This is a genomic window from Streptomyces sp. NPDC058240, assembly GCF_042882135.1.
Taxonomy (GTDB): Bacteria; Actinomycetota; Actinomycetes; order Streptomycetales; family Streptomycetaceae; genus Streptomyces.
This window is the reverse complement of the sequence record NZ_JBHVWT010000003.1, coordinates 334859-392373: the sequence shown is the minus strand read 5'-3', so window position 1 is coordinate 392373 and position 57515 is coordinate 334859. Positions and strand designations below refer to the sequence as shown.

General features: G+C 71.9%; 43 protein-coding genes and 1 riboswitch. Of the genes, 17 read left to right on the top strand and 26 right to left on the bottom strand.

Going from position 1 to position 57515, the window contains the following annotated elements; translation table 11 throughout:
- Window positions 1-468: 468 nt before the first annotated feature.
- On the bottom strand, window positions 469-1128 hold the full coding sequence (locus ACFVX4_RS09615) for a DUF3017 domain-containing protein (protein ID WP_389973747.1): 660 nt from the start codon (window positions 1126-1128) through the stop codon (window positions 469-471).
- Window positions 1129-1157: 29 nt separating this feature from the next.
- On the bottom strand, window positions 1158-2021 hold the full coding sequence (locus ACFVX4_RS09610) for a bifunctional methylenetetrahydrofolate dehydrogenase/methenyltetrahydrofolate cyclohydrolase (RefSeq protein ID WP_389973744.1): 864 nt from the start codon (window positions 2019-2021) through the stop codon (window positions 1158-1160).
- 225 nt (window positions 2022-2246) lie between these two features.
- Here ACFVX4_RS09610 and ACFVX4_RS09605 point away from each other — a divergent pair, with 225 nt between their 5' ends.
- Window positions 2247-2999: an RDD family protein gene (locus ACFVX4_RS09605; protein ID WP_389973741.1), complete on the top strand. Its 753-nt coding sequence runs from the start codon at window positions 2247-2249 to the stop codon at window positions 2997-2999.
- Between the two features lie 69 nt (window positions 3000-3068).
- Here ACFVX4_RS09605 and purH read toward each other — a convergent pair whose 3' ends face one another.
- Window positions 3069-4622, bottom strand: a complete 1554-nt coding sequence (gene purH / locus ACFVX4_RS09600; RefSeq protein ID WP_389973738.1) for a bifunctional phosphoribosylaminoimidazolecarboxamide formyltransferase/IMP cyclohydrolase — start codon at window positions 4620-4622, stop codon at window positions 3069-3071.
- A complete protein-coding gene (purN, locus tag ACFVX4_RS09595) occupies window positions 4609-5265 on the bottom strand; it encodes a phosphoribosylglycinamide formyltransferase (RefSeq protein ID WP_385325118.1) in 657 nt (218 codons plus the stop codon). Before purN ends, purH begins: the two co-directional genes overlap by 14 nt.
- Window positions 5266-5584: 319 nt before the next feature.
- Between purN and ACFVX4_RS09590 the strand changes: the two genes are divergently transcribed.
- On the top strand, window positions 5585-6484 hold the full coding sequence (locus ACFVX4_RS09590) for a hypothetical protein (protein ID WP_389973735.1): 900 nt from the start codon (window positions 5585-5587) through the stop codon (window positions 6482-6484).
- Here ACFVX4_RS09590 and ACFVX4_RS09585 read toward each other — a convergent pair.
- A complete protein-coding gene (locus tag ACFVX4_RS09585) occupies window positions 6474-8180 on the bottom strand; it encodes a DUF6350 family protein (RefSeq protein ID WP_389974013.1) in 1707 nt (568 codons plus the stop codon). The genes ACFVX4_RS09590 and ACFVX4_RS09585 overlap by 11 nt on opposite strands.
- Window positions 8181-8305: 125 nt before the next feature.
- On the opposite strand from ACFVX4_RS09585, the gene ACFVX4_RS09580 reads away from it, so the two are divergent.
- Window positions 8306-9679 (top strand): helix-turn-helix domain-containing protein, encoded by a 1374-nt coding sequence (locus tag ACFVX4_RS09580; protein ID WP_389973733.1) that lies wholly within the window; start codon window positions 8306-8308, stop codon window positions 9677-9679.
- A gap of 139 nt (window positions 9680-9818) precedes the next feature.
- Here ACFVX4_RS09580 and sucD read toward each other — a convergent pair whose 3' ends face one another.
- The 6 genes from sucD to ACFVX4_RS09550 all read right to left on the bottom strand — a co-directional run bounded on the left by sucD (window position 9819) and on the right by ACFVX4_RS09550 (window position 17229).
- Window positions 9819-10703 (bottom strand): succinate--CoA ligase subunit alpha, encoded by an 885-nt coding sequence (gene sucD, locus ACFVX4_RS09575; RefSeq protein ID WP_329922467.1) that lies wholly within the window; start codon window positions 10701-10703, stop codon window positions 9819-9821.
- A gap of 21 nt (window positions 10704-10724) precedes the next feature.
- Window positions 10725-11906: an ADP-forming succinate--CoA ligase subunit beta gene (sucC, locus tag ACFVX4_RS09570; RefSeq protein ID WP_072486624.1), complete on the bottom strand. Its 1182-nt coding sequence runs from the start codon at window positions 11904-11906 to the stop codon at window positions 10725-10727.
- Between the two features lie 241 nt (window positions 11907-12147).
- A complete protein-coding gene (locus ACFVX4_RS09565) occupies window positions 12148-13410 on the bottom strand; it encodes a VWA domain-containing protein (protein WP_389973730.1) in 1263 nt (420 codons plus the stop codon).
- Window positions 13407-15884 (bottom strand): DUF5682 family protein, encoded by a 2478-nt coding sequence (locus ACFVX4_RS09560; protein ID WP_389973727.1) that lies wholly within the window; start codon window positions 15882-15884, stop codon window positions 13407-13409. The genes ACFVX4_RS09565 and ACFVX4_RS09560 overlap by 4 nt, the downstream gene beginning before the upstream one ends.
- Entirely contained in the window at window positions 15881-16993 is a 1113-nt protein-coding gene (locus ACFVX4_RS09555; RefSeq protein WP_389973724.1) for an AAA family ATPase, read from the bottom strand. Before ACFVX4_RS09555 ends, ACFVX4_RS09560 begins: the two co-directional genes overlap by 4 nt.
- A gap of 110 nt (window positions 16994-17103) precedes the next feature.
- A complete protein-coding gene (locus ACFVX4_RS09550; protein WP_389973721.1) occupies window positions 17104-17229 on the bottom strand; it encodes a hypothetical protein in 126 nt (41 codons plus the stop codon).
- A 132-nt stretch (window positions 17230-17361) separates the two neighbouring features.
- On the opposite strand from ACFVX4_RS09550, the gene ACFVX4_RS09545 reads away from it, so the two are divergent.
- The gene (locus tag ACFVX4_RS09545; protein ID WP_389973718.1) at window positions 17362-18762 is read left to right on the top strand and encodes an SWIM zinc finger family protein; all 1401 of its coding nucleotides are present in this window, start codon (window positions 17362-17364) and stop codon (window positions 18760-18762) included.
- A gap of 22 nt (window positions 18763-18784) precedes the next feature.
- Window positions 18785-20377: a DUF5691 domain-containing protein gene (locus ACFVX4_RS09540; protein WP_389973715.1), complete on the top strand. Its 1593-nt coding sequence runs from the start codon at window positions 18785-18787 to the stop codon at window positions 20375-20377.
- Between the two features lie 184 nt (window positions 20378-20561).
- Here the strand turns inward: ACFVX4_RS09540 and ACFVX4_RS09535 are convergent, their stop codons facing one another.
- On the bottom strand, window positions 20562-20975 hold the full coding sequence (locus tag ACFVX4_RS09535) for a cobalamin B12-binding domain-containing protein (RefSeq protein ID WP_266415302.1): 414 nt from the start codon (window positions 20973-20975) through the stop codon (window positions 20562-20564).
- A 329-nt stretch (window positions 20976-21304) separates the two neighbouring features.
- Here ACFVX4_RS09535 and ACFVX4_RS09530 point away from each other — a divergent pair, with 329 nt between their 5' ends.
- Both ACFVX4_RS09530 and ACFVX4_RS09525 read left to right on the top strand, forming a co-directional pair.
- A complete protein-coding gene (locus ACFVX4_RS09530; RefSeq protein WP_389973712.1) occupies window positions 21305-22234 on the top strand; it encodes an esterase/lipase family protein in 930 nt (309 codons plus the stop codon).
- Between the two features lie 233 nt (window positions 22235-22467).
- Window positions 22468-23976 carry a M23 family metallopeptidase gene (locus ACFVX4_RS09525; RefSeq protein WP_389973710.1) on the top strand — a complete coding sequence of 503 codons (1509 nt, stop codon included), beginning with the start codon at window positions 22468-22470 and terminating at the stop codon, window positions 23974-23976.
- Between the two features lie 46 nt (window positions 23977-24022).
- Here ACFVX4_RS09525 and pcrA read toward each other — a convergent pair whose 3' ends face one another.
- On the bottom strand, window positions 24023-26491 hold the full coding sequence (gene pcrA / locus ACFVX4_RS09520) for a DNA helicase PcrA (RefSeq protein WP_389973707.1): 2469 nt from the start codon (window positions 26489-26491) through the stop codon (window positions 24023-24025).
- A gap of 248 nt (window positions 26492-26739) precedes the next feature.
- Window positions 26740-26905, top strand: a riboswitch (cyclic di-AMP (ydaO/yuaA leader).
- Here pcrA and ACFVX4_RS09515 point away from each other — a divergent pair.
- On the top strand, window positions 26904-28055 hold the full coding sequence (locus ACFVX4_RS09515) for an NlpC/P60 family protein (protein ID WP_389973704.1): 1152 nt from the start codon (window positions 26904-26906) through the stop codon (window positions 28053-28055). Its footprint overlaps the riboswitch before it by 2 nt.
- Window positions 28056-28113: 58 nt before the next feature.
- Here the strand turns inward: ACFVX4_RS09515 and ACFVX4_RS09510 are convergent, their stop codons facing one another.
- Complete coding sequence (locus ACFVX4_RS09510) at window positions 28114-28467, bottom strand: hypothetical protein (RefSeq protein ID WP_266415314.1); 354 nt, start codon at window positions 28465-28467, stop codon at window positions 28114-28116.
- A gap of 314 nt (window positions 28468-28781) precedes the next feature.
- Between ACFVX4_RS09510 and ACFVX4_RS09505 the strand changes: the two genes are divergently transcribed.
- Window positions 28782-29843, top strand: coding sequence for an NlpC/P60 family protein (locus tag ACFVX4_RS09505; protein ID WP_389973701.1), 1062 nt, complete (start codon window positions 28782-28784; stop codon window positions 29841-29843).
- Window positions 29844-29950: 107 nt separating this feature from the next.
- Window positions 29951-30712 (top strand): GNAT family N-acetyltransferase, encoded by a 762-nt coding sequence (locus ACFVX4_RS09500; protein ID WP_389973699.1) that lies wholly within the window; start codon window positions 29951-29953, stop codon window positions 30710-30712.
- 48 nt (window positions 30713-30760) lie between these two features.
- Here ACFVX4_RS09500 and ACFVX4_RS09495 read toward each other — a convergent pair whose 3' ends face one another.
- Both ACFVX4_RS09495 and ACFVX4_RS09490 read right to left on the bottom strand, forming a co-directional pair.
- Window positions 30761-31459 (bottom strand): LuxR C-terminal-related transcriptional regulator, encoded by a 699-nt coding sequence (locus ACFVX4_RS09495; RefSeq protein ID WP_389973696.1) that lies wholly within the window; start codon window positions 31457-31459, stop codon window positions 30761-30763.
- The gene (locus tag ACFVX4_RS09490) at window positions 31443-32741 is read right to left on the bottom strand and encodes a PspC domain-containing protein (protein WP_389973693.1); all 1299 of its coding nucleotides are present in this window, start codon (window positions 32739-32741) and stop codon (window positions 31443-31445) included. Before ACFVX4_RS09490 ends, ACFVX4_RS09495 begins: the two co-directional genes overlap by 17 nt.
- Before the next feature lie 195 nt (window positions 32742-32936).
- Here ACFVX4_RS09490 and ACFVX4_RS09485 point away from each other — a divergent pair, with 195 nt between their 5' ends.
- Complete coding sequence (locus ACFVX4_RS09485; RefSeq protein WP_389973690.1) at window positions 32937-34274, top strand: PspC domain-containing protein; 1338 nt, start codon at window positions 32937-32939, stop codon at window positions 34272-34274.
- A complete protein-coding gene (locus ACFVX4_RS09480; RefSeq protein ID WP_389973687.1) occupies window positions 34261-34524 on the top strand; it encodes a hypothetical protein in 264 nt (87 codons plus the stop codon). The genes ACFVX4_RS09485 and ACFVX4_RS09480 overlap by 14 nt, the downstream gene beginning before the upstream one ends.
- Here ACFVX4_RS09480 and ACFVX4_RS09475 read toward each other — a convergent pair.
- From ACFVX4_RS09475 to guaA, 4 genes are all read right to left on the bottom strand, one after another.
- A complete protein-coding gene (locus ACFVX4_RS09475; protein WP_389973684.1) occupies window positions 34431-34940 on the bottom strand; it encodes a DoxX family protein in 510 nt (169 codons plus the stop codon). The two genes, ACFVX4_RS09480 and ACFVX4_RS09475, sit on opposite strands and share 94 nt — an antisense overlap.
- Window positions 34941-35064: 124 nt before the next feature.
- The gene (locus ACFVX4_RS09470; protein ID WP_389973681.1) at window positions 35065-36333 is read right to left on the bottom strand and encodes a hypothetical protein; all 1269 of its coding nucleotides are present in this window, start codon (window positions 36331-36333) and stop codon (window positions 35065-35067) included.
- A 113-nt stretch (window positions 36334-36446) separates the two neighbouring features.
- The gene (locus ACFVX4_RS09465; protein WP_389973678.1) at window positions 36447-37217 is read right to left on the bottom strand and encodes a class II aldolase/adducin family protein; all 771 of its coding nucleotides are present in this window, start codon (window positions 37215-37217) and stop codon (window positions 36447-36449) included.
- Window positions 37218-37522: 305 nt separating this feature from the next.
- On the bottom strand, window positions 37523-39118 hold the full coding sequence (guaA, locus tag ACFVX4_RS09460; RefSeq protein WP_389973675.1) for a glutamine-hydrolyzing GMP synthase: 1596 nt from the start codon (window positions 39116-39118) through the stop codon (window positions 37523-37525).
- Window positions 39119-39476: 358 nt separating this feature from the next.
- Between guaA and ACFVX4_RS09455 the strand changes: the two genes are divergently transcribed.
- Entirely contained in the window at window positions 39477-39794 is a 318-nt protein-coding gene (locus tag ACFVX4_RS09455) for a chorismate mutase (protein ID WP_389973672.1), read from the top strand.
- A gap of 577 nt (window positions 39795-40371) precedes the next feature.
- Window positions 40372-41421 (top strand): LAETG motif-containing sortase-dependent surface protein, encoded by a 1050-nt coding sequence (locus tag ACFVX4_RS09450; protein ID WP_389973669.1) that lies wholly within the window; start codon window positions 40372-40374, stop codon window positions 41419-41421.
- Window positions 41422-41559: 138 nt separating this feature from the next.
- Here the strand turns inward: ACFVX4_RS09450 and ACFVX4_RS09445 are convergent, their stop codons facing one another.
- From ACFVX4_RS09445 to ACFVX4_RS09425, 5 genes are all read right to left on the bottom strand, one after another.
- Window positions 41560-43389, bottom strand: a complete 1830-nt coding sequence (locus ACFVX4_RS09445) for a GMC oxidoreductase (protein WP_389973666.1) — start codon at window positions 43387-43389, stop codon at window positions 41560-41562.
- Window positions 43390-43438: 49 nt separating this feature from the next.
- The gene (locus ACFVX4_RS09440) at window positions 43439-45067 is read right to left on the bottom strand and encodes a succinic semialdehyde dehydrogenase (RefSeq protein ID WP_389973663.1); all 1629 of its coding nucleotides are present in this window, start codon (window positions 45065-45067) and stop codon (window positions 43439-43441) included.
- A 140-nt stretch (window positions 45068-45207) separates the two neighbouring features.
- Complete coding sequence (locus tag ACFVX4_RS09435; RefSeq protein ID WP_389973660.1) at window positions 45208-46872, bottom strand: serine/threonine-protein kinase; 1665 nt, start codon at window positions 46870-46872, stop codon at window positions 45208-45210.
- Window positions 46873-47002: 130 nt separating this feature from the next.
- Window positions 47003-49993, bottom strand: a complete 2991-nt coding sequence (locus ACFVX4_RS09430) for a serine/threonine protein kinase (RefSeq protein ID WP_389973657.1) — start codon at window positions 49991-49993, stop codon at window positions 47003-47005.
- A gap of 183 nt (window positions 49994-50176) precedes the next feature.
- A complete protein-coding gene (locus ACFVX4_RS09425; protein ID WP_389973654.1) occupies window positions 50177-52195 on the bottom strand; it encodes a serine/threonine-protein kinase in 2019 nt (672 codons plus the stop codon).
- A 120-nt stretch (window positions 52196-52315) separates the two neighbouring features.
- Here ACFVX4_RS09425 and ACFVX4_RS09420 point away from each other — a divergent pair, with 120 nt between their 5' ends.
- Window positions 52316-53398 carry a serine hydrolase domain-containing protein gene (locus tag ACFVX4_RS09420; RefSeq protein WP_389973651.1) on the top strand — a complete coding sequence of 361 codons (1083 nt, stop codon included), beginning with the start codon at window positions 52316-52318 and terminating at the stop codon, window positions 53396-53398.
- Here the strand turns inward: ACFVX4_RS09420 and ACFVX4_RS09415 are convergent.
- Window positions 53395-55101, bottom strand: coding sequence for a glycerol-3-phosphate dehydrogenase/oxidase (locus tag ACFVX4_RS09415; RefSeq protein WP_389973648.1), 1707 nt, complete (start codon window positions 55099-55101; stop codon window positions 53395-53397). The genes ACFVX4_RS09420 and ACFVX4_RS09415 overlap by 4 nt on opposite strands.
- Before the next feature lie 261 nt (window positions 55102-55362).
- Between ACFVX4_RS09415 and ACFVX4_RS09410 the strand changes: the two genes are divergently transcribed.
- Together ACFVX4_RS09410 and ACFVX4_RS09405 are read left to right on the top strand one after the other, a co-directional pair.
- Window positions 55363-56625 (top strand): nucleotide sugar dehydrogenase, encoded by a 1263-nt coding sequence (locus ACFVX4_RS09410; RefSeq protein WP_389973645.1) that lies wholly within the window; start codon window positions 55363-55365, stop codon window positions 56623-56625.
- Window positions 56626-56730: 105 nt separating this feature from the next.
- Window positions 56731-57342, top strand: coding sequence for a hypothetical protein (locus ACFVX4_RS09405; protein ID WP_389973642.1), 612 nt, complete (start codon window positions 56731-56733; stop codon window positions 57340-57342).
- The last annotated feature ends 173 nt before the right edge of the window (window positions 57343-57515 follow it).

Genomic DNA, 57515 nt, shown 5'->3' with positions numbered 1-57515 from the left:
CTGGCGGTGGGGGTTCCTGGCCCCTGGTGCTGGACATCCCTGAATCTTGATGTGAAGAGATATCCAGCGATCAGGCTATCCGACCCGGAACCTCCCGGCCGCCCTGCCCCCTGTGGCACCGCACACAACCCGTCACACAGCGCTCACCCGGCCGAATCCCGGTCGCCCGGGAGGCGGCGGCCCGGTGGCGGCGCCCGTACGGCCTGCGGTCAGCGCCCCGGCCCGGATCTCCGTTGCCTGACGATCACACGGTGGCGGAATGGTCACTTCCGTGCCACAGGCCGCAGGCATCTCTTGAACCGGCCTCACCCCGTCGACCAGGCTGAAGTCCGGACGGGGCAAGGCCGCTCAAGTCACCGCATTCCGGGGCGTTTACGTTCCGGTGAGCCCCGATACCGGTGTCCGTCCCTTCTCGGGGGAGGGGACGGGCACCGCCTCCGAGCGGTGCACCGGGCCGTGCGGGCGGGCTCAGCGGATGGTGAAGTGGACCGCCTGTTCCAGGAACGGAATGTCCAGCCACGGCTTGGGCTGCGCCACCAGCGCGAGCATCACGATGAGGAAGCCGAGCAGCCCGTACGTCACCAGGTCGGTGAAGCGGGAACGTACCGCCAGCATGCCCACCGACGGCACCACGAGCCGCAGCACCGCGCCGCCGATGAGGGCGGCGCCGATGAGCATCGTGCCGACCCGGAAGGCCTCGGCGAACGGATCGACCGCCACGATCAGCAGCCCGATCCCGGCCGTGCAGAGCACGGCGAGCAGCGGCCACTGACGGGCCGGGGCGGGTGCGTTCCCGGACGCGGCCCGGCCACCGCCCTCGGGGCGGGCGGTGTCCCGGGTGAGCGACGGAAACCGCCGCGACGGCCGCGTACCGCCTGCCGCCGCCTCACCGGCGGCGCCGTCACGGGTCGCGGCCACGGCCTGATCCGAGGCGGTCTCGCCCGAAGCCCCCTCGTCCGCAACCTCGTGCGCCGTCCCCTCGTCCGCGGTCTCGTCCGCAGTCCCCTTGTCGGCCGTCCCCTCGTCCGCCGTCGCTTCATCCGCGCCCGGCGCGTCGGCGCGCGGCGGCACCGCGGACGGGCCGTCCGCCTCGGCGGCCGGGTCGGCCGGACTCGTACCAGCACCCATGGGGTTCCTTCCGGATCGGGTCGGCCGGCTCAGACGGCGGTGGCCGCGTCGCGCTCGGCCGCCTCGACCACGTTGACGAGCAGCTGGGCGCGGGTCATCGGGCCGACACCACCGGGGTTCGGGGAGATCCAGGCCGCGACCTCGGCCACGCCCGGGTGGACGTCCCCGACGATCTTGCCGTTCTCGTCCCGGCTGACGCCGACGTCGAGCACGGCGGCGCCCGGCTTCACGTCCTCGGGCTTGATGATGTGCGGCACCCCGGCGGCGGCGACGATGATGTCGGCCTGCCTGAGGTGGGCGGAGAGGTCACGCGTACCGGTGTGGCACTGGGTGACGGTGGCGTTCTCGGACTTACGGGTCAGCAGCAGCGGGATGGAACGGCCGATGGTGACACCGCGGCCGACGACCACGACATGCGCCCCGTTGATCTCCACGTCGTGGTGGCGGAGCAGCTGGACGACGCCCTGCGGGGTGCAGGGCAGCGGGCCCGTCTCGTTGAGCACGAGCCGGCCGAGGCTCATCGGGTGGAGGCCGTCGGCGTCCTTGGCCGGGTCCATCAGCTCCAGGACGCGGTTGGTGTCGATCCCCTTGGGGAGGGGGAGCTGCACGATGTACCCCGTGCACTCGGGGTTGGCGTTGAGCTCCCGTACGACGTCCTCGATCTCCTCCTGGGTGGCGGTGTCGGGGAGTTCGCGCTGGATGGAGCCGATGCCGACCTGTGCGCAGTCACGGTGCTTGCCGTTCACGTACCACCGGCTGCCCGGGTCGTCCCCGACGAGCAGGGTTCCCAGGCCAGGGGTGATGCCCTGTGCCTTGAGGGCCGCCACGCGGACGGTGAGATCGGACTTGATCGCGGCTGCGGTGGCCTTGCCATCGAGAATCTGGGCAGTCATGTCCCCATACTCGCGGATGACCCCGCCCGCATACCAATTCCGGGTGCCGGGGGCGTACCCGATGTTGCACTTGCGCAACATCCATCGTCGCGGCTGGACAAACTTACATTCTACTTATAACGATTATGGCCGCAGTGCCGCAGAAGTACCGGGGGGCGGACCACTGACTCTTCTTTCCTCCGTGCGGCCGCATCGTCCCCGCACGCACGTTGGAGGAACGCCCAGATGAGTTTCGGCGACCCGAACCCGAATCCGAACAACCCGTACGGCCAGCAGCCGAACCAGCCGCCGCAGGGCCAGCCCGGTTACGGCTACCCGCAGCAGCCGCCGCAGGGCGTACCGCCGCAGGGTCAGCCGGGCTACGGCTACCCGCAGCAGGGCCAGCCGCCGCAGGGTCAGCCGGGTTACGGCTACCCGCAGCAGGCGCCGGGCACCCTCCAGGCCAACAACGGGTACATCAACGTCCCGGTCCTGGGCACCGTCCAGGTCGCCTCGATGGGCCGCCGCCTCGGCGCGCGCTGCATCGACGCGGCGGTCATCGGTGTCCTCTACGGCATCCTCAGCGCGATCGGCCTGGCCGGTGCGATGGGCATAGCGAAGAGCGCCGACGACTGCGGCGACTACATGGACCCCGGTTACCAGTCCTGCGTGAACGACGCGAGCAGCGGCATCATCGCCACCATGCTCGGCATGATCCTGATCTTCGGTCTGATCACGCTGCTCTACGAGTGGCTGATGATCTCGCTGCTCGGCTCGACCCTCGGCAAGATGGCCCTCGGCGTGAAGGTCGTCAAGGAGAACACCGGCCTGAACCCGGGCCTCGGCGCCGGGTTCATCCGCTGGATCATCCCGATCGTCGGCGTGTTCCTCTGCTACATCGGCGCGCTCCTCGTCTACCTCTCGCCGTTCTTCGACAACTCCGGGAAGCTGCAGGGCTGGCACGACCGTGCCGCCGGCACCCTGGTCATCAAGAAGTAACGCGCACCGCGCACGACACGAAGGGCCGGAACTCCTCGCGGAGTTCCGGCCCTTCGTGCTGGGGAACCGTCAGTGGAAGAAGTGCCGCGTACCCGTGAAGTACATCGTCACGCCCGCCTTCTTCGCGGCCTCGACGACCAGCTCGTCACGGACCGAACCGCCGGGCTGGGCCACGGCCTTGACGCCCGCGGCGGTCAGGATCTCCAGCCCGTCCGGGAACGGGAAGAACGCGTCGGAGGCGGCGTACGCACCGCGCGCCCGCTCCTCGCCCGCCCGCTCGACGGCCAGCTTCGCGGAGTCGACGCGGTTGACCTGGCCCATGCCGACGCCGACCGAGGCGCCGTCCTTGGCGAGCAGGATCGCGTTGGACTTGACCGCGCGACAGGCCTTCCAGGCGAAGGCGAGCTCCTTCAGCTCGTCCGCGGTCAGGGCCTCACCGGTGGCGAGGGTCCAGTTGGCCGGGTCGTCGCCCTCGGCCTGGAGGCGGTCGGTGACCTGGAGCAGCGCGCCGCCGTCGATCGGCTTGACCTCGACCGGGGCGGTCGGGGCGTCGGGGCAGCGCAGCACGCGGATGTTCTTCTTGCGGGCCAGGATCTCGACCGCGCCGTCCTCGTACGCCGGGGCGACGATGACCTCGGTGAAGATCTCCGCGACCTGCTCGGCCATGGCGACGGTCACCGGGCGGTTGACGGCGATGACACCGCCGAAGGCCGACAGCGGGTCGCAGGCGTGCGCGTTGCGGTGCGCCTCGGCGACGTCGTCGGCGATCGCGATGCCGCACGGGTTGGCGTGCTTGATGATCGCGACGCACGGCTCGGCGTGGTCGTACGCGGCCCGGCGCGCGGCGTCGGTGTCCGTGTAGTTGTTGTACGACATCTCCTTGCCGTGCAGCTGCTCCGCCTCGGCCAGGCCGCCGGCGCCGGAGGTGTACAGCGCGGCGGGCTGGTGCGGGTTCTCGCCGTACCGCAGGACGTTCTTCCGCTCGTACGTCGTGCCGAAGAAGTCGGGGAAGCCCGAGTCGTCGGCGGCGGCGTAGTCGTCCGCGAACCAGGAGGCCACGGCCACGTCGTACGCGGCGGTGTGCTGGAACGCCTCGGCGGCCAGGCGCTTGCGGGCGGTCAGGTCGAAGCCGCCCGCCTTGACCGCGGCGAGGACGTCGGCGTACCGCTCGGGGCTGGTGACGACGGCCACGGACGGGTGGTTCTTCGCGGCGGCGCGGACCATGGACGGGCCGCCGATGTCGATCTGCTCCACGCACTCGTCGGCGGAGGCGCCGGAGGCGACGGTCTCCTTGAACGGGTAGAGGTTGACGACCACCAGGTCGAACGGCTCCACGCCCAGCTCGGCGAGCTGCTCGCGGTGGGCGTCCAGACGGAGGTCGGCGAGGATGCCGGCGTGAACGCGCGGGTGCAGCGTCTTGACGCGGCCGTCGAGGCACTCGGGGAAGCCGGTGAGCTCCTCGACCTTGGTGACCGGGACCCCGGCGGCGGCGATCTTCCCGGCGGTGGAGCCGGTGGAGACGAGCTCGACACCCGCCTCGTGCAGACCGCGGGCGAGGTCCTCCAGCCCCGTCTTGTCGTAGACACTGACCAGGGCGCGGCGGATGGGCTTATTCACCGACATGACCGAGATGAACCTTTCGTCCCTCAATGCGATAGCCGTCACGGGCGAGCCGCCCCACGGCCTCGACGAGCAGCTTGCGCTCGATTTCCTTGATGCGTTCGTGGAGAGCGGCTTCGCCCTCCGCCGTGTCCTCCTCGGTCACCTCGACCACGCCCTGCGCGATGATCGGACCGGTGTCGACGCCGTCGTCGACGAAGTGGACGGTGCACCCGGTGACCTTCACGCCGTGCGCGAGCGCGTCACGCACCCCGTGGGCACCGGGAAAGCTGGGGAGCAGGGCGGGGTGGGTGTTGATGAACCGGCCGCCGAACCGGGCGAGGAACTCCTTGCCCACGATCTTCATGAACCCCGCGGACACCACGAGGTCCGGGCGGTACCCGGCCGTCTCGGCCGCGAGTGCCGCGTCCCATTCCTCACGGGTGGCATGGTCCTTGACCCTGCACACGAAGGTCGGCAGTCCGGCGCGCTCCGCCCGTTCCAGGCCGACGATGCCGGATCGGTCCGCGCCGACCGCGACGATCTGTGCGCCGAAGCCCTCGGGGTCGTCACCGATGGCGTCGAGCAGGGCTTGAAGGTTCGTACCCGAACCGGAGACCAGCACGACCAGGCGTGCCGGGGCGGTGGAGGGGGGCGGGGAGGCCACGGCTGGGCCCTTTCTCGCGTGGTGAAGCAGAGCGACGCTGATTTGTATGGTCGTACGAAAGAACTGAGCCCCTCGATACGGGGAACTCTACGAACCAGCCGACCGTCAGCAACGATACCGGCACCTCCGGGGACCCCCACGGGACGGGGGTGGGCGGCCGCCGGCCCGGCTCCGTGACGGAGGAGCGGGTCCGGGTGACGGATATCGGCCGTTCGGGCCCCGCTCCCAGCTTTCGGCCCCTCCTGGCCGGGAGGTAGCGTCAGGGGACAGCGAACCGTCCGCAGGGCGGAAATGACGAGATGGGGAAGACGTTCACCACATGCCGGACCGACGCCGCCGCACCGCCTTCCGCCAGCCGCTGCCCGAGCGGACCTCACTGCTGATGCGGGAACGCCAGTCCCCCACGGGCTCTTCCTCTTCTTCCTCCTCCTCTTCCGGCCAGGGGGACGACAACCCGTTCGCCGCGCCGCCCGAGAACCGGCCCGACCAGCCCTGGCAGCCCCGCCGCCCCTCGAACACCGGAAACGGCAACGGGAACGGCCAGGGCAACGGCGACGGCGACGGATCCCCCGAGGGCGGCTCCTCCGACGACCGGCCGGTCTGGGGCGGCCAGTGGAGCAGCCGGCAGCCCGGTCGCCAGAGCGGCGGCTTCGGCGGCCGCCCCGGAGGCCAGAGCGGGTCGAACGGCCAGGGCGGGCCCGAGGGCAGCCCCGGCGGGCTGCGCTGGGACCCGACCGACCCTGCCCAGCGCCGCGCGCGCTACGCGCTGCTGTCCGGCATGTGGGCCTTCTTCTTCGCGCTCTTCGACTTCCCGGAGATCGCCCTGCTGCTCGGCGCGCTCGCCGTGTACTGGGCGATCAGCTCGCTCCGGTCGAAGCCGAAGAGCGCGTCCGCCACGGCGGCCGAGGGCTCCGGCCAGGCGTCCGGCCCGGCTCGGGCATCCGGTCCCGCCCAGGCGCCGGGTTCCGCTCCGGCGCCCGGATCCGTACGCGGCACCCCCGCGGCCCCGAGCGGCGGCAGGCAGCAGACCACGGCCGCGGTCAGCGGTCTGGTGACGGCGCTGCTCGCGCTCTCGATCGTCGCGACGACCTTTACGGTGCAGCTGGTCTACCGCGACTACTACACCTGCGTGAACGACGCCCTGACCAAGGCCGGGCAGCTGTCCTGCAACGACCAGCTGCCGAAGCCGCTGGAGCCCTTCTTCGGCGTCAAGAACTAGGGTCTTCCGTCCCGGACGGCCCGGCCTCCTCCGGCCGGGCCGTCCGCTCGTGCCAGGGGCCGGTCGGCAGGAAGTCGTACGGCGCGAGGCCCTCGTCCGGGGCGGGCATGCGGGCGGCGGGCGCCGCGGGCGCCGACGCGGTGCCGACCGCGAGGGAAGCCGCGACGGGCGTGCTCTCCGGGGAGCCCGCCGACGGCGCGGACTCGTCTCCCGGCACCGGCCCGGCAGCCTCGTCGCCGCCCCGGCGTCCCGAGCGCTGCCACCACCGCCGACCACCACTGCTCGACTCCGGCGACGCCTCCCCGGATTCGGACACCGACTCCCCCTCCGCGGCCTTCCCCGGCGCCGCGACGCCGGATGCCCCGGCCACGTACGCCGCTTCCTCCCCCTCCGCCGTCACCGGCACCGCGCCCACCCGCCACCATGCGACCCCGCCGCGCTCCCGCAGCCGCCAGGCCCGGAGCAGCAGCGCCCCGGGGACGCCGAGCAACGCCGTCCACACCAGAGCCGCCGCACCCGTGAGCCACCACACCGGCCCGAACTCCGCCAGCGCCCGGGTGCCGAGCGGACCCCCGGCCGCCGCCGCCAGCACCGCCGTGCCGGCCCCGCACCCCACCGCCCCCAGGGCGGCCGCCAGCGCGGTCTCCCGCAGGCTCCACGCCTCCTCGGGCGCGGCGTGCGAGGGTGCGGCCCCCCGTACCGTGAACCAGGCGACCGTCACCCCGGCCGCGACCGGCACCGCGACGGCCGACCAGTTCAGGGCCGTTCCCGGGCCCGCGGCGGGCACCGCGGCCAGCAACGGGAAGCCGGGCAGCGCCGGGCGCCCCGAGAAGGCGAGCGGGGTGACCGTGGACGCCGTACCGAGGGCGAAACCCGGCCCGAGTCCGTACGCCGCACCCCATACCGCCGCGTTCGGCACCAGCACCAGCGCGAGCAGGAACACCGCGACCCGGCCCGCCCAGTCGCCCGAGAGCTGGACGAACGAGTGCTGGGCGGGTTGCGCATGCCACACCAGCGCCACCGCGACGAGCAGCGCCCCGCCGCCGAGCAGTACCGTCACCCCGGCCGCCGCCGACCGGCACACCGTCCCCGCGCACTCCCTGAACCGGCTGCGCCCCAGCGCCTCGTGCAGGCTCACCGGCGCCCAGGACGGCAGCGGCCCGACCGGGCGCCCGGCCGCCGTCCAGACCCCGGCCGCCGCCGCTCCCGCCACCACGACGGCCGACGGGAAGAGCAGCGACGGCGGGTGCACGGAGAGCGGACCGTCCCACCCGTAGCACGCGACAGCTGCCCCGACCAGCAGATATCCACCGACGACCATGACGAACGCGCCCTCCGCGGCGAGTGCCGGACGCTCTTCGTCCGACACCAGGGCGTCCCGCGCCGCACGGTGCACCAGCCACACCGGGACCACGGCGAGCAGCAGCGGAACGAGGCCCACCGGGGCGGGGACCCCGCTGAGCGTGTCGGCCCTGATCAGCTCGGCGCCGTGGGCGAGCAGCCAGAGCCCGGCCGCCGCATGGAACGCACCGCCGATACTGCTGTCGGACGTCGGGGAGCTGATCCACAGCGCCAGGACGAGGACGGCGATCGAGCCCAGTCCCAGCCCGGCCGCAACCGCTCCACGCAGAAGGGCGAAGGCCAGCACGGCGGACCGGCCCTGCTCTGCCGACAACGATGGGCTGTTTTCGGTCACTTGGGTCACAGGGCAATGTTCCCAACGACACGCTCTTATTCCGCGTAACGGGCGAATGGCCGCTGTGTCGCTCAATATGCGTTTATGTACTTTTCTACCCGGTGCAGCTCCGCGGGGGGTCCTTCATGACGCAGGGTTCGACCGATACGGCCTCTGCTCATCCGCTCCCCTCCCCCAAGGAGCGGCGCAGACTGCGTGAGGCGAAGTCGCTGAGTGAAGAGCAGGTCGCGACGGCCGTGGGCGTCACCCGTGCGACGGTCCGGTCCTGGGAGACCGGCCGCACCACGCCCCGGGGGCGGAAACGTGAGGCATACGCCAGGCTGATCAACGGTGGCCGGACGAACCCTCAGGCCACACCGCCGAGCGCCCGGACCAAACCGGCCGCTCCGAACACCCGGCCGAAGGCCGCCGTCAAACGTGCGGCCCGCCCGACGGCACCGACGTCGGTCGCGAGGCTGTCCAAGCCGGTGACGTCCACGAAACCGCCATCGCGTCCGCCGGCCCCCGTCGAAGCCACCGGGAGCACCGCCATGGCCCCGACCGAGCCCGGCACCACCCCCGATCCGCCCGACGCCTCCGGCGCGTCCGCCACCCGTGGCGCACCGGTGGCAGCGGCGGCCCCCGCCTCCAATGGCGTATCCGTGATGCCCGAATCGGGCCCGGGGGCCGAAGCCGCCGGGCTCTCCCCCGCCGAGGCATTCGATGCTCTGTACCAACACTCCGCCGCCGGCCTCTTCCGCCAGACGTTTCTGCTGACCGGGCGCCGAGGCCTCTCCCGGGAGTCCGTGGCGCGGGCCTACGCGCTGGCCTGGGAGCGCTGGCCGGAGGTCGCGGTGGACCGGGACCCGGTGGGCTGGGTGCGGGCCGCCGCGTACGAGTACGCCATGTCGCCGTGGCACCGCCTGCGCCGCGCCCATCGCCGGCTCGACCCGCCGCCGGCCGAACCGGGTGCGCGCGCCCTGCTCGACGCGCTGCTCGAACTGCCGCCCTCGTACCGCCGCACCCTGCTGCTCTACGACGGCGTCGGCCTGGATCTGCCGGAGACGGCGGCGGAGACGGAGGCGAGCACCCCGGCGGCGGCGGGCCGGTTGACGAACGCCCGCGCCGCGGTCGCCGGGCGGCTGCCCGAGCTGGCGGAGCCCTCGACGCCCACCGAGCAGTCGGCGCTCCTGAACGAGCGGCTCGGCGCGCTCGCGTCGGCCCAGCCCGCCGAATCGCTCCCCTCGCCCCTCGTGATCCGCACGGACAGCGAGCGCAAGGCCCAGCTGTGGACCCGGGCGGCCGTCTCCTTCACGGTGCTGATCATCGGCCTGACGCTGTTCACGCTGGCGACGGCCCCGACGCGGTACGAAACCCCGGAGTCACCCGCCCAACAGGTCGGCGGGGTGCCTCCGCGAGGTGGTCCGCAGAAGCTGACGCCGCAGGACCTGAAGCTGCAGACGAAGCTCCACGGCGAGCTCGTACGGGGTCCGGCACGGCTGACCCCCGGGGCCGGCTGAACGAACGGGCCCGCCGTTCCGCACGGACGCAACGGCGAAATGCAGAAACGGCGCGGGTCCGTACCCCTGATCGGGTACGGACCCGCGCCGTCTGTGCGGTGACGCGATACTGCGGTGCTGCTCCGGCGCGGTGGAGCGATCAGGCGCCGAGGATCTCGCGGGCCAGCTTGGCGGTCTCGGTCGGCGTCTTGCCGACCTTGACGCCGGCGGCCTCGAGGGCCTCCTTCTTCGCCTGGGCGGTGCCGGAGGAGCCGGAGACGATGGCGCCGGCGTGGCCCATGGTCTTGCCCTCGGGGGCGGTGAAGCCCGCGACGTAGCCGACGACCGGCTTGGTGACGTTGGCCTTGATGAAGTCGGCCGCACGCTCCTCGGCGTCGCCGCCGATCTCGCCGATCATCACGATCAGGTCGGTCTCGGGGTCGGCCTCGAACGCCGCGAGGGCGTCGATGTGCGTCGTACCGATGACCGGGTCGCCACCGATGCCGACGGCGGACGAGAAGCCGATGTCACGGAGCTCGTACATCATCTGGTAGGTCAGCGTGCCGGACTTGGACACGAGACCGATGCGGCCGGGCTTGGTGATGTCGCCCGGGATGATGCCGGCGTTGGACTGGCCGGGGGTGATCAGGCCGGGGCAGTTCGGGCCGATGATCCGGGTTTTGTTGCCCTTCGAACCGGCGTACGCCCAGAAGGCGGCCGAGTCGTGGACGGCGATGCCCTCGGTGATGACGACCGCGAGGGGGATCTCGGCGTCGATCGCCTCGACGACGGCGGCCTTCGCGAAGGCCGGCGGCACGAAGAGGACGGACACGTTCGCGCCGGTCTTCTCCATCGCCTCGGCGACGGAGCCGAAGACGGGTACCTCGGTACCGTCGAAGTCGACGGAGGTGCCGGCCTTGCGCGGGTTCACGCCGCCGACGATGTTGGTGCCGTCACCGAGCATGAGCTTGGTGTGCTTCATGCCGGTGGCACCGGTCATCCCCTGGACGATGACCTTGCTGTCCTTGGTGAGGAAGATTGCCATGGTGTTGGAGTCCCTCGTCCCTTACTTCGCAGCCGCGGCGAGCTCGGCGGCCTTGTCGGCCGCGCCGTCCATGGTGTCCACGCGCTGAACCAGCGGGTGGTTGGCGTCGGAAAGGATCTTGCGACCCAGCTCCGCGTTGTTGCCGTCGAGGCGCACGACCAGCGGCTTGGTGACTTCCTCACCCTTGGACTTGAGCAGCGCGAGCGCCTGGACGATGCCGTTGGCGACCTCGTCGCACGCGGTGATGCCACCGAAGACGTTGACGAAGACGGACTTGACGTCCGGGTCGCCGAGGATGATCTCCAGGCCGTTCGCCATGACCTCGGCGGAGGCGCCGCCACCGATGTCGAGGAAGTTGGCGGGCTTCACGTTGCCGTGGTTCTCACCGGCGTACGCGACGACGTCCAGGGTCGACATGACCAGACCGGCGCCGTTGCCGATGATGCCGACCTCGCCGTCCAGCTTGACGTAGTTGAGGTTCTTGGCCTTGGCGGCAGCCTCGAGCGGGTTGGCTGCGGCCTTGTCCTCGAGAGCCTCGTGCTCGGGCTGACGGAAGTCGGCGTTCTCGTCGAGAGACACCTTGCCGTCCAGCGCGAGGATGTCGCCGGAGGCGACCTTGGCGAGCGGGTTCACCTCGACGAGGAGCGCGTCCTCGGCGACGAAGGTGTCCCACAGCGTCACCAGGACCTCGGCGACCTTCTCGGCGACCTCGGCCGGGAACTTCGCCTGGGCGACGATCTCGCGGGCCTTCTCGATGTCGACGCCGTCGACGGCGTTGACCGGGACCTTCGCGAGGGCCTCGGGGGTCTTCTCCGCGACCTCCTCGATGTCCATGCCGCCCTGCACCGAGGCCATGGCCAGGAAGGTGCGGTTGGTGCGGTCGAGGAGGTACGAGACGTAGTACTCCTCAAGAATCTCCGGCGCGGTCTCGGCGATCATCACCTTGTGGACCGTGTGGCCCTTGATGTCCATGCCGAGGATGTCGGTCGCGCGGGCGACCGCCTCGTCGGGGGTGGCGGCCAGCTTGACGCCGCCGGCCTTGCCGCGGCCGCCGACCTTCACCTGCGCCTTGACGACCGACTTGCCGCCCAGCCGCTCGGTCGCCTCGCGGGCTGCCTCAGGCGTGTCGATGACTTCACCGGCCAGCACCGGTACACCGTGCTTGGCGAAGAGGTCCCTCGCCTGGTACTCGAACAGGTCCACGCGCGTCCGTCCCTTAATCAATGGTCTCGCGGTTCGTTTTCTGCGTGGGCGTGCCGCGAGGGGCAACGTGACTGCTCTGTCACTAGGAAGGCGCACACGGTGACCCGGGGTACGCGGCATGTCCATCTCGCAGGTTATCCCCGAGCTCCGCAGGACCCTAAATCGCAGATCACACCTGAGCGGTGATTACGGTCACAGATCACGTCGGTGGCCGTGCGGCGGTGGGCGGAACGGCACCGTGTCACCGGTGGGCCTCCTTGTCCGGTACGGGAAGCGGCCGCTTCTCGATGGCCGCCGCCATCACCTCCGGGAAGAGGTCGGGGGTGCACGCGAAGGCCGGTGCGCCCAGGGCCCCGAGTGCCGCCGCGTGGTCGCGGTCGTAGGCGGGCGCGCCCTCGTCGGACAGCGCGAGCAGCGTCACGAACTGCACGCCGGAGGCCTTCATCGCGGCGACCCGCTTCAGCATCTCGTTGCGTATTCCGCCCTCGTAGAGGTCGCTGATGAGCACGACCACGGTGTCGGCGGGGCGGGTGATCCTCGACTGGCAGTAGGCGAGCGCGCGGTTGATGTCGGTGCCGCCGCCGAGCTGGGTGCCGAAGAGTACGTCCACGGGGTCGTCGAGCTGGTCGGTGAGGTCGACCACCGCCGTGTCGAAGACGACGAGCCTGGTCCGCAGGGTTTGCATGGAGGCCAGCACGGCGCCGAAGACGGAGGCGTAGACGACGGAGGCGGCCATCGACCCCGACTGGTCGATGCAGAGGATCACGTCCTTCTTCACGGATCGGGCCGCCCGCCCGTAGCCGATGAGCCGTTCGGGGACGACGGTGCCGTACTCGGGGAGGTAGTTCTTGAGGTTGGCCCGGATGGTGCGGTCCCAGTCGATGTCGTGGTGACGGGGCCGGTTGATCTTCGCCGAGCGGTCCAGCGCGCCGGTGAGCGTGGCCCGGGTGCGGGCGGCGAGCCGCTTCTCCAGATCCTCGACGACCTTGCGCACGACCGCTCTCGCGGTCTCCTTCGTCGTCTCGGGCATGGCCTTGTTGAGCGAGAGGAGCGTGCCCACGAGATGGACGTCGGCCTCGACGGCCTCCAGCATCTCCGGTTCGAGGAGCAGTGCGGCGAGACCGAGCCGGTCGATCGCGTCACGCTGCATGACCTGGACGACGGAGCTGGGGAAGTACGTGCGGATGTCGCCGAGCCAGCGGGCCACCGAGGGGGCGGAGGCCCCGAGTCCGGCCGAGCGGCTGTTTCTGCCCCGGCTGCCGGGCTTGCCTCCGTCGCCGTACAGCGCGGTCAGCGCGCCGTCCATCGCGGCGTCGCGGCCGGTGAGGGTGCAGCCGGTGCCCTCCGCGCTGTCCGCGCCCAGGACCAGCCGCCACCGGCGCAGCCGCTCGTCGTTCGCCGGGCCGGACTGCGGGCCGGTGTGCGCCGGGGGTGAAGTGTGGGTGGGGGGTGGTGTGTGGGTCGGGTGCGGTGTGGTGCCGGCCGTGGTCGTGGTCGTGGTCATCCCGTTGCCCCCAGCGGTTCCTTGACGTCCGTGGCTCTCCCGGCCTGCCCGGAAGGGGCGTCGCCGTCCGGGCCCGAATCGTGGTGCAGTCCGAGCAGCAGGCGCAGCACCGGCTCGACCGCGTCGGCACGGGCCTCGTCCAGCCCCGGGCCGAATCCGGCTGTTGTCGTCCCGGATCCCGTGCCGGCGCCGGTGGCTGCCGGTCCCCCGGCGGCCGGGCCTCGGCCCACGAGCTCGCCCAGGGTCCGCCGTACGCCCGCTTCGTACGCCGAGAAGGTGCGCCGCAGCAGCGGCAGTACGTCGGCGAAGAGGTCGGCGGGCACCCCGGTGAGCCAGGCGTCGACCAGACCGAGCAGGCGCTCGTCGTGGACGAGCAGCATGCCTCCGCCGGCGGCTCCGCCGACGAACCCCTCGATCCACGCCGCGGCGTCGGCCGGGGGTGTGCCGGGCGAGAGGGCCAGGCCCATCAGCCGTGCCGCGTCGTCCTCCGCGAGCCGTCCTTCGTCGAGCAGCAGGCGGGTCGCGCGTCCCCGGATGACTCCCGCGACCGTGTCCCGGGCGGCGAGCCTGTGCAGTACGGCTGTCCAGCGCCCGCGCAGTCCGTCCGCGTCCGGGTCGGCGTCGGCCTGAGCGGCACCGGTGAGCAGCCCGATCGCGGCGTGGACCCCGTCCATCCGGCCGCGCAGTTCGTCGGCGCCGTCGGCGTCGAGCCCGGTGCAGGCGGGTGGCAGTCCGACGCAGATCCGCTCGGCGAGCCCGGCCGCGACCTCGCCGAGTGCCGCGGTGTCCGTGGACCGCACGTCGCCGTAGCGCAGGGTGCGGGCGAGCGCGGGCAGGGCGTCGGCGAGATGGCCCACATCGGCATCAAGCGCGGCGCGGTCGGCGAGGGCCCGCATCACGACGGGGAGCGCGTCGGGCAGTTCCGCGAGGAGGCACTGCTCGGCGAGTGCCGTGACCTCGGCGAGTGCAGTCGCCGAAGCGGCCTGCGACCTGGCCTTGGCGGTCGCCGCGGAGAGCACGGTGGTGCCCCAGGTCCCGGCCTCCGCGACCTGTACGTACAGCTCGGGTTCCCAGCGCAGCCGCCAGCTCTCCCGGAAGGTGCCGGTGCTGGCCCGGCCTTCGGCGGGCTCGCCCCAGCCGACGGCGAGGACGCGCAGCCGGTGGAGCAGTCGGCTGCGGGCCGCGTCGTTGTCCTTGCGCAGGTCGAGCTCCAACTCCCGTTCCACTGCCTCCGGTTTGAGCCGGAGCGTGCGTTGTCGGCGGGTGAGGTCGCGCTGGAGGGGCACGGCGGGGGCGGTGTCCGGCACTTGGCCGAGGGTCTCGCCGACGATCAGCCGGTCCTGTACGAGCGCGAGCGGCACATCGGAGCCCTCGCACATCACGGCCCGGATCGCGTCGGTCGTCTCGCCCAGTCCGGCGAGCGGGCGACCGCGCATGGCGGCGAGGCTGTCGGCGAGCCGGACGGCCTCGATGACATGGGCGGACGACACGAACCGGTCCTCGTCGCGCATGAGTCCGGCGACCTTCGTCATCCATCGCTCGATCGGGCGGTCCGGGGCGTCGAAGAGGTGTCCGTACCAGCCGGGCGAGTCGATGCCCGCCCCGTAGCCGCTGTGCCGGGCGAGCCGCCGGTGCGACCAGGGCACCCAGGTCAGCTCGGCCTTGACCTTGGGCAGTCCCTTGAGCAGGGCGCGGTCGGCGGCGAGTGTGGTCCTCGTACCGAGCGCGGGTACGTGCCAGGCACCGCAGACGACCGCGATGTCGTCGCCGAACTCCTTTCCGGCCTTGCGCAGTTGAATGCGCATATGGGCCTCCCGGACGGCGTCACGGGGGTGGCCGCCGTCGCCGTACACCTCGCGCAGGGCGGTCATCGCCTCGGCGAGCGCGGTGAACGGCTCCCGCGGGTCGACGGCTTCGCCGTCCCGGGTGCGGTGTTCGACGACGTCCTCCCACCAGCGCTCCGGGTCGTCGTAGCCCGCCGCCTCGGCGAGCACGCCGATGGGGTCGATCGGGGCCCGCGCGTCCGAGCCACCCGCAGGCGCGCCCTCCCCCTCCGCCCCGGTGTCCGCGCCTCCGCCTTCCGGGTCCCCTTCGCCGCCCCCGCCGCCGTCCGCTTCGCGTTCCGCGACCTGCGTCATGGCCAGGGAATTCGCCGCGGGCAGGTCGATGAACCGGACCGGAACGCCGCGCTCAAGGGCCCAGCGGATCGCGACCCACTCGGGCGAGAACGCCGCCAGCGGCCAGAAAGCCGCCTGCCCCGGGTCGTCGACGGCATGGGCGAGCAGCGCGACCGGTGGCCGCATCCGCTCGTCGGCGGCCAGCGGCAGCAATGCGTCGGCCTCCGGGGGCCCTTCGACGAGCACGACCTGCGGGCGGGTGGCATCCAGCGCCGCGCGGACGGCGCGGGCCGAGCCCGGTCCGTGGTGCCGCACCCCCAGCAGCAGCGGTCCCGCGGGACGTTCGGCCCGGGTCATGCGGATACCTCGCGGCAGGCGCGGTAGAAGTCCTTCCACCCGTCCCGCTCCCGGACCACCGTCTCCAGATACTCCTGCCAGACCACGCGGTCGGCCGCGGGATCGCGGACGACCGCGCCGAGGATGCCCGCCGCCACGTCGCCGGGGCGCAGCACCCCGTCACCGAAGTGCGCGGCGAGGGCCAGACCGTTGGTGACGACGGAGATCGCCTCGGCCGTCGACAGCGTCCCCGAGGGGGACTTGAGCTTGGTGCGGCCGTCGGCGGTGACTCCGTCGCGCAGTTCCCTGAAGACCGTGACGACGCGGCGGATCTCGGCCGTGCCGTCCGGTGCGGCCGGGAGGTCGAGCGAGCGACCGATCTGGTCGACGCGCCGGGAGACGATGTCGACCTCGGCGTCGGGGGTGGCCGGCAGCGGGAGCACGACGGTGTTGAACCGTCGGCGCAACGCGCTGGACAGCTCGTTGACCCCGCGGTCGCGGTCGTTGGCGGTGGCGATGACATTGAATCCGCGGACTGCCTGGACCTCCTGTCCCAGTTCGGGGACGGGGAGCGTCTTCTCCGACAGGATCGTGATGAGCGAGTCCTGCACATCGGCGGGGATACGGGTGAGTTCCTCGATCCGCGCGGTCATGCCGTCGGACATGGCGCGCATGAGCGGGCTGGGCACCAGGGCGTCGCGGCTGGGCCCGTGCGCGAGCAGCTGCGCGTAGTTCCACCCGTAGCGGACGGCCTCCTCCGGGGTGCCCGCCGTGCCCTGGACGAGCAGCGTCGAGTCACCGCTGACGGCGGCGGCGAGGTGCTCCGAGACCCAGGTCTTGGCGGTGCCCGGGACGCCGAGGAGCAACAGGGCCCGGTCGGTGGCGAGCGTGGTCACGGCGACTTCGACGAGACGGCGCGGGCCCACGTACTTCGGTGTGATCACGGTGCCGTCCGGCAGGGCGCCACCGAGCAGGTAGGTGGCGACGGCCCACGGGGAAAGCTTCCAACGGGCGGGCCGCGGACGGTCGTCGGCCGCGGCGAGGGCCTTCAGCTCATGGGCGAAGGCGTCTTCGGCATGCGGTCGGAGAGCCTGTACGCCGCCGGCGGCAGTGGTTTCGGACACGGTCATGGATCCCCCTCCGGATCGGTCGACCCGATGTGTTTCCCACCGTGCACCATGGCACTGACAATCGGCCCGGACCGCAGGTCGGGCCGATTCACCGGCCACGTGCGGACAGTTCAGCCGGCCACCGGCGAGACGGCCACGCAGCCGCCCGCGGCGAGGCCCATGCCGAGGACGACGGCCGCACGGACGGCGGTTCGGACGGTGCGCAGCTTACGGGTGGTGCGAACGGTGTGGCTCATCGGTTGATCCCCCGGATCGATGGGTCTGCTGCTCGCAGGGAATCGCAAAGGGGAAGTAAAGTCAAGATGCGTGCGTGACGGTGAATCAGCAGGTCAGGGCGATTGTCAGTGGTGCGCTCTACCGTCGTTCCCATGCTGCTATCTCACGGGGGAGAACCCTTGCGCACCGCCGGTCCGGTGGCGCGCTGGACGGTGGAGCAGGTACTGGCCCTCGCTCCGGACGATGCGTCACGCAAGGCGGGGAGCAAGCTCGGTTCGGCCGGTCCCTGGTCAGGCGGCGGGTGCGACGGTTCGGGGGCGGTGTGGGGGCTGTGCAAGGGGAGCGGGAGCAAGCCGTACCGGACGGTGGTCGACATCACCGGCCCCGCGTACAAGTGCAGTTGCCCCAGCCGGAAGTTCCCGTGCAAGCACGGGCTGGGGCTGCTGCTGGTCTGGGCGTCGGGCGAATCGTCCCTGCCCGCGGGCGAGGTGCCGGACTGGGCCGGTGAGTGGCTGGCGGGTCGTCGTGAGCGGTCGGCCGAGAAGGCGGAGAAGCATGCGGCGGACGGCGCCCCGGCCGCGGGCCCGGCCGATCCGGAGGCCGCCCGGCGGCGGGCCGGGCGCCGTGCCGAGCGGATCACCGGCGGCGCGCAGGAGTTGGAGGAGCGGCTGGCCGATCTGCTGCGCGGGGGGCTGGCGGCAGCCGATCAGCCGGGCTACGGGCTCTGGGAGGAGACGGCGGCCCGCATGGTCGACGCCCAGGCGCCCGGACTGGCCGCCAGGGTGCGGGAGTTGGGTTCCATCCCGGCGTCCGGTCCGGGCTGGCCGGCGCGGCTGCTGGAGGAGTGCGCGCTGCTGCATCTGCTGGACAGCGCCTGGCTGGGGATCGACCGGCTGCCGGAACCGCTGGCCGCCACGGTCCGCACGCGGGTGGGGCTGACGGCCCCCGCCGAGGGCCCGCCGGTCCGCGACCACTGGCTGGTGCTCGCGCAGTACGACACCCCGGACGGCAAGATCGTCGCGCGCCGCATCTGGCTGCACGGCAGGGACACGGACCGCACGGCGCTGCTGCTCTCCTTCGGGGCGGCCGGACGCTCCCCCGGGTTGGCACTGCCGGTGGGCGTCACGATCGACGCCGAGCTCACGCCCTATCCGGGTGCGGGCCGGCTGCGGGCGGAGCTGGGCCGGCAGTTCGGGGTGCCGTCGCCGGCCGGTACCCCTCCCCCGGGTGACAGGGCAGCGTCAGCGATCGGCGCGTACGGACACGCCCTGCGGGAGGACCCCTGGCTGGACGCCTGGCCGGTGACGCTGCGCGAGGTCATACCCGTACCGTCCGGGGACGGCTGGCAACTGGTGGACGCGGCGGGCGAAGCGGCTCTGCCCGTCGCCCCGCCGGCTCTGTCCCGGCCCGGTCTGTGGAAGCTCGTCGCGCTCTCCGGCGGCTCTCCGGTCACGGTCTTCGGCGAATGCGGCCACCGCGGCTTCGACCCGTTCGCGGCCTGGTCCGCCGAAGCCGGTGACGGCGCGGCGTCCGGGACCGTGCCGCTCATCTGACGTCGGATTCGAAGGGGGACCCATGCCCGGCACCATCACACCCGCTCCGTGGGAAGAGCTCGTCACCACAGCGCTTCTCGGCACCGACCGTCGCCCCGCGGGGGGAGACGGCGGGCCCGCCGGGCTGCTGGACGCGGCGGCGCTCCACACCGTACGGCGCAGGGCGGGACTTCAGCCCGCCTCCCCCGCCGCCCGGCCGGAGCCGGCGCCCGCCGACCCGCGACCGCCGCTGCCCCCGGCCGCGCGGCGCAGACTCGCCCAACTACTGGCGGACCGGTCGGCTTCGGGCGGCTCGAGCGGCCGGCGCGGCACGGCTCCCGATCTCACGGAGCTGATCCCGCAGTGGCTGGCCACCGCCAATCAGCAGGGCTTCCGGGCCCCGGCCGTACTGCTCCCGGCCCTGCTCGACGCGGCCAGGGCCCGTACGGACCTGCGGCCGCAGGCCCTGGCCTTCGCCGGGCCGCGCGGGCTATGGCTGGCCGGGCTGAACCCCGAGTGGAAGTTCGCGTTGCGCGGCTCGTCCGGCGGCTCGTCGCTGCCCGGCCCGACGGAGCCGGAAGCGGTCGCCCGGCTGTGGGAGGAGGGCCTGTTCGCCGAGCGGGTCGCGCTGCTCGGGGCGGTTCGGGCACACGATCCCGCCGGAGCGCTCGCCCTGCTCGCGACCACCTGGACCACCGAGCGGGCCGAGGACCGGCTGATGTTCCTCGACTCGCTGCGCACCGGACTGTCCGCGGTGGACGAGCCCTTCCTGGAACAGGCCCTCTCCGACCGCAGCCGCAATGTCCGCTCGACGGCCGCCGAACTGCTGTCCGCACTGCCGGAGTCGGCGCTCGCCGGCCGGATGGCGTCCCGCGCGCTGTCCTGTGTGAGCCCGGACCTCACCGGCGACGAGGCCTCGGTCACCGTGGAGGCACCGCACGAATGCGACGCCTCGATGGAGCGCGACGGAGTGGTGGCGGTGCCGCCGTCCGGACGGGGTGAACGGTCTTGGTGGCTCGGCCAGTTGGTGGAGGCGACGCCGCTCGCCACCTGGCCTGCGCGGTTCGGTGGCCGCACCGCGCAGGAGATCGTCGGCCTTCCGGTCGCGGACGGCTGGACTGAGGAACTGCACGCGGCATGGTGCCGGGCAACGGTGCGGCAACGGGACCCCGAGTGGGCCCGCGCACTGCTCGGCACCCCCTCCGCCCCTCCGTCGAACGGCCCCGGTACGGCGTCGCTCGCCGAACGGTCGAAGCTCCTCGGCATACTCCCCGCGGCCGAACGGGCCGACTGGGTGGCCGACTTCATCGCCGCGCACGGGCTGTCGGAGGCCTTCCAGATCCTGGGGGTCTGCCCGACGCCCTGGGCCGAACCGCTGGGCCGCGCGGTCGTCGACGCCCTGGACATCGCCCGGGACGCGGGCAGCTACCCCTGGAGCTTCAGCGGCGTGATGGGCCTCGCCGAACGCTGCCTGAACCCGGCCGAGGCGGACCGCCTGGAGGTCCTCACCACCACCCCGGACGAACCGGAGGACGCCTCACCGGGTGCGAACGGCTACTGGTCCGAGGCCTTCCAACGGCTGGTCTCCACGTTGCGGCTGCGCGCGGCGATGGACTCGGAACTGATCCCGCCCTGACGAAACCGGCAGCGGAACGGGCTGGGTCAGCTCGGGACGGGACGGGTCAGCTCGGGCCGGGGCGAGTCGGGCATCGGCCGGGCCTGCCCCTGCCCCCTGCTTCGGCCGGAGAACCGGAGCCCGGGCCGGAGTCCCGGCTGGGTCCGGGGCCGGGGCCGGCCCGGACCGGGACAGGCCCGGAGGGTCAGGCTTCCGCGGGGTGGCGGACGTTCGCGTTGACCCAGTCGACGATCGACGCCGTCGTGGCGCCCGGGGTAAAGATCTCCGCGACGCCCTGGTCCTTCAGCGGTGCGATGTCCGCCTCCGGAATGATGCCGCCGCCGAAGACCTTGATGTCCTCCGCCTCGCGCTCCTTCAACAGCTCGATCACCTTGGCGAAGAGCGTGTTGTGCGCACCGGAGAGGATCGAGAGGCCGATCGCGTCGGCGTCCTCCTGGATCGCGGTGTCCACGATCTGCTCGGGCGTCTGGTGGAGCCCGGTGTAGATGACCTCCATACCCGCGTCGCGCAACGCCCTCGCGATCACCTTGGCCCCGCGATCATGGCCGTCCAGGCCCGGCTTCGCCACCACCACACGGATCGGACCGGTCACACCCATCACTGCCTCCACATGCGTCTCCCGTGCCTGAAGGGCCAGGGATGTGAACGAACGTTATCTACAGCATCCCGCAAGCCGCCGTTTCGCGGTGGACGGGGAGGGGGAAATCACACGTGGGACATGTTCACCGGGCACCGTTCCCGCATCACGCGGCAGACCTGCCGTGCGGGACCGGCCGCCAGGGGAGCCGCTACGAGGTAGCCGTACCACCGCGCCGTCAGCCGCGCGGCGCAGTGGTACGGCCTGCCCGGCCCATCCGGTCCGCCGGCCGCCTGCGTGCCGGATACCACGGAGCCGCCTCCCCCGCTCGTCGAAGCAGGAGGTCGGCCATGAGGGTCCTGCCTTTCCTTCCCCTGACGCCGGGCCAGCCGTGTCCGTGCCCGGTCCGCCTGTCAACCGCTCTGCTGAAGGCCACCGCGCTGGAGCTGGTCGTTCTCGCCGGGCACGTGCTCCTTTATCCCACCGGCATCACGGGGGAACGACGGGCCACACCACACCCGGCCGGACCGCACACCGCACCCCCCGGCGCCACCTCCACCGCCCCGGCCGGAGCCTCCCCCCTCCCCGCCGAGGGCGACGAGCACCCCCCTGTCGTCCTTCTGCACGGCTTCATCGACAACCGTTCGGTCTTCGTGCTGTTGCGCCGTGCCCTCGCCCGGCACGGCCGACGTCACCTGGAATCGCTCAACTACTCACCGCTGACCTGCGACATCCGCACGGCGGCCGAGTTGCTCGGGCGGCATGTCGAGGAGATCTGCGCACGCACCGGACACCACGAGGTCGACATCGTCGGACACAGCCTCGGCGGCCTGATCGCCCGCTACTACGTACAGCGGCTGGGGGGTGACCAGCGGGTCCGCACCCTGGTCACCCTCGGCACACCGCACGGGGGGACGGCCGTCGCCCCACTGGCAAGCGCTCACCCCATCGTGCGGCAGATGCGTACGGGGTCCGCGCCGATCGAGGAGCTGCGCATGCCCGCGCCCGGCTGCCGTACCCGGTTCGTGAGCTTCTGGAGCGAGCTCGACCGGGTGATCGTCCCTGCCGAGGCGGCCTGCATCGACCATCCGGATCTCGACGCACAGAACGTACGCGTCACCGGGATCGGCCATCTCGCACTGCCGGTGCATCCGGCCGTCGCGGCCGCGGTCCGGCAGGCGCTGGAATCCCGCGACCCGACGACCGAAGCCATCGGAACCACAGGCACCGCAGGCACCACAGGCACCGCAGGCACCGCAGGCACCGCAGGGGCTGCATGAGCCTCACGGGCCGGCGGAGACCCCACAAATAGAACGCGTTTCGAACATAGAGCCAAGGCTGTGTGCACAGTCCGTCGAAAGACGGCCGATTGCCCGTTTCCTGAGTCGCCCATGCCCGCCGAAGATTGTCGGCGTCACGTACCGCCGGGTACAGTCGCGGCCACTGCTCCCCCTGGGATCCCACCGCCGGAACCCAGAGCACAGGTCCTGCTGCCGAGGCGAGAGAGAAGTTGGTGAACGACCAGCACCCCCACGCCGGGTACGCCGGATACGACAGCGAAGCGACCGGCAACTTCGAAAGCGATCCACTCTTCGGGTCGCTCCCCGGCGGCCACGACGGCGCGTACGGCAGCGGCTACGGCGCCGGGCAGTCCGGATACAGCGGCCAGTACGACTCCACGCAGTGGGACACGGGTGCACACCCGACCACCTCGTACGACGCCTACTCCCCGTACGCCGCGCAGCCCCAGCAGCAGTACGAGGCGGGGCCGACGTACGAGACCACGGCCACCTGGACGCCCGCCGACTACGGCACGGAAGCGACCACGGCAACCGCCACGTTCGCCGGCATCCCGGCACAGGGCGGCGCCCCGGACACCACGGGTCAGTGGGACACCAGCAGCTGGCACACGAACGACCCGTGGGCCACGAGCGAAACGGCCGCATACGACAGCGGCGTGTACGACGCCACCGCCTGGAACACCGGCGCCACGCCCGAGCACGAGCAGCAAATCGCGCAAACCGCGGAAACCGCACAGGTGTCGTACGAAGCGCCCCCGGCACACGAGGCGCACGGAACCTACGAGTCCTACGCCGACCTGGGCTCCTACGACCCCTACGAGCCCTACCTCACCGACAGCACGGACAGCACGGTTGACCCGGGCGACGCAGATGGCGCAGATGACTCAGGCGTCACAGAGCTCGCGGACGCCGCAGACGCCGCACCCGGCTCGCGCCGCACCCTCAGCCGCCCCGCCACCCGCAACGGCGGCGGCAGCCGCAGCCGGCGGCGTTCCCCCGCGAAGCGTTCCGCGCTTCTCACCGTCGCCATTCCCTCCGCCTGCGTGATGAGCGTGGCCGGAATCGCCGCGGCCTCCGTGGGCGGACTGGGCGGCGAGGACAAGAAGGACGACAACACCACCACGATGGCGGCGGCCGACCCCGACTCCGTCAAGCCGGTCGCGGCCAACAACAAGCTGGACACCCAGCTCGCCAATCTCAGCGCCGACGCCGAGAACTTCGCCGACCGCGCCAGCCGTACCCAGGAGCGCATCGACCTGCGGGAGCGGCAGGCCGCCGAGAAGAAGAAGCGCGAGGTGGAGGCCGCCCACAAGGAGGCCCTGCGCCCCAAGTACGTCATGCCGGTCAAGCGGCACGGCCTCAGCGCGTACTTCGGCCAGGCGGGCGTCAACTGGATGTCCGTGCACACGGGCATCGACTTCCCCGTCCTGGAGGGCACGCCCGTGATGGCCGCGACGGACGGCACCGTGCGCACCCAGCTGAACAGCGCCTACGGGAACATGGCCATCGTCACCATGGCCGACGGGACCGAGACCTGGTACTGCCACCTCAGTGGCACCAAGATCCGCTCGGGCCCGGTCAAGGCCGGTGATGTCATCGCGTACTCGGGCGACACCGGGAACTCGACCGGCCCGCACCTGCACTTCGAGGTGCGGCCCGGTGGCGGACCGGCAGTGAACCCGCTGCCCTGGCTCCGCAGCCACGGCGTCGACCCGACCTGAGCCCAGCGAGGCGGGGGCCGCGGCCCCCGCCCGTCGTCGGCTCCGTCTACAGCTTCTCGACCGGCGCATAGCGCAGCAGCAGCTTCTTGGGCCGCTCGTCGCCGAAGTCGACCGTGGCCTTCGCCTGGTCGCCGACGCCCTCGACCGCCGTCACCGTGCCGAGCCCGAACTGGTCGTGCGTGACCCGGTCACCGACGGTCAACGTGATCGTCGGCTTGTCCGAGCTCCGCCGGGTCGCGAAGCCCGAGGGGCCGGAGCGCGCACGCGACGCGGACAGCGACGACGTGATACCCGAGGTCGGTCCGGCCGGAGCCGCCATCGGCCCGGTCCGCTTCCACTCCAGGTGCTGGTCCGGGATCTCCTCCAGGAACCGCGACGGCGGGTTGTACGAGGGCTGTCCCCACGCGCTGCGCATCGCGGCCCGGGTCAGATAGAGCCGCTCGCGGGCCCGGGTGATGCCGACGTACGCGAGCCGCCGCTCCTCCTCCAGCTCCTTCACCTGGCCCAGCGCCCGCATGTGCGGGAAGACGCCGTCCTCCATGCCGGTCAGGAAGACGACCGGGAATTCGAGGCCCTTCGCGGTGTGCAGCGTCATCAGCGTGATGACACCGGAGCCGTCCTCGTCCTCGTCGGGGATCTGGTCGGAGTCGGCGACGAGCGCGACCTTCTCCAGGAACTCGGCGAGCGTGCCCGTGCCCGCGGCCGCGCCCGTGCCCGCGTCCTCCTCGCCTGCCGCTCCCCGCTCCTGCTCGAATTCGAGGGCCACGGCGGCCAGTTCCTGAAGGTTCTCGATCCGGGTCTCGTCCTGCGGGTCGGTGGAGGCCTGCAGCTCGGCGAGGTAGCCGGTGCGCTCCAGGACGGCCTCCAGGACCACCGCGGGGCCCGCGCCCGACTCGACGATCGTGCGCAGCTCTTCCATCAGGGTGTTGAACCGCTTGACGGCGTTGGCCGACCGGGCCGCCATGCCGTACGCCTCGTCGACCCGGCGCAGCGCCTGCGGGAAGGTGATCTTCTCGCGCAGGGACAGCGCGTCGATCATCGCCTCGGCCCGGTCGCCGATGCCGCGCTTGGGCACGTTGAGGATGCGGCGCAGCGGGACGGTGTCCTCCGGATTGGCGAGGACACGCAGGTAGGCCAGGATGTCCCGGACCTCCTTGCGCTCGTAGAAGCGCACGCCGCCGACGACCTTGTAGGGCAGGCCGACGCGGATGAAGATCTCTTCGAAGACACGGGACTGGGCGTTCGTACGGTAGAAGATCGCGACGTCGCCGGCCTTGGCGTCGCCCGCGTCGGTCAGCCGGTCGATCTCGTCGGCGACGAACTGCGCCTCGTCGTGCTCGGTGTCGGCGACGTAGCCGGTGATCCGGGCGCCCGTACCGGCGTTCGTCCAGAGGTTCTTGGGGCGGCGGCTCTCGTTGCGCTCGATGACCGCGTTGGCGGCGGACAGGATCGTCTGCGTGGAGCGGTAGTTCTGCTCCAGGAGGATCGTCGTCGCGTTCGGGTAGTCCTCCTCGAACTGGAGGATGTTGCGGATGGTCGCGCCGCGGAAGGCGTAGATCGACTGGTCCGCGTCACCCACGACACACAGCTCGGCCGGGGCGTCGCCCTCGCCCGCCGGGCCGACCAGCTCGCGTACGAGGGTGTACTGGGCGTGGTTGGTGTCCTGGTACTCGTCGACCAGGACGTGCCGGAAGCGGCGGCGGTAGTGCTCGGCGACGTCCGGGAACGCCTGGAGCAGGTGGACCGTCGTCATGATGATGTCGTCGAAGTCCAGCGCGTTGGCCTCGCGCAGCCGGGACTGGTACATCGCGTAGGCCTGGGCGAGCGTCTTCTCGAAGCCGTCCGCGGCCTGGCCGGCGAAGGTCTCCTCGTCGATCAGCTCGTTCTTCAGGTTGGAGACCTTGGCCGTGAACGACTTCGGCGGGAAGCGCTTCGGGTCGAGGTCGAGATCGCGGCAGACCAGGGCCATCAGCCGCTTGGAGTCGGCGGCGTCGTAGATCGAGAACGACGAGGTGAAACCGAGCCGCTTGGACTCGCGGCGCAGGATGCGTACGCACGCGCTGTGGAAGGTCATGACCCACATGGCGTTGGCGCGCGGCCCGACGAGCTGCTCGACGCGCTCCTTCATCTCGCCCGCGGCCTTGTTGGTGAAGGTGATCGCCAGGATCTGGCCGGGGTGCACCCCGCGCTCGGCGAGGAGGTGGGCGATCCGGTGGGTCAGCACCCGGGTCTTGCCCGAGCCGGCCCCGGCGACGATGAGCAGCGGGGATCCCGCGTGGACGACGGCGGCGCGCTGCTCGGTGTTCAGCCCGTCGAGGAGCGCCGCGGAGTCGATGACGGGGCGGTGCGCGCCGTCGCGGTAGTAGGCGTCCCTGGGCGGCGGGGGCCCGTCGAACACGCCCGCGAAGAGGTCCTCCGGCACCGCTTCGGGTGCGGAGTCCTCGGGGGGCGGCGGGGGCTCTTCCTCCGAGTGCTGGAGGCCGGCCAGGAAGCTGTCGTCAAAGAGGCTGCTCATCGCTTGTCGAGTCTAGGCCGCTCCACCGACACCCGGAGGCCGCATGACCAACCGCACACAGCGCACCGGACACGCAGAGGGATCGAGCACCCACTCCACGTAAGGAATTCCGGGCCTCCACCACCCGCCGCGGCAAGGTCACGAAAATGTATCGGGCATATCGAACATCAACCTTCACAGCAGCACCATGGGTTGGCTAGCGTGCTCGACCGGGCGGCCCGTACCCCCTTGAGGCGAACCACGCCGAGCGGGCGCCCCCGCCGAATCCGGGCTGCCCCCGCGGGAGTTCGGAACCGGGGACCCACACGCAGTACCGGGGTGAATCGGTCCTTATCCCCCACTCGGACCGTAGGGCAGCCTTCCGTTCCGCCCGAACCCGACAGCTAACCCGGTAGGCGGTCCACGGAAGGAGATGCCGGCCTTGGCGTCGCATCGCAAACCGCGCACCCGGGTGCGCACCACCGCACCGGCCGTCGGGCTCACCACGGCGGCCCTGGCGTCCGTGACCCTGCTCTCCACGCAGAGCGCCATGGCCGCCCCGGATCCGAAGCCCGGCGTCGAGGACGTCCAGAAGAAGGTCGACGACCTCTACCGGCAGGCGGGCACCGCGACCCAGCAGTACAACCAGGCGAAGGAAGCCTCCGCCACCCAGCGCGCCAAGGTCGACGCCCTGCTGAACGACGTGGCGAAGCGCGCCGACAGGCTCAACGACGCGCGCAGGACGCTCGGCACCTACGCGGCCGCGCAGTACCGCAGCGGCTCCATCACGCCGAGCGCCACGTTCTTCCTGGCCGACGACCCGCAGTCGTACTTCGACCAGAGCCAGTTGATGGACCGGATGACCAGCCGGCAGCAGAAGGCGATCACGGACTTCCGTACACAGCAGGCCAAGGCGTCGAAGAAGCGCGCCGAAGCGGTGCGGAGCCTGGAGACGCTGACGACGACGCAGACCACACTGCGCACCAGCAAGCAGAACGTCCAGAAGAAGCTGGGCGAGGCGCGCACGCTGCTGTCGAAGCTGACCGCCGAGGAGAAGGCGCGGCTCGCGGCGATCGAGCGCAAGAAGGAGGCGGAGGCCAGGCGCAAGGCGCAGGAGCTGGCGAAGCAGCAGGCCGCCGCGAAGGCCGAGGCCGAGCGCAAGGCCGAGGAGGCCGCGAAGGAGTCGGGGGGCGGTACGGGCACGGGCACCGGGACCGGCTCGGACAGCAGCGCCACCACCAAGGCGGAGAAGGTCCTCGCCTTCGCCAGGGCCCAGCTGGGCAAGCCGTACGTCTGGGGCGCGACGGGCCCGGCGTCGTACGACTGCTCCGGACTCACCCAGGCGGCGTGGAAGTCCGCGGGCGTGGACATCCCGCGGACGACGTGGGACCAGGTCAAGATCGGCACCCGGGTCGCCACGGCGGATCTGCGGCCGGGGGACCTCGTCTTCTTCTACGACGACATCAGCCACGTCGGCATCTACAAGGGCGACGGGATGATGATCCACGCGCCGAAGCCCGGGGCGAACGTGCGCGAGGAGTCGATCTACTACATGCCGATCTACGGCAGCGTGCGACCGGCGTAGCGACTCGCACCGTCACCCCGGCCGCCGGACGGCCGGGGACCGGGGCCGCACGGCGGGATCAGGTCCAGAGCGTGGCGATGAAGATGTTGAGCATCGTCAGCCCGCCCACCGCCGCGAAGGCGCCCTTGTCGGCCTTCTCGTCGTCCCGCTTGATGTAGACGAGCGCGAGGACGACGACCAGGACCAGCAGCTTGACGCCGATCTTGATGTTGTTCACGTGGTTGCCGTCGGCCTCGTTCAGCCCGACCAGCGCGACACCGGTGACCAGCATGGTCAGCGCACCGTGCAGCATCGCCGGGACGAACCGGGCCGTGCCCGCGCCCATCGCCTTCATCTGGGTCAGGAAACCGCCCAGCAGGGAGGCGATACCGATGATGTGCAGGGCGACGAAGACATGAATGAGTACGTCCATGAGGCCGCAGCCTAGCCCTGGCCATATCACCACTCGACAGGCAGGTACACCTTCCCGACCACTTCGCTCGCGCCTGTACCAATTGCCTGACTCTGGTGCAATTTCTCTGATCACTCGACGACATTGCCACGCCAAATTCAGACAATAAGCGTCATTACGACTCCTGCCCGTGCCCCGGGTTTAGCGTCCCTGAGCAGGTGACCGGCTTCACCGCCACTCCGTACGCGGACGGCGCACCGGTCGCCCCGCCGAGAGATCGGGCGGGCCCGCCGGTAGCCCCCGGCGGGCAGTCGTCAGGAAGGACGCACGCCCTCGTGGCAGCGCATCGAAAACCCAGGCAGCGCCCGTACACCGGCCCTGCTGCCCGCACCGCGGCGACCCTCGCCTTCGCCGGGGCCGCCACCGCCGCGGTACTGCCCGGACCGGCGCACGCCGATCCGCAGCGCACCCCCGCCCAGGTCAAGGCCGAGGTGGACCGGCTGTACCACGACGCGGAGGTCGCCACCGAGCAGTACAACGGCGCGAAGGAGAAGGCCGCCGCCGCGGAGGACGCCGTCGACACCCTGCGCGACGAGGCCGCCCGCAGGACCGAGCGCCTCAACGCCTCGCGCGACGCGCTGGGTTCGTTCGCCGCCGCGCAGTACCGCACCGGCGGCCTCGGCACGTCCGTGCAGCTGGCGCTCTCCTCCGACCCCGACCAGTACCTGGAGCGGGCGTCGTACGTGGACCGGATCGGCGACCGCCAGGCCGCCGCGCTCAACAAGGTCCGGCGGCAGGTCGCCCAGATCGCCACACTGCGCTCGCAGGCCAAGGAAGAGCTGGCCGCACTGGCCGCCCGCCGGGCCGAACTGAAGAAGCACAAGGCGAAGATCACGGCCAAGCTGGCCGACGCGCAGCGGCTTCTCGACCGGCTGAGCCCGCCCGAGCGCACCGCCTACGAGAACTCCGACCACGGATCGGCCGACGGCGCGCTTTCCACCGACCGTGCCGACCGGAGCACCGCGCGCGGCTCCGTCCGGGCGCCGAACGCCCGCGCCGCCGAGGCCGTCGCGTTCGCGTACGGGGCGCTCGGCAAGCCGTACGTCTGGGGCGCCACGGGCCCCTCCTCGTTCGACTGCTCCGGGCTCACCCAGGCCGCCTGGCGCTCCGCCGGTGTCTCGCTCCCGCGGACCACGTACACCCAGATCAACGCCGGCCGGCGCGTCTCCCGCTCCGAACTCACCCCGGGCGACCTGGTGTTCTTCTACTCCGGCATCAGCCACGTCGGGCTCTACATCGGCAACGGCCAGATGATCCACGCCCCGCGCCCCGGAGCACCGGTCCGGATCGCGCCGGTCGACCAAATGCCTTTCGCCGGGGCCACCCGGGTGGCATAGGCTCCCGTCTCCGATCCGGAGCAACCCGCCATCGGAGCAACCGCCTTCGGGCCGGACCGCCCTCGGACCGGCCCGCCGTCGCCCAACCGGCCGGAGGACAACCCCACATGCCCATGGACGCCGATGTCCAGAACCATGCCCGTACGCTCGCCCAGCGCTCCCCGGACCACCTCCGGGTCGGGCCCTTCACCGTGCGGTACAACCCCAACTGGTCTAGCAAGTACGCCAATTACGCCATACCCGACCGGGACGCCGAGCCGACAGCCGAGGATCTCGACGCGCTGATCGCGGCGTTCCGCGAGCACGACCGGCTGCCCCGGCTGGAGTTCCTGCCCGGCTCGGCGCCCGCGGTCGAACCCGCGCTGCTCGCCGCCGGGTTCACCGTCGAGAACCGGGCCCCGGTCATGGCCTGCGCGCCGGGCGACCTGCTGCCGCCGAAGCCGGTGGACTCCCTCTCGATCGCCGAACCGGCCACCGAAGCGGAGTTCGCCGCCGCCGCGCTCGTCCAGCACCACGGATACGGCGAGACCGGCGAGCCCGAGGACGGCGCGGCGGAATGGCTGCGCACCGCGGCCCGGGGCGGCGGCGTCGCGGCCCTCGCCACGATCGACGGCGTACCGGCGGGCGCGGGCGGCTGCTCCGTCCCGGTCGACGGCCTGACCGAACTGGCCGGTCTCGCCGTCGCCGACGCCTACCGCCGCCGCGGCATCGGCGCCGCGCTCTCCGCCCACCTCACCGCGACCGCCTTCGGGCGCGGCTGCCGGGTGGTGTGGCTGGAGCCGGGCGACGCCGATGTGGAGCGGATCTACGCGGGCATCGGCTACCGCAGGGTCGACGAGAAGCTGAACATCTCGCTCGACCCGGCCTGACGCGCCCGCCGCCCGCCTCCTGCCGGCAGGCCAAGCCCGTCGGCGGGCTCAGACCAGCCGTCGGGCGGTGGCCCACCGGGTCAGCTCGTGCCGGTTGGACAGCTGGAGCTTGCGCAGCACCGCCGAGACATGGGACTCGACGGTCTTCACCGAGATGAACAGCTGCTTGGCGATCTCCTTGTACGCGTAGCCACGGGCGATCAGCCGCAGCACCTCGCGCTCGCGCTGGGTCAGCCGGTCCAGGTCCTCGTCGACCGGCGGCGCGTCCGTGGAGGCGAAGGCGTCGAGGACGAAGCCGGCCAGCCGGGGCGAGAACACCGCGTCGCCGTCCTGGACCCGGAAGACCGAGTCCACCAGGTCGGTGCCGGTGATGGTCTTGGTGACATAGCCGCGGGCACCGCCGCGGATGACGCCGATGACGTCCTCGGCGGCGTCCGACACGGACAGCGCCAGGAACCGCACCGGGTTCTCGACGGCCCCCATCAGCGGGGCGCAGCGGCGCAGCACCTCGACGCCGCCGCCGCCGGGCAGGTGGACGTCGAGGAGGACGACCTCGGGGCGGGTCGCCGTGATGACGTTGACCGCCTGGTCGACGTCGGCGGCCTCGCCGACCACCTCGACGCCGGTCTCCTCGGTGCGGCCGATCTCGGCCTGGACGCCGGTGCGGAACATCCGGTGGTCGTCGACGAGCACGACCCGTACCCGGCGCTCCGGGCCCCCGGCCGCCGCCTCAGTGGTCTTGGTCATCGCTCGCCCTCTCCATCTCCAGCTCGACTTCCGTGCCCCCGCCGGGCACCGGACGCAGCCGCGCCGTCCCGCCGTTGCGTTGCATCCGGCCGATGATTGATTCTCGTACGCCCATTCTGTCCCCCGGTACGGAGTCCAGGTCGAAACCCGGCCCCCGGTCGCGCACCGAGACGAAGACCGTGCGGCCCTCGACCTCCGCGTAGACCTGCACGGCGCCGCCCTCGCCACCGTACTTGGCGGCGTTCACCATCGCTTCGCGTGCGGCCTGCATCTGCGCGGTCAGCTTCTCGTCCAGCGGGCAGTCGCCGACGACGACGACCTCCAGCGGGACGCCGTGCTTGTCCTCGACCTCGGCGGCGGCGCGCTTGACCGCTTCGGCGAGGGTCTCGGGTTCGTCGTCCTCGTCCTTGCCGGTGCCCTCGGGGTTGTACAGCCAGTTGCGCAGCTCCCGTTCCTGGGCGCGGGCGAGCCTGCGGACCTCGCCCGCGTCCTCCGCGTTGCGCTGGATCAGGGTGAGGGTGTGCAGCACCGAGTCGTGGACATGGGCGGCCACCTCGGCGCGCTCCTGCGCCCGGATACGCATCGTGCGTTCCTCGGAGAGGTCCTGGGTCATGCGGACGAGATAGGGGCCGGCCAGCAGCGCGATGCCGGTGAGGACGGCGATGGCCGCGGTCAGGACGTTGCCGAGCTGGGCCGCGGAGCCGCGTACCACCATGAAGACGGCCAGGCCCAGGCCGACCAGGGCGACCCCGGCGAGCCCCCGGGCCAGATGCAGGACCCTGCGCCGGCTGCCGACCTCCATCCAGCGGGCGCGCCGGGCGTTGTCGGCCTGCCGCCACACCAGTACGGAACCGGCGCCGATCAGCAGCGTGGGCCAGATGTAGCGGTTGGCCCCGCTGCCCATGTCGACGTTGCCGACGAAGATCATGGCGCCGAAGACCAGCGCGATCAGGGCGAAGACCTGGCCCTTGTCGGGCTTGCGGAGCCGGCGCCCGCCGTCCGGGGCGGTCTCGAAGACCGAGCGCGGTGCCTCGACGCCGCCGACGCCGAGCGGGACGACGATCCAGAACACGGCGTAGAGCAGCGCGCCGAGGCCGTCCGCGAAGAACAGGCCGAGGAAGACGAACCGCACCCAGACGACGGGCAGTCCGAGATGCCCGGCCAGACCGCGCGCGACGCCGCCCAGCAGCCGTCCGTCGGCGCTGCGGTACAGCTTGCGCAGCGGTGGCTCCTCCGGTTCTGCGTTGCGGGAGCTGGTGGCTCGGGTCGTGGCGGCTGACATGCTCCGATCGTCACATGTCCGTGCGGGTGGCGGCATCAGGGTCGGCCCCCTAATCGACCCTGAGAGCCCGGACCCGGGGCGAGGGCCTGTCCGGCGGATCGGGGCCCGGCCTCAGGGGCCCGGCCGGCCAATATCAGGGATCGGCCAGGGTCGCCGCGGGTCCCGGACGGGCTCGCGGCCCGTCACCATGGAGCCATGACCGTTCCCCAGGACGCCTCCCCCGGTGTCGCTCCGCCCCCCGAACCGGCGCCTCTGCTGCGGCGCAGTCCGCAGCACAAGGTCGTGGCCGGGGTGTGCGGCGGGCTCGGCCGGTACTGCGACGTCGATCCGGTGATCTTCCGGATCGTGCTCGGTGTGCTGTCCGTGACCGGCGGCATCGGGCTGATCTTCTACGGCTTCGCCTGGCTGCTGGTCCCCGTGGACGGCGAGGAGGAGAACGAGGCGCGCAGGCTGCTGTCCGGCCGGGTGGAGGGGGCCTCGCTGATCGCGGTGCTGCTCGCGCTGATCGGCTGCGGTCTCTTCCTCTCCATGCTGGGCAACGGCGGCACGCTGGCGTTCTCCGCGATGCTGTCGCTCGCGGTCGTCGGCTTCGCCGTATGGACGCAGCACCGCAGGACCGCGGCGCCCGAGGACCCGCTGCATCCGGCGACCGCGCAGGCGGTGGCGGACGCGCCGCCCGAGGTGAAGGCGCCGCCGTCGCCGGGCAGCCCGTCGTGGTGGCGGGACCCGATCGTCAAGGACGGTACGACGGGGCCGGTGGGCGCGGGCTATCTGTGGGGTCCGGCCGACGCTGTGCTCCCGCCCCGCGCGCCGAGCCCCGCGGGTGCCGCGCCGAAGGATCCGTTCCGCGCGCCCCGGCAGGAGGCCGGCACCAGGGGCCCGACCTCGATCGGCGGCGTGGTGTTCCTGTTCGCGCTGATCGCGGGCGGTCTGGGCACGGGGCTGAGCTGGGAGTCCCAGCCGTTCGGTACGAGTCTGCAGTTCGGCCTGGCCGGTGCGCTCGCGGTGTTCGGGCTCGGGATGCTGGTCAGCTCGTTCCTGGGCCGGACGGGGTTCGGCACGGTCATGCTGGCGATGATCACGGCCGCCCTGCTGGCGGGCGCGTCCGCGCTGCCCAAGAACATCACCACCCAGTGGGTGCGCGAGGGGTGGCGGCCCGCCTCGGTGGCGGCGGTCCAGCCGCACTACCGGCTGGGCACGGGGGTGGCACGGCTGGACCTCACCGGGATCACGGTCCCGCGGGGCGGCACCGTCGCGACGGAGGTGAACGTCGGGGCGGGCCGCGCCGTCGTCGTCGTACCGAAGGACGTGACGGTGAAGGTGGACGCGCGGGCGGGCGTCGGTGACATCACGCTGCCGGTCAGCCGACCGGGCGAGACCCTGTTCGGAGGGCCGCGCGAGGTGGACGTCGACGCCGAGCAGCGGGAACACCGGACGCTTCCGCCGCCCCCGGGCAGCAGACCGGCGGGCACCGTGGAGCTCACTCTCGAAGTCGGCATCGGACAGGTGGAGGTCACTCGTGCTGCGTCATGAGATCCGTCCCGGACGGGCGGTGGCGGGCGTGGTCATGCTCGCGCTGGCGGCGGGATACACGGCGGACGCCGCGGGCGCCTGGGACGCCCCGTGGGTCTTCTTCTTCCTGCTGTTCTTCGGCGGCCTCTGGCTGGCCGCCACCGCGACCTGGGTGAACTACCTGATCCGTCGCCGTCGTGACGCGAGAAGGGCGTCCACGGAGAACGCCGCGCCCCCGCCGAGCACCAGCGGCAGCCAGGCCATGAGGTAGGCCAGGTCGTTGCCGAAGTAGTACGGCGTGACCTGCCAGCTCACGGTCAGCCACAGGCTGAGCGAGATCAGCGCCCCGCCGAGCGCGGCGAGCCGGGTCCAGAGCCCGAAGAAGGTGCCGAGGCCGACGGCGAGCTCACCGATGGCGATGGCGTACCCGAAGGCTCCCGGGCTCTTCAGCGCGAGGTCGACGAGGGCCGGGATCGCGGACGAGTCGCGTACCGCGTGCATGGTCTCGCCGATGGAGCCGGGGCCGCTCGCCCGGAAGAAGGCACTGTCCGTCAGCTTGTCGAGCCCGGCGTAGATGAAGGTGACGCCGAGGAAGATCCGCAGGGGCAGCAGGGCGTGCTCCCGCGCCACGTCCTTGAGCCCTCTCGACTCGCCCAGACCGCGTACGTTCGTGCCGTATCCCTGCATGTGGCTGCCCCGCCTTCCGTAGACCCGTCACCAGACCATACGTACGCGGGGAACGCGCTGCTCACCCGGTGGGTCGTCCGGCCCGGTACGCGCCATTCCCCCGGGCGGTCCCGGGCCCCGGCGGTCAGTCCGTCACGTCGATCTCGACCCGGTTCGTCTCCACTCCGGCGGCGGTCACGACCTGCACCTCCACCAGCCCCGGCTCGACCTCCACCGGTACCGGCACGGTCAGGACGCCGTCCGTCGGGTTGGCGAAGCCGCCGGTGACCGGGATCAGCGGCACGTGCACATGGACCCGGCCGATCCGGACGACCATGCGGGCCAGCCGGTCCGGTGTCCCGGCGCCGGGTGGCACGAAGCCCGCGCCCCGGATCTCGATGTCGTCGCCGGTACGGACCGGCGCGTCCAGGTCCCCGGCCTCGCGGGCCCGGACCACCGAGAGGATCACCGGACGCCCGCCCTCCGCGTACTTCCCGGCGAAGTAGGCGAGCGCCGAGACGGTGACCAGCAGCGCCAGGCCCCAGGGCAGGTCCGGCAGCTGCTCCGGCCGGCGGGCCAGGCGGACCGCGGCGAACAGCACGGCGACGGTGCTCACCAGCACGTACTGCACATCCGTGAAGCTGCCCCGCCCGGAGTCGTCGGTGAGCAGATCGGCTGCGCGCGGCCGGTCGGCCCGCAGCTTCTGGAGGCGCCCCGACAGGGCCCGTACGGTCACCACCCGGCGTACGACGACGGCGACGGCGGACACCAGCGCGAGCACGGTCACCACGCCGGCGCCCCGGGCCAGATCCAGCCCCTCGATGAGTCCGTCGCGCTCGGCGTGGCCGGAGGCGCCCACCAGCTGGAGCGCCAGCACGAGCACGGAGAAGACCGCGAGCAGCACCCAGGAGACGGCGACCGCCCGGGAGGTGGAGAGCCGGTTGTCCTCGCCGATCAGCGGGGCGAGGAGGCCGCCGCGGGCCCGGTGGACATGGGCGGCGCCGGTCAGCAGGCCGGCGGTGACGAGTCCGGCGACCAGTCCCGCGGTACGGGCGTTGGTCCAGCCCGCGCCGATGGCGGTGGCGGCCTCGCCGATGATCAGCAGGGCGACGCTGCCCCACACCACGATCAGGGTGCGCCGCCACACCCGGTACAGCCAGGCGTCGCCCGCCTCCCGGCCCCGTTCGGCGACGGTCCTGGCGGACTGGGTCAGCTCGTCCGAGACCCACTGGCGGGTCGCCGACACGGACTGCGCGACCCCGGGCGGCAGCCCCTGGCCCGCGGCGAGTTCGTCCCGCTTGGCCAGGAACGCGGCCACCGCGCGCCGGTGGCCCTCGCGCGCCCCGTGCGGGCAGTCGCCGCACGTGCAGCCGCCCCCGTGCGTGCTGCTCGCCCTCGCCTCGTCCAACGCCACTGGGAACGCCGCCCTTTCAAGCCCCGGTGCAGCCAACTCGGCTGCTATTGCAGCGAATTGTGCCGTACGACAGGGCCACGGACCGCATCGGGGCGGTCCGTCGGCGCGTGTCGTCAGAATGTGCGACTGATCCGGCGCCACAGGGGCTGGTAGTTGATCCATGCCACCAGGTCGCTGCCCAGCTGGTCACGGGTGGCGACCGCGTCCCGGTGCTCGATCAGCACCGGTTTCCCGGCGGCCCGCGCGGCCAGTTGCACCTGGCAGGAGCGCTCAAGCGCGATGAACCACCAGGCGGCCGCGTCCACCGAATCGCCGACGGTCAGCAGTCCGTGGTTGCGCAGCACGATCGCCTTGTGCCCGCCGAGCGCGGCGGCGATCCGGCGCCCCTCGTCCTCGTCGACGACGACCCCGGTGTACGCGTCGTACAGGACGTGGTCCTCGTAGAAGGCGCAGGAATCCTGGGTGATCGGCTCGATGAGCTCGCCGAGCGCGGACAGGGCCCGCCCGTGCACGGAGTGGGTGTGCGCGACGGCGACGACGTCCGGGCGGGCCCGGTGCACCTGCGCGTGCACGGCGAAGGCGGCCTGATTGACGTGGTGGCGCCCCTCGACGACCTGCCCCTCGCCGTTGGCCAGGATCAGCTCGTCCGCCGTGAGCCCGTCGAACGGGGCCCCGAAGGGGTTGACCCAGAAGCAGTCGGTGAACTCCGGGTCCCGTGCGGTGATGTGGCCGGAGACGCCGTCCTCGTACCCGTACTCCCCGAACAGTCGGAGCGCCCCGGCCAGTCGTTCCTTGCGGTACGCGCGCTCGTCGGCCACGGATTCGTGGACGGGCGGCATCGCGAAGTGGAGCTGGTCCACGGGTATGGGCGTGGGCTCGGACATGGCGGCTCCTCGGGGCTCCCAGGGCGTACGGGACCGGAAGTTACCGCCGGTTGCCGCAAGTGGCCAGGGTGTCGGGAAGGCTGCCCGCCTGTTTCTACGCCCGGCGGCCGTAGTCCTTGGTGAGGTCGACGTCCAGCCCCTCAGGCAGACGCGCCGGCAGGTCGTTCTCCAGAAGCCACGTGGTCCGCATGTGAAACCTGGTCTGCGGACTCATGAAGACAAGAATCCGGCCTGCCCAGCTCATACGACGATGCCGCCGCCCAAACGAATGAGCGACGGCATCGGCATTGACCTTGCGGGAGGGGTCACTCCCACTCGATGGTGCCCGGCGGCTTGCTCGTCACGTCGAGCACGACGCGGTTGACGTCGGCGACCTCGTTGGTGATGCGGGTCGAGATCCGGGCGAGCGTCTCGTACGGCAGGCGCGACCAGTCGGCCGTCATGGCGTCCTCGGAGGAGACCGGGCGCAGGACGATCGGGTGGCCGTAGGTGCGGCCGTCGCCCTGGACGCCGACCGAGCGGACGTCGGCGAGCAGGACCACCGGGCACTGCCAGATGTCGCGGTCCAGGCCGGCCGCGGTCAGCTCCTCGCGGGCGATGGCGTCGGCCTCGCGGAGCAGGTCGAGCCGCTCCTTGGTGACCTCGCCGACGATACGGATACCGAGGCCGGGGCCGGGGAACGGCTGGCGCTGGACGATCTCCTCCGGCAGGCCGAGCTCCTGGCCGACCATCCGGACCTCGTCCTTGAACAGCTGGCGCAGCGGCTCGACGAGCTGGAACTCGATGTCCTCGGGGAGGCCGCCCACGTTGTGGTGCGACTTGATGTTGGCGGTGCCGGTGCCGCCGCCGGACTCGACGACGTCCGGGTACAGCGTGCCCTGGACGAGGAAGGCGACTTCCTCGCCGCCGGCGGCGCCCTCGGCGACGATCTCGGCCTGGGCCTGCTCGAAGACGCGGATGAACTCGCGGCCGATGATCTTCCGCTTCTGCTCCGGGTCGGAGACCCCGGCCAGCGCGGCCAGGAAGCGCTCCTCGGCGTCGACGACCTTCAGCTGGACTCCGGTGGAGGCCACGAAGTCCTTCTCGACCTGCTCGCTCTCACCCTTGCGCATCAGACCGTGGTCCACGTACACGCAGGTCAGCTGGGAGCCAATGGCCTTCTGCACGAGGGCCGCGGCGACCGCGGAGTCCACCCCGCCGGACAGACCGCAGATGGCGCGCTTGGTGCCGACCTGCTCGCGGATCAGCGCGATCTGCTCCTCGACCACATTGGTCGTGGTCCAGGTCGGCTCGATGCCGGCGCCGCGGTAGAGGAAGTGCTCCAGGACCTGCTGGCCGTGCGTGGAGTGCAGGACCTCGGGGTGGTACTGGACGCCGTAGAGCTTCTTCTCGTCGTTCTCGAAGGCGGCGACCGGGACGACGTCCGTGGACGCGGTGACGGTGAAGCCCTCGGGGGCGGCGGAGCAGGCGTCGCCGTGCGACATCCAGACCGACTGCTCGGCGGGGGTGCCCTCGAAGAGCGTGGAGCCGGTCTTGGAGACGGCGAGCGGGGTACGGCCGTACTCACGGGCACCGTTGTCGTCGACGGTGCCGCCGAGCGTGGTGGCCATCAGCTGGAAGCCGTAGCACATGCCGAAGACCGGGACCCCGGCCTCGAACAGCGCACGGTCGAGGGAGGGCGCGCCCTCCGCGTACACCGAGGAGGGGCCGCCGGACAGGATGATCGCCCGGGGGTTCTTGGCCAGCATCTCGGCCACCGGCATGGTGGACGGGACGATCTCGCTGTAGACCCGGGCCTCACGGACGCGTCGGGCGATGAGCTGGGCGTACTGCGCGCCGAAGTCGACAACGAGAACCACGTCGGTGGTGGTGTCGGGGGCGGCGGGGGGTGCTGCTGGCACGGGCGGCCTTCCGGCGGTGAAGGGGGGTCTGTTTTGTCGATTCTACCGGGGTTGCGGAGTCCGCCGTCGTCCCGCCCGTACGGGGGTGCGGTGGCGGACTCCGCGGGGGCGCGGCCGGACCCGGTGTCTCAGCATCCGGGCCCCGTGTTGGCCCGCCCTCGCCAGCGGGGCCATACTGAGTTCCATGCAGCAGCACACGACCTTCGTCTTTACCTATGGCATCCGGCCCGCCGGCTGCCATGGTCGTGCTGCTTGATCCCAAGCAACGTTCCAGGCGCCCCGGGCCGAAAGGCCCGGGGCGCCTTGGCGTTACGGACCGGTCGGCCTCGGGGACCACACCCCACGAGGAGTCACCACCATGACCAGCACCGCCCCCGCGAAGACCGCCCAGGCGAAGACCACCGCCGAGAAGACCGGTGCGCACACCGAAGAGGCAGCGACGCCGATCGACGACGCGCGGGCCCGCATCGACACCCTCGACGACCGGATCATCGGACTCGTCCAGGAGCGGATGGCCGTCTCGGCGGTCATCCAGGAGGCCCGGATCACCTCCGGCGGTCGCCGGATCAGCCTCTCCCGCGAGATGGAGATCCTCGCCTCGTACCGGGACGCGCTCGGCAGGCCCGGCACCTCCCTCGCCATGACGCTGCTGGAGCTGTGCCGCGGCCGGGCGTGACGCCCCGCGGGCCGGGGGTCCCCCGGCGTATCCCAGTTCGGGCCGACTCTCACCCGTACGGCGCGTGACCGGGTCCGGCGCGGCTTCGTTGGTCCCGGTGTCCGTGCCAGCCAGGGGCGGCTCCGGAAGGAAACTACGCGTGGCTCCGCTGGAGCGTGTGGCGCACTGCAGGTGCGCCGTGGGACCGCGCCCCAGCGTGCGTGACCGGTCGGCAGGGGACAGCAGCCCGGTCACCCCAGGATACGGCCGGCTCCGGGGACGCCCGGAGCCGGCCGTATCCGGTTGAGATCCAGCCGAAACGGCCTGCGCGACGCGGGCCGCGTCCCGGCACCGACGCACGAAGGGCCCCGCCGACCGAACCCGGTCCACGGGGCCCTTTCCGTGGAAACAGGGGCCGTTTCCCGTGGAAGCGGACGTGAGGGGCGTCACATAAAGGTTCTGTGAGCATCCGGACAACCATTGCGGCGGACCGCTGGTCAACCATGCGGAACCACCGGCCCCGCTCGTGCCCCCTCACGACGGGCCCGTCCCGAAACCCGTATCGCACACCGCGCTACGCCGGACTTCCGAGGTCACCATGAAGCTTCGCCGCGCCCTGGCACTCGCCGCCGCCACGGCAGTCATCGCCCCTGCCGCGGTCCTGGCCGCCCCCGCCGCGTTCGCCGTGACGACGGACGGGACCGCCGAGGCCACCGGCTCGCCCTCGCCGAGCGACTCCGGGTCCCCGGCGACCGAGCCGAGCGCGTCCGCCTCCGAGTCCGCGTCCACGCCCGCCGAGAAGCCCGGCGAGAAGCCCGGCGAGAAGCCCGGCGAGGAGCCCGGCACACCCGGTCCGGGCGAGGCCTCCGAGAGCACCGGTCCGGCCCCGGGCGAGGCCGTCGGCGCGACCCCGAGCGATTCGGCGAGCGCCTCGTCGTCCGCGTCCGCATCCGCCTCCCCGTCGGAGTCCGAGGACCCGGAGGAGCCGGCCGAGTGCGCCAAGTCCGACCTGGACATCTCCGTCAACGGCCTGCCCGGCCGGATCGCCCGGGGCAGCGGCTGGCACACGTTCAAGATGAACGTCTACAACTCCTCGAAGTCCGCCGTGAAGGAGATCGACTACTTCGCGGGCGCCTCCTCCGACAAGGCGGGCAACGACCTCTTCCGCTCGAAGCAGGTCAGCCTCCAGGCCCTCGACCCGGAGACCGACAAGTGGGTCGAGCTCAGCGAGGACGGCCGCGCGGTCGGTTACGTCGGCCAGTCCGACGAGATCCCCGCGGGGTACGAGGTCGACATCCCGCTGCGCATCAATGTGAAGCCGACCGCCCCCGTCGGCGCCGGATTCACGCTCGGTGCCGGTCTGTACGTGGGCGACAAGGACTGCATGGGCGTCAGCGATGTCGCGTACAAGTTCAAGATCGTGGAGTCCGGCGGGAGCGGTTCGACACCGCAGACGGGCGGCAGCGCCCCGGTCCCGTCCACGAAGCCGGCCGACAACCCGACGGGCAAGGTGTCCGGCAGCCTCGCGGAGACCGGTTCGTCCTCCGCGCTGCCGGTGTTCGCCACCGCGGGCGGCGCGGCCGTAGTGCTCGGCGCGGGCGCGATGTTCATCGTGCGGCGCCGCAGGAACGGTGACGCCGACGTGTGACGCGTCCGCTCACCGTGAGCATGGAGGGGCTGCACTCGGAGGGGGGTGCAGCCCCTCTCTGTTGTTCCGATTCCCCTGATCCGACGATCCGATTCCGCTGTCCCGATTCCGCTGCGCCTGCTACGACTTCTTCTACTCCTACGGCTGCTTCTTCGGCGGGACGGTCGGCAGCCCGAGGAACGGCAGCTTCAGCGCGCCGAAGGCGTCCTTCGGCACGGCCGGTGACCGCGGCTCGACCGCGGCCAGCCGTTCGTACGCCTCGCCCGGTGCCGGGCGCGGGTCCGCCTCGCCCTTGTTGGGCCAGAAGGACATGGCGCGCTCGGCCTGGGCGGTGATGGTGAGCGACGGGTTGACACCGAGGTTCGCGGAGACCGCCGAGCCGTCGACCACCGAGATACCGGGGTGCCCGTGGAGCCGGTGGTACGGGTCGATCACCCCGTCGTCGGCGGTGGCGCCGATGGGGCAGCCGCCGAGGAAGTGCGCGGTGAGCGGGGTGCCCATCAGCTCGCCCACGTTCGAACCCGCGAAGCCGTTGATCTCCTCGGCGAGCAGCGTGGCGCTGCGCGTCGCCCCCTCGATCTGGGTCGGGTTGGGCGCGCCGTGCCCCTGCCGGGCGGTGAGCAGGCCCTTCCCTATGCCGCCCGGCTTTCGGTACGTCGTCAGGGAGTTGTCGAGCGACTGCATGACGAGCCCGATGATGGTCCGTTCCGACCAGCGGCGGTTGGAGAGCGAACGCACGGCGAGGGTCGGGTGCTTGGCCATGTTGCCGAGCCAGCCGAGCACCCGTCGGCCGCCGTAGGGCACCTGGAGGATGGACATCGAGCCCATCGCGTTGGAGCCCTTGCCGTAGCGGACCGGCTCGATGTGGGTGTTCTCATCAGGGTGGACCGAGGAGGTGATCGCGACGCCCCGGGTGAAGTCGGCCTTCGGGGTGCCGTGCTTCTTGCGGTATCGCCGGTCGCTGGTCTGCGAGCCGACGAGCGCCTCGGAGTTGGTACGGGTCAGCTCGCCGAGCCGGGCCGAGAGCCGGGGCAACAGCCCCTTGTCCTTCATGGTGTGCAGCAGGGTCTGCGTCCCGTACGTACCGGCCGCGACGACCACCTTGCGGGCGCGCAGCCGCGTGGGCTTCGCCTTCCTGCGGCGGTCGGTGGGGACGGTGACGACGTGGTAGCCGCCCTCCGGGTCGTCGGTGATCGCGACGACGGAGGTCATCGGGTGGATGACGGCTCCGGCCTTCTCGGCGAGGTGGAGGTAGTTCTCGTTGAGGGTGTTCTTCGCGCCGTGGCGGCAGCCCGTCATGCATTCGCCGCACTCGGTGCAGGCCTTGCGGGCGGGGCCCGCGCCGCCGAAGTACGGGTCGGCGACGGTGCCGCCGGGCTTCGCCTTCGCCGTGCCGTCGGCGTCCTTGCCGTCGCCGAAGAAGACACCGACCGGGGCGAGGTGGAAGGTGTCGCCGACCCCCATGGCCTGTGCGGCCGCCTTCAGATGGACGTCGGAGGGGGTCATCGTCGGGTTGAGCCGGACCCCGAGCATCCGCCTGGCCTGGTCGTAGTACGGCTTCAGCTCGTCCTGCCAGTCGGTGATGGCCGCCCACTGCCGGTCCTCGAAGAACGGCGCCGGGGGCACGTACAGCGTGTTGGCGTAGTTGAGCGAGCCGCCGCCGACGCCCGCGCCGGCGAGCACCATCACATTGCCGAGCAGATGGACGCGCTGGATGCCGAAGAGTCCGAGGGCGGGGGCCCACAGGTAGTTCCTGAGGTCCCAGGAGTTCTTGGGGAGGGTGCCGGGGGTGAAGCGGCGGCCCGCCTCCAGCACCCCGACGCGGTACCCCTTCTCGGTCAACCGCAGGGCCGACACCGCACCGCCGAAGCCCGAGCCGACGACGAGCACGTCGTAGTCGTAGGCGGCGTCGTCGTCGGTCCTTTCCGGGGCAACGGGCCGATTCTGGGCAGGGCTGTCCTGGGACATGGCTCTCCTCGGTACGAAACGGGCGGAAGGTGCTGCGGTGCCACCGGGGTCAGCGCAGGCGGAACGCCTTCATCGCCTTGAGGCTGACGCTCATGAACGCCGCGTACTTCTCGTCGTCCATACCGAAGGACGGGGCGAGCGGAATCAGCCGCTGCTGGGCGACGGTCTGCGCCTCGGTGTACTTGAGGATGCCCTCGGAGCCGTGCCGGCGGCCGAGTCCGGAGTCCTTCATGCCGCCCATCGGGGACTGCACGCTGCCGTACGCGGGGGCATACCCCTCGTTGATGTTGACCGTGCCGGTCCGCAGCCGGGCGGCGACCTGGTGGCCGCGCCTGGAGTCCTTGGTCCAGACGCTGGAGTTCAGGCCGTACGGGGTGGCGTTGGCGAGGGCGACGACCTCGTCCTCGTCGGTGAAGCGGTAGATGGAGACGACCGGACCGAAGGTCTCCTCGTTGCAGACGGCCATCGGCGCCTCGACGCCGTCGAGGATGGTCGGCTCGTAGAACAGTGGACCGATGTCGGGCCGGGCGACCCCGCCCGCGACGAGCCTGGCGCCCTTCTCGACGGCCTCCGCTACATGCCGGGTGACGGTCTCCAGCTGGCGCTCGCCGACCAGGGAACCCATGTCGGCGCCGTAGGCGAGGGAGTTGCCGAGCCGCATGGCCTTCGTGCGGGCGGCGAAGCGGGCCACGAAGTCGTCGGCGATCGACTCGTGGACGTACAGCCGCTCGATGGAGATGCAGAGCTGACCGGCGGAGGAGAAGCAGGCGCGGACGGCGCCCGCGGCGGCCTTCTCCACGTCGGCGTCCTTCAGGACCAGCATGGCGTTCTTGCCGCCGAGCTCCAGCGAGACACCGACGAGCCGGGCCGCCGCGCCCTGCGCGACCTCGCGGCCGGTGCGGGTGGAGCCGGTGAACGAGACGTAGTCGGCGTGCTTGACGACCTCGGGGCCGACGACGGGTCCGTCCCCGAGGACGACCTGGAACACCTCGGCGGGCAGTCCGGCCTCGATCAGCAGGTCACGGGCCCACAGCGCGGTCAGCGCGGTCTCCGTGTCGGGCTTCATCACGACGGCGTTGCCGGAGACGAACGCGGGCAGCGCGTCGCCGACGGACAGCTCGAACGGGTAGTTCCACGGCGCGATCTGCCCGATGACGCCGCGCGGCTGGCGCAGCTCGGTGACCTTGGTGAGGGTCGGCACGACTCCGGTGTGCCGCTTCGGCTTCAGGTACGCACCGGCCTTGCGCCCGTAGTGGCGGGCCGCGACGGCGACGGCCTGCACCTCCTCGTGGGCGTGCAGCCGGGCCTTGCCGGTCTCCAGCTGGATGAGGTCGAGCACCTCGGCCTGGCGGCTGAGGACGAGGTCGTGGAAGCGGAGCAGTACGGCGGCCCTGGCGCGGACGGGCGTCGCGGCCCAGGCGGGCTGGGCCGCACGGGCCCGCTCGAAGGCGCTCGCCACGTCCTCGGGGGTGGACTCCGGCAGGTCGGCCAGCTTCTCCCCGGTGAAGGGGGTGTGGTTGGCCGTACGGCCCGATCCGGCCACACCCCGGGTCAGCTGGGCGATCACCTCGGGAGTCACCACATCGGCGGCGGTGCGTACGCCCGCGGGGGCGGCGGCCACCGGGTTGGTGCCGAGCGGGGCAGCGGAGGTGGACGTGGAGGCCTGCGAGTCCGTCATGAGGGCGAGAGTACGTCCAGCCGCACGCTTTGGGTACCCGTGAGTAACGGGTTTTCACACTCCTCACAAACAAGCCAGTGATCACTGGCAACAAAGCCCCTGATCAGGAGCCCTGCCGTCGCAGCACGGCCCGGCGGGCCTCAGCCGGAGCTGCCCGGCGCACGCCATCCGCGCAGCATCGTGTCGAACTGCGCCCGGGTCGTGTCCCAGTCGTCCGCCGGACCCGTCATGTACATCGCGTACTCCGGACCGCTCTCCTCGCCGAAGTACATCTGGTCGATGGCGTGGCGCGGACCCGGATGGTCCTTGGTCTCGGTCCAGGTGAACTCCCAGAGCGAACCCGGCCGGTCCCGGTACGTGTTGGAGTGCAGGGTCTCGCGCTGGTAACCGGGAAGCCGTTTGGCGAGCTGCGTCTCCAGGCTCAGCATGTGCATGTACGGATTCTCGAAGTCGGGCGCCGGATCGATGCTGATCCGGATGTAGTGCACGCCGTTGTCCGGGGTGTAGTCGATCTGGTTGCCGTCCGCCCGGCGCTCCCAGCCGTCGGGCACGGTCAGGCTGAAGCCCTCGGGGTCGTTCACCCGGTGCCAGCCCTTGGGCACGTCCTTCACCTTCACCTCGGGCTTGGCCGAGGGCGAAGGGCTGGGAGCGGTCCTGCCGGAAGTGGCGCCCGCGTGCGCGCCCGTGCCGTCGCGCCCGGTGGTGTTCTCCGTCCGGTCCCCGTACTTCATCGCGGCGAGTCCCGCGCCACCGCCGACCAGCGCCGCGGCCGCGATGACCAGGACCACCGTGCGCCAGCGGCCGCGGCTGCGCCGGGGCGCCGGGGCCGGGGCCGGCGTCGGGGCCGGGGCGGCGGCCGGCTGGGGCAGTTGGGTGGTTCCGGGCCCGGACGGGCCCTCCGGACCCAGGGAGCGCAGGACCTCGTCGGGGACGCTCTGCGTCGGTACGAACGCCTGCGCCGCCACGGGCGCGCGGCCCTCCATGGCGTCCAGCAGCATCCGTTCGGTCTCCGCGGCCGACGGACGCTCGTCCGGCTCCTTGCGCAGCAGCGCGGTGATCACGGAGGTCAGCGGGCCCGCCCGGCCGGGCGGCGGGGGCTCCTCGGCGACGACGGCCTGCATGGTGGAGATCGGGGACGTACGGCGGAACGGCGAGCGCCCCTCGACCGCGGTGTAGAGCGTGGCACCGAGCGACCACAGGTCGGACGCCGGCCCCGGGTCTCCGCCGCGCACCCGCTCGGGCGCCAGGTAGTCGATGGAACCGACCAGTTCACCGGTCCGGGTGATGGTCGAGTCGCCCTCGATGGCGGCGATCCCGAAGTCGGTGAGCAGCACCTGGCCGTCCTTGGCGAGCAGCACGTTGCCGGGCTTCACGTCACGGTGCAGGACCCCCGCTGCGTGCGCGGCGCGCAGGGCGCTCAGCACGTGGAGGCCGATCCTGGCGGCCTCGCGCGGCTCGACCTCGCCGGACTCCTTGGCGGCGTCGGCGAGGGACGGGCCGTCGACGTACTGCATGACGATCCAGGGCCGGTTGTCGTACTCGATCACGTCATGCACGGTGACCACGCCCGGGTGCGTGATCCGGGCCGCCGCGCGGGCCTCCTTCTGCGTGCGGGCGTGCAGCACGATCCGGTCGGCCTCGGCGACAAAGAGACCGGCGGTCAACTCCTTGACCGCGACCGTGCGGTGCAGCACCTCGTCGTGGGCGCGCCAGACCTTGCCCATGCCGCCGCGCCCGAGGACTTCGCCCAGCCGGTACCTTCCGGCCAGCACCAGTCCCGTTTCCGTGCTCTGTGATCGATCCACGTATCCCCGCCCCGTTCCTCGGGTGCCAGATTACGGAGGGGATGCACGCCCACGGAACCTCGCACCACCCACGAGACCGCACTGTGATGCTTGTCGCTCCGTCATCGACCGGGTGTTGTACGGAGAGAGTTCAGGGCGTCACGCGGTAGGAGGAGATGGCTTGTTCGTAGATGTCCGAAACCTTGTCGCGCCGGTTCTCCGGGCCGATGACCTGGATGACGTGGTAGCGGCCGTCCACGACCATCACGAGATTGCGGGCGTAGACCTCGCGTCCCGACGCGTCCTGCCAGGTGAACTGGCCCTCCGCCATGGCCTGTCGCCCGACGTCTATCCGGCGCAGCCCGCTCGACCCCGACCAGCTGGAGTCGCGGAACTGCTGCAACTCCAGTTCCTTGTCGGCCTGGTACGCCAACGGGTCGTTGCCGCCGGCCTTGACGGTGTCGCGTCCCGGGACGATCAGCAGGCTGAAGCCGTCGCTGCCGTAGCGGATCTGGCGGTCCGCGTTGGCGGGGCTGCGCTGCCAGCCCTTGAGCACGCCGACCTCGAAGCCCTCCGGATCCTTGCGCAGGGTGTAGCCGGAGGCGAGCGCGACGGCGGAGCGGCTGGTCTGCGGCTGCTGCGCACCGGGTGACCCCGAGGACGTCGAGCCGCCGGACCCGCCGATGCCGGGCTCCGGCGAACCGGACGTCGACGACGCCGGGCCCGTGGAACGGGTGCCCGGTTCACCGCCCGACTTGGGCATGAACATCACGGCGTACGCGATGGCCGCGACGAGGGCCAGCAGGATCAGCACCAGGAGCAGCCTCCCGAGCCGCCGCGGCGCCCGCCGCTCGCCGTCACGGGGGCGGGGCGGGGTGCGCAGCGCCTTGGGACCCTTGGGCTCACGCGGCACCCGGGGGGCCTGGGGAGGCCGGGGGGGCTGGGCGACCCGGGGGGCTTGGAAGGCATTGGAAGCCTTGGGGGCTCTTTCCGGCCCGGGTCCGTCCTGCCGGTCGGGCCTGTCCTTGGTGTGGCGGTGGCGGCCGTGGGCCGCGCTCCTGCCACGTCGTCTGCGGACCAGCTCGCCCCTGCGACGTACGACGGGAAGCCGGGCGCTGTCGGCGGACGGCAGGGGCACGACGTCCAGACCGGCCTCGGGCTCGGGCGCCGAGCGCACCAGGGAGCGCAGCCAGCCGCTCAGCTCCTCGAAGTCCGGCCGCTCGGTGGGGTCCTGGCGCAGCAGGGACTCGACGACGGGACGCAGCGGGCCGCACTCCTCGGCGAAGGCGGGTGGTTCGCCACAGACCATCTGGACGAGCTCGGCGGCGTTCTCCTCGGGGTACGGGGCATGGCCCTGGACCGCGCGGTAGAGCAGGGCGCCGAGCGCCCAGAGGTCGGTGGAGGGGCCGATGGGCGGCGCCAGCCGCCAGTTCTCGTGGACGGGGCCGGCCTGCTCGGGCGCCCAGCGCTCGGTGACCGCGCCGACCACGGCGATCCGGGCCTGCCGGGCGCGCTCGGCGGCGAGCGGGGTGGCCGGGCCGCGGTAGGCGGAGCCGGTACGGCCGCTCCCGGCACCCTCGTCCCAGTGGTCCGGCTGTTGCTGTCGGCCGGGCCGGTGCGCGGGCACTGCCGGAAGGTCGCCGTGACGCCGGGCGTCGGCGCGCAGGGCGTCCTCGCCCGAACCTCCGGCGGGGACGGGGCGCCCGGATCCGGGGCCGTCGCTCCAGGAGCCGGTGAGGTGCAGCCGCCGCGCGTGGGGCCGACCGTCCTCGTCGTCGTCCTCGTCGTGGGGATCCGCGGCGTACGGATCCTTGGCGTACGGGTCGTCGGCGAACGGGTCGTCGGTGGCGTGGCTCCGGGGAGCGGCCGGCTGCGGACGGCTGTGGTCCGGGTCGGACGGTTCCGTGCCTTCCGGCCGTGCGGAACGCTGGACCGGCAGGCTGCCGGTGTCCTCCGCCTCGCCCGCCCCGGTGCGGCGCCGGTCCTCGCTGACGCGTGCGGCGGCGCGGGCGCCCGCACGGTAGGCGGCGATGGCTCCGGCGCGCGCGGCCCGCAGGTGCGCGGCGTCTCCCGTTCCGCCGTGCGTGTCGTCGTCGTGGGAGTGACGATCATCGGGGTGGCCGTCGTCGCCGTGGCGGTCGTCGGGGCGATCGCCGCCGCCGTACGGGTCGTCATCGCCGTACGGATCACCGCCATACGGATCACCGCCATACGGATCATCGGCGTACGGATCATCGGCGTACGGATCATCGCCGTACGGTTCGTCATCGCCTTGGGAGTCGCCGGTCGCCCGGCCCGCCTCGATCGCGGCCGGGCCGCGTGAGGCCGGCACCTCGGCCGGAGGGGCGGGCACGGACGGCATGGGCGGCGGAGGCGGTATGGCAGGCGGGGGCGGCGCGAACACCCCGGCCGGACCCGCGCCGATCGCCGGGCGGCCGAACCCGCCCTCGTCGCCGTATCCGCCCTCGTCGCCGTATCCGCCCTCGTCGCCGTATCCGCCCTCGCGCCCGTATCCGCCCTCGTGCCCGTCCTCGTCCTCGCCCTCGTCGAGCTGCGGTGTCGGTACGTACCCGCAGAGCGCCTCCTCCGCCGCCCCGGCCGCCAGGCCGGTCAGCACCACGCGGCCGTCGTCACAGATCAGCACCGTGCGGACGGTGATGTTCCGGTGGGTCCAGCCGTGGGCGTGCAGCACCCGCAGCGCGGTCAGCACGTCGGAGCCGATCTCGGCGGCCCGGAAGGGATTGAGCGGTCGCTCCACGAGCAGGGCGGCGAGCGGGCGGGCCGCGACGAGTTCGCTCACGATCCAGAGCGAACCCGCCTCGGCGAACACGTCGAAGACCTGGTCGAGCCTGGGGTGGTCGGGGACCTGGGCCGCCGCCTGTGCCGCTTCCACGGCGCGCCGGACCGCCGGGTCCGCGGGCGCGCGCACGGCCCGTCCGGTGGCCCGTCGGTCCGCCGGGCCGGGATCGTCGGCGTCGAGCACCTCGGCGTCCACCACCTCGGGCAACGGCACCTGCCGGACCAGGACTTCCTGTCCGCTGTAGGTGTCGAATGCCCGGGTCTCGACCACTTCGTACTCATCGGTCGAAGGCAGCGGAAGGCGGTAGCGGTCGGCAAGTACCCGACCCGCGTAGTCGTCCACGACGCCTCCCCAGAGCGCGCTGTCCCCCCGGCCACGAAGACCGCGTCCATCCATCAATTGCGGTCACTTACCGTGCAATTGACCTACCGTTCCGGCTGCGTACGGTCTTCAGGCTCTCACGATACGTGGCAAGTGACGGCCGCGCGGCTGGGTCGGCTCATCCCGGCCCTTTTCACCCACGGGTCAGTCGATGGGCTTGAACGTGTCGAACGCGGTCTTGCGCAGCGTCCGGCACTCCGCGCTGTCCCACTCGTCCGCCTTGCAGCTGATCATGATCGCGTAGCCGTGGCCGGCGTCGACCTTGAAGCCCCGGTTGAGCACATGGACCCGCCGGCCGTGCTGGGTGCGCTCGAACTGCCAGTCGGCGACGGTCGGGTAGCCGTTGTACTGGACCTTGTTGATGCCGAGTTGATGGAAGCCGTTGCTGCTGGCCGCGACGGCGGCCTTCGCGGCGTTCCAGGCCGCGGCCGCGTCACCACCGGGCGAATCGGTGTAGTCGACCTGGATACGGGGGAAGCCACCGCTGACGTCGTAGATGGCACCGGAGTTGCTGCCCGCCTTCTGGTCGAAGCGGAAGTTCTCGGGCATGGCGATCGTGAAGTGGAATTCCTTGTTCGTCACTGTCCGGAACCCGGCGGGCAGCGCGTCTCCCGGCTTGTCGCCCTTGTCGCTGCCCTTGTCGCTGTCCTTGCCGTTGCCCTTGTCCTCGCCCTGGCCCTGGTTGCCGCTCTGGTCCTGGCCCTTGCCCTTGCCCTGGTTCTTGCCGCTGCCGCTGTCGGTGTCCGTGGAACCACCGGTCGCCGTCGAGGGACCGGCCGAGGTCGACTTGTCGCCCTTGCCGTTGCCGTTGCTCGCGTCGTTCTCGTCGTTCCCGCCGAGCGTGAGCGCGAGGACCGTGCCGATCACGGCGAGCACGATCACGGCCGCGATGATCGCCAGGGTGCGGCGCGGGACCACGTCCGTGATGGACGCCCGGGGCGGGGTGGCCGGTGACGTCGCCGGGCGCGGCGGCGGCACGACAGCGGAGGCCGCAGTCCCGCCGACCGCGGCAGCCGCGGGCCGGGCAGGCTTCGCGGGGGTGTCCGCGCCACCGGCCGCGGGGGCGTCCGACGGAGGCGCCTTGGGCGCGGGCGGCGCGGTGACCGAGGCCGCGGCGGTGCCCGCCGCGACGGCCGGTGTCGCCTTCGCGTTCCGTACGGAGCGCAGTGCGCCCCGCAGCCGGTCCCGCGTGCCCTCGCCCTGTTCCGCGGGCTTCGGCGTCGCCTTGGCACGGGGCTCGGCCGGAGCCTTGGGCAGCGCCATGACCTGGGTGGCGTCGGCGGGCGGGGGCACCACCGGGTCCGGCTTCTCGGGGGCGTGGATCACGTCGTTGAGCAGGGCACGGGCGCCCGCGTCGTCGAGCCGCTGCTCGGGGTCCCTGGCGAGCAGGCCGTAGATGACCTCCTCCAGCGGACCGGCGTTCTTCGGCGGGTCGAGCGGTTCGGTCATCACCGCGGTCAGGGTGGCGATGGCCGACCCCTTGTCGTACGGCGGTGAGCCCTCGACGCTGGCGTACAGCAGTCCGCCGAGCGACCAGAGGTCTGCGGGCGGTCCCGGCTTGTGGCCGCGGGCGCGCTCGGGCGAGATGTACGAGGGGGCGCCGACGAGCATGCCCGTCGAAGTGACCGACGGGTCGCCCTCGACCTGGGCGATACCGAAGTCGGTCAGCACGACCCGGCCGTCCTCGGCGATCAGCACGTTGGACGGCTTCACATCGCGGTGCAGGATGCCCTCACGGTGCGCCGAGCGCAGCACGTCGAGGATGGCGAGGCCGACCTCGGCGGCGCGCTTCGGCGTCAGCACGCCGTCCTCGCGCACCGCTTCGGCGAGGGACTTGCCCTCGATGAGCTCCATCACGATCCACGGCCGGTCGTCCTCGTCGACCACGTCGTAGACCGTCACCGCGCCGTTGTTGCGGATCCTGGCAATCGCCTTCGCCTCACGCAGCGTGCGCGTGATGAGCCGTCGCTTCTCGTCGTCGTCGATGGCCGAAGGGAACCGCAGTTCCTTGACCGCGACCGTGCGGCCCAGCGTCTCGTCGACGGCACGCCAGACCGTGCCCATACCGCCCCGGCCGAGCACCTCCCCGAGCCGGTAGCGCCCCGCAAGGAGACGTCCGTCCTTGTCCCGTTGGGGCTCCCGTGCCTGCTCTGCCTCCGACATGCGTCCCCTCTGCGATCAACCCGCCCTGGCAGAGCGTTCATTGTCCCTCACCCCGGCACCGGTCATGGTGCCGGGTCCGCAGGCCCGTCATGATGTGCCCGGAGGAAGGGAATCCCTGCCTTGCCGATACTCAGGGCGTTGTTCGCCGCCCCGTTGGTACTGGCGCTGTTCGTACTGGGAACAACGACCCTGCCCAGCGAACCACACCTCACCCCCGCAGCCACCTACCTGTCCCGGCTCGTCACCGAGGGCGGCGCTCCCACGGCGGCGCTGCTGGCCCATCGTGTCTCTTCCGCACCGTACGACACCTACCGCTCGACAGGCCCCGATGTCCGGCGGGCGGACCGGTTCCGGGCGGGCAGCATCACCAAGACCTTCGTCGCCACGGTCGTGCTCCAACTCGTCCGGGAACACAGGCTGCGGCTGACGGACACGGTCGAACGGCTGTTGCCGGGGCTGGTGCACGGCAACGCCGACCGCCGCATCACTCTGCGCGCCCTGCTCAGCCACACCAGTGGCCTCTACGACTACACCGCCGACCCATCGACCCACCCCCGCTCCGCCACCGCGGCGCTGCGCGTCGCCCTGTCCCATCGTCCGACGGGCGCCCCCGGCCGCTACGCGTACTCCAACACCAATTACGCCGTACTCGGACTCGTCGTTCAACGGGTCACCGGACACCCCTACGCAACCGAGATCCGCAACCGCCTCATCACCCCTCTCCGTGTCACGGGCACCTCGCTCCCGGGCGCCCGGACCGCTCTGCCCATCCCGCACGGCCGCGGCTACACCCGCGATCCGGCCGACGGCAGCCTGCGCGACGCCACGACGCTCGACCCGCGCACGGCGGGCGCGGCCGGCGAGCTGATCTCCACGCTCGACGATCTGAACCGCTTCTACACGGCCCTGCTGGGCGACCGTCTCCTCGCGCCCGCCCAGCTGGCGATCCTGCTGAACACCGGGGCCACGCACGGCGTCTACGGTCTGGGCATCTATCCGCAGAAGCTCTCCTGCGGCATCACCGTCTGGGGGCACAACGGCCATATCGCGGGCAGTTACGTCCGGACCGCCGCCACCCGTGACGGCAGGCATACCCTGACGTACCGCATCGACACGGACACCCTGGCCGATGCGGCGACCCTCGAAACCGCGCTGCTGGACGCGAAGTTCTGCGACGGGACGCCGAAGCCCCGGAGTTCCTAGATCGGCACGATGTCCGGAGCCCCGAGCCGCGCCGCGTCGGCCGTGAGGTCGTCCGGCTGCCGCTGCGACTCCCGCTCCGCCTGCACCCGCTTCTCGTAGTGCTCGACCTCTCGGTCGATCTGCCCCTCGTCCCAGCCCAGCACCGGCGCCATCAGTTCCGCGCAGAGCCGGGCGCTGTTCGTGCCCCGGTCGAAGGTTTCGATGGAGATCCGGGTCCGGCGGGTCAGCACGTCGTCGAGATGGCGGGCCCCCTCGTGCGAGGCCGCGTAGACGATCTCGGCCTTCAGGTAGTCGTCCGCCGCGGGCAGCGGCTCCCCCAGCACCGGATCGCCGAGGATCAGCTCGAGGATCTGCTCGGTCATCGAGCCGTACCGGTTGAGCAGGTGCTCCACCCGGGCGACATGGAGGCCCGTGCGGGCCGCGATCCTCGCGCGGGCGTTCCACAGGGCCGGGTATCCCTCCGCCCCCAGCAGCGGGATCTCCTCGGTGACGCAGGCCGCCACCCGCTGGTCCAGACCGTGCACCGCCTCGTCCACGGCGTCCTTCGCCATCACCCGGTACGTCGTGTACTTGCCACCCGCCACGACCACGAGACCCGGCAGCGGATGCGCCACCGTGTGCTCGCGCGAGAGCTTGCTGGTGGCATCGGACTCGCCGGCCAGCAGCGGCCGCAGCCCGGCGTAGACGCCCTGGACGTCGTCCCGGCTCAGGGGCGTGGCCAGGACCGAGTTGACGTGTTCGAGCAGGTAGTCGATATCGGCGCTGGACGCCGCCGGGTGCGCCTTGTCCAGGTCCCAGTCGGTGTCCGTCGTCCCGATGATCCAGTGCCGTCCCCATGGGATGACGAAGAGGACGGACTTCTCGGTCCGCAGGATCAGGCCGGTCGAGGAGTGGATGCGGTCCTTGGGGACGACCAGGTGAATGCCCTTGGACGCCCGGACGTGGAACTGTCCGCGCTCCCCGATCAGCGCCTGGGTGTCATCCGTCCAGACCCCGGTCGCGTTGACCACCTGCTTGGCTCTGACCTCGTACTCCCCGCCCGCCTCGACGTCCTCCACCCGGGCGCCGACGACCCGCTCGCCCTCCCGGAGGAAGCCGATCACCCGCGCGCGGTTGGCCACATGTGCGCCGTATCCGGCGGCGGTGCGCACCAGGGTCGCCACATAGCGGGCGTCGTCCATCTGCGCGTCGTAGTACTGCAAGGCGCCGATCAGGGCGTCCTTCTTCAGTGCCGGGGCGACCCGCAGGGCATGGCGGCGGGAGAGATGCCGGTGCACGGGCAGGCCGCGGCCGTGCCCCGACGACACCGACATCGCGTCGTAGAGCGCCACGCCGGAACCGGCGTAGAGCCGCTCCCAGCCCTTGTGCTGCAACGGATAGAGGAACGGCACCGGCTTCACCAGATGCGGGGCCAGCCGCTCCAGGAGCAGCCCGCGCTCCTTCAGCGCCTCCCGGACGAGCGCGAAGTCGAGCATCTCCAGATACCGCAGCCCGCCGTGGATCAGCTTGCTCGACCTGCTCGATGTGCCCGACGCCCAGTCGCGGGCCTCGACCAGGCCGGTCGAGAGTCCTCTCGTCGCCGCGTCCAGCGCCGTACCGGCGCCGACCACGCCCGCCCCCACGACCAGCACGTCCAGTTCGCGCTCGGCCATCGCGGCCAGCGCCTCGGCGCGCTCCGCAGGTCCCAGTGTCGCTGTCCTCACCGCTGCCTCCCGGGTAGATCGGGGTGGTCCGGCACGGGGACGCGACCCGACCCGGCGGTCGGGGCGGCCCGTGCCCACCTCTCGATTCTGTCCGCCGTCCACGACTTCGGCCACCGCCTGTGGACAACACCAGGACGACAGGAGGCCCACAATGCGACATATAGTTCATATTTACGCCTAGTGTGACATTGCGCTGTCCACAGCGGTTGCGCTTTCTGCCCTCATGGTCCATAGACCGACCGGGAAGGACGGCCCATCCACATGCCCGCAGACCTCGCCGTCATCGGACTCGGCCACCTCGGCCTGCCCCTCGCCCAGGCCGCCGTGGCCGCAGGCGTGCAGACCGTCGGCTACGACACCGACCCACGCGCCTGCACGGAACTCTCCGCGGGCCGCACCCCCGTCGAGGGATCGCTCACCGCCTCGGACGTCCGCCGGATGCTCTCGGGGGGTTTCCGGCCCACCACCAACCCGGCCGAACTGGGCCGGGTCCGTACCGCGGTGATCTGCGCCCCCACCCCGCTCGGCGCCGACCGCACACTCGACCTGACCGCCGTCTGCGACGCGGCCCGCGCGCTCGCCGCCCGGCTGCGCCCGCACACCACCGTCCTGCTGGAATCGGCCGTGCCGCCCGGCACCACCGAGAACTACCTGCTGCCACTGCTCGAAGAGGGCTCGGGGCTGCGCGCCGGCCGCGACTTCCACCTCGCCTGCTCCCCCAGCCGCCTCGACCCCGGAAACCGGAGCCACGTCTACGCCAACACCCCCAAGGTCATCGGCGGCCTCACCCCCGCCTGCACCGAATCCGCCGCCGCCTTCTACGGCCGGCTCACCGACAAGGTCGTCCGGGCCCGCGGGCCGCGCGAGGCCGAGATGACGAAGGTCCTGGAGACCAACTTCCGGCACGTCAACATCGCCCTGGTCAACGAGATGGCGGTGCTCTGCCACGACCTCGGCGTCGACCTGTGGGACGTCATCCGGTGTGCCGAGACCAAGCCTTTCGGCTTCCAGCCGTTCCGTCCGGGCCCCGGCGTCGGCGGCCACGGCGCACCCGTCGACCCGGGCTACCTCCCGTACAACAGCCGCACCCCCGGCCACCCCCTGCGGATGGTCTCGCTCGCGCAGGAGATCAACGGCCGGATGCCGCAGTACGTGATCCAGCGCTGCGCCACCCTGCTGAACGAACACGGCAAGTCCGTCCGCGGCGCCCGGGTGCTGCTGCTCGGGGTCACCTACAAGCCCGACCTCGCCGACCAGGAGGGCTCCCCCGCCCGGGAGATCGCGACCCGGCTGATGGACATGGGCGCCCAGATCGGCTACCACGACCCGCACGTCCTGGACTGGCGGGTGCGCGAACTCCCGGTCCCGCGCGCCGACTCGCTGTACGAGGCGGCGTCGAGCGCCGACCTCACGGTGCTGCTCCAGCACCACCGGACGTACGACCTCCAGGGCCTCGCAGTGAAGGCCCAGCTCCTCCTGGACACCCGGGGCACGACCCCGGCGGGGGCCGCGCACCGGCTGTGAGAGCCCCTCCCCTGGGATTTCGGTGGGCGATGTCACAGGCTGCTGCTAGCCTGCGGCGTCACTTCTCGCACAGTCGTGCGCTTCCGTCCCAGGGGGGATACCACCATGAGTCAGCCCGTGCCGCCGTCGGACCAGCCGCAGCAGCCGTACAACGCCCAGCCCGGCGGCAACCCGTTCGCGGGCCAGCAGCCCGGCACCGGGACCGGCAACCCGTTCGCGGGGCAGCAGCCCGGTGCCCCGACGGGCAACCCCTTCGCGGACCAGCAGCCCGGCGCCCCGTTCGGCAGCGCGCCGTTCACCCCGCCGGCCCCGGCACGCGACAACATCGGCCTCGGCCTGGTCGCCGCCGTCGTCGCGGCCGTGGTCGCCGCGGGCGTCTACGGGGCCATCATCGGCGCCACCAAGCACGAGATCGGCTACGCGGCCGTGGGTGTCGGCTTCATCGTCGGCTTCGCGGCGGGCAAGGTCGGCGGCCGCAACCCCGTGCTGCCGGTCGTCAGTGCCGTGCTCGCGCTGGTCGCCGTCTACTTCGGCCAGCTGCTCGGCGAGGCGATGATCGCGGCCAAGGAGCTCCCGGTCACCGTCTCCGAGCTGTTCTTCGACCACTTCAGCCTGCTGAACGAGGCGTGGAAGGCCGACTCCGACTTCATCTCGTACCTCTTCTTCGCCATCGCGGCGGTCGCCGCGTTCTCCGGCGCCAAGAAGGCCGCCGACTAGGGTCTTTCGTTTGGATCCGGCCTGATCCGAACGGGAGAGGCCCTGGTCGCGGACCGCACCCCGCGCACACGGGAGGGGACAGAAAACAGACCTGGTTCGAGACACCCCACCCGGCTCCGAAAAACCCACAAAAAAGCCCCGAGGCCGCCCCCCCTACACCCAACAAACGGAAC

Bases quoted from the DNA above. Each gene is read 5' to 3' on its own strand.
- ACFVX4_RS09450 (WP_389973669.1), top strand. From the start codon at position 40,372: ATGAAGCTTCGCCGCGCCCTGGCACTCGCCGCCGCCACGGCAGTCATC.
- ACFVX4_RS09540 (WP_389973715.1), top strand. From the start codon at position 18,785: ATGCCCGGCACCATCACACCCGCTCCGTGGGAAGAGCTCGTCACCACA.
- ACFVX4_RS09440 (WP_389973663.1), bottom strand. From the start codon at position 45,067: ATGACGGACTCGCAGGCCTCCACGTCCACCTCCGCTGCCCCGCTCGGC.
- ACFVX4_RS09555 (WP_389973724.1), bottom strand. From the start codon at position 16,993: ATGACCGTGTCCGAAACCACTGCCGCCGGCGGCGTACAGGCTCTCCGA.
- ACFVX4_RS09455 (WP_389973672.1), top strand. From the start codon at position 39,477: ATGACCAGCACCGCCCCCGCGAAGACCGCCCAGGCGAAGACCACCGCC.
- ACFVX4_RS09510 (WP_266415314.1), bottom strand. From the start codon at position 28,467: ATGGACGTACTCATTCATGTCTTCGTCGCCCTGCACATCATCGGTATC.
- ACFVX4_RS09465 (WP_389973678.1), bottom strand. From the start codon at position 37,217: ATGTCCGAGCCCACGCCCATACCCGTGGACCAGCTCCACTTCGCGATG.
- ACFVX4_RS09425 (WP_389973654.1), bottom strand. From the start codon at position 52,195: ATGTCGGAGGCAGAGCAGGCACGGGAGCCCCAACGGGACAAGGACGGA.
- ACFVX4_RS09580 (WP_389973733.1), top strand. From the start codon at position 8,306: ATGACGCAGGGTTCGACCGATACGGCCTCTGCTCATCCGCTCCCCTCC.
- ACFVX4_RS09410 (WP_389973645.1), top strand. From the start codon at position 55,363: ATGCCCGCAGACCTCGCCGTCATCGGACTCGGCCACCTCGGCCTGCCC.
- ACFVX4_RS09535 (WP_266415302.1), bottom strand. From the start codon at position 20,975: ATGGGTGTGACCGGTCCGATCCGTGTGGTGGTGGCGAAGCCGGGCCTG.
- purH (WP_389973738.1), bottom strand. From the start codon at position 4,622: ATGTCGGTGAATAAGCCCATCCGCCGCGCCCTGGTCAGTGTCTACGAC.
- ACFVX4_RS09515 (WP_389973704.1), top strand. From the start codon at position 26,904: ATGCCGGCCTTGGCGTCGCATCGCAAACCGCGCACCCGGGTGCGCACC.
- ACFVX4_RS09565 (WP_389973730.1), bottom strand. From the start codon at position 13,410: ATGACCACGACCACGACCACGGCCGGCACCACACCGCACCCGACCCAC.
- ACFVX4_RS09475 (WP_389973684.1), bottom strand. From the start codon at position 34,940: ATGCAGGGATACGGCACGAACGTACGCGGTCTGGGCGAGTCGAGAGGG.
- ACFVX4_RS09560 (WP_389973727.1), bottom strand. From the start codon at position 15,884: ATGACCCGGGCCGAACGTCCCGCGGGACCGCTGCTGCTGGGGGTGCGG.
- ACFVX4_RS09405 (WP_389973642.1), top strand. From the start codon at position 56,731: ATGAGTCAGCCCGTGCCGCCGTCGGACCAGCCGCAGCAGCCGTACAAC.
- ACFVX4_RS09610 (WP_389973744.1), bottom strand. From the start codon at position 2,021: ATGACTGCCCAGATTCTCGATGGCAAGGCCACCGCAGCCGCGATCAAG.
- ACFVX4_RS09495 (WP_389973696.1), bottom strand. From the start codon at position 31,459: ATGACCAAGACCACTGAGGCGGCGGCCGGGGGCCCGGAGCGCCGGGTA.
- ACFVX4_RS09490 (WP_389973693.1), bottom strand. From the start codon at position 32,741: ATGTCAGCCGCCACGACCCGAGCCACCAGCTCCCGCAACGCAGAACCG.
- ACFVX4_RS09530 (WP_389973712.1), top strand. From the start codon at position 21,305: ATGAGGGTCCTGCCTTTCCTTCCCCTGACGCCGGGCCAGCCGTGTCCG.
- ACFVX4_RS09605 (WP_389973741.1), top strand. From the start codon at position 2,247: ATGAGTTTCGGCGACCCGAACCCGAATCCGAACAACCCGTACGGCCAG.
- sucD (WP_329922467.1), bottom strand. From the start codon at position 10,703: ATGGCAATCTTCCTCACCAAGGACAGCAAGGTCATCGTCCAGGGGATG.
- ACFVX4_RS09500 (WP_389973699.1), top strand. From the start codon at position 29,951: ATGCCCATGGACGCCGATGTCCAGAACCATGCCCGTACGCTCGCCCAG.
- pcrA (WP_389973707.1), bottom strand. From the start codon at position 26,491: ATGAGCAGCCTCTTTGACGACAGCTTCCTGGCCGGCCTCCAGCACTCG.
- ACFVX4_RS09590 (WP_389973735.1), top strand. From the start codon at position 5,585: ATGCCGGACCGACGCCGCCGCACCGCCTTCCGCCAGCCGCTGCCCGAG.
- ACFVX4_RS09615 (WP_389973747.1), bottom strand. From the start codon at position 1,128: ATGGGTGCTGGTACGAGTCCGGCCGACCCGGCCGCCGAGGCGGACGGC.
- ACFVX4_RS09545 (WP_389973718.1), top strand. From the start codon at position 17,362: ATGCTGCTATCTCACGGGGGAGAACCCTTGCGCACCGCCGGTCCGGTG.
- ACFVX4_RS09550 (WP_389973721.1), bottom strand. From the start codon at position 17,229: ATGAGCCACACCGTTCGCACCACCCGTAAGCTGCGCACCGTCCGAACC.
- ACFVX4_RS09445 (WP_389973666.1), bottom strand. From the start codon at position 43,389: ATGTCCCAGGACAGCCCTGCCCAGAATCGGCCCGTTGCCCCGGAAAGG.
- ACFVX4_RS09485 (WP_389973690.1), top strand. From the start codon at position 32,937: ATGACCGTTCCCCAGGACGCCTCCCCCGGTGTCGCTCCGCCCCCCGAA.